Consider the following 57,671-nt stretch of genomic DNA (forward strand, 5'->3'; position numbering starts at 1 on the left):
ACGGCCCGATTTCTGCCGACACCGTCTATCACCGCGCCTATAATGGCGGATTTGATCTTGTCATCGCGCAATATCACGATCAGGGCCACATCCCCATCAAGCTGGTCGCCTTCGACACCGCCGTCAACGTCTCCGTCGGCCTGCCCATCGACCGCACCTCCGTAGATCATGGCACGGCCTTCGACATCGCCGGAACGGGTAAGGCCAACCACGTCAACATGAATGCGGCCATTGCCTATGCCCGCAAGCTGATTGCAGGAAAGAAGAAGAACAATGGCTGAATCTTTTGAAATCGGTGGCGTCTACTCCGCCGCAACCACTGCCATTGCCGCAGATGGCACGCCGGATTTCCGCCTGTTCACCGCCCATTGCAAGGCGTTGATCGAAGAAGGCTGCGATGGCGTGGCGCTTCTCGGCACTACCGGCGAGGCCAATTCCTTCGGCCTGAAACAGCGCATGGACATTCTGGAAAAGGCGATTGCAGGTGGCGTTCCCGCGCAGAAGCTTTTGCCCGGCACGGCCCAGACAGCCGTTTCAGATACGGTCGAACTGACCCGCCATGCGGTTGAGGCCGGTGTGCCCGCCGTGGTTCTTCTGCCGCCCTTCTACTACAAGGGTGTGAGCGCGGAGGGTATTTACCGCGCCTATGCCAAGGTGGTCGAAGGTGTGAAGGATAACCGTCTGAAGGTCATTCTCTACCACATTCCGCAAGTGTCCGGCGTTGCAATTCCTCACGATGTCATCGCCCGCCTGCGCAAGGACTTCCCCGGCGTCTTCGTCGGCATCAAGGACAGCTCCGGCGATCTGGAAAACATGAAGGCCATGGTCGCTGCCTTCCCCGGCTTCGGCGTTCTGGCCGGTGCCGACCCTGTGCTTTTGCCGCTGCTGCAAGTGGGCGGTGCGGGCTGCATTACCGCCAGCTCCAACCTCGTCGCATCCGATCTGCGCATCGTCTTCGACAACTGGAACGTCGCTGGCAAGGAAGCGGTGGTCAAAGCTGCTCAAGATCGCATCGTTGCATGGCGTGAGCTGACCAACACCTATGTGCAGCTTCCCACCGTCAAGGCCATGGTCGCCAAGCGTCGCGGCGATAATGGCTGGCTGCGGGTGCATCCTCCTCTCATCGAGCTTTCCGATGCGGAACGAGAAACCGTCTGGGCGCGCATGGACGCGCTTGAAAACCAATAAGGAGCGGGCTCATGGATGCCATGGCACGGCCAATTACCCTGCATCAACCCAGGCGCCTTGAAATCGGCGCAGGTGCCTCCGGCAAGCTTGGAGAATGGGCAGACGGCGCACAGCGCGTGCTGGTCATCGCAACCGAACATACGGTCGGCTTCGTCGACCGGCTGAAGCTTACCGGCGATGTCAAAGTCTTCTCCGACATTCCGCCGGAGCCGGATGACAAGGCGCTGGATGCTGCCATTGAAGTGGCGCGGTCGCTGAAACCCGACCTCGTCGTCGGCCTCGGTGGCGGCTCGGTTCTGGACGTCGCAAAACTGGTGGCGGCATTGTGGGATGGCGATCAGTCTCTGGACGATGTCGTCGGCCCCAACAAGGTTGCAGGCAGACGCACGCGTCTGGCGCAGATCGCCACCACGGCGGGAACGGGTTCCGAAGCCGGTATTCGCGCTCTGATTACCGACAGCAGCACCCATTCCAAAAAGGCGGTCGAAAGCCCGCATCTGCTGGCAGATATTGCCATTCTCGACCCGGAACTGACATGGTCCGTGCCGCCGGCTGTAACGGCCGCAACGGGCATTGATGCCATGGCCCATTGCGTGGAAGCCTTCACCAACATCAATGCGCATGACCTAATCGATGGTTATGCCCGCATGGGCATTCGTCTCGTTGGCAAGTACCTCGCCCGCGCCGTTGAAAACGGCAAGGACACCGAAGCGCGTGCGGGCATGATGCTGGCCTCCTATTACGGCGGCATATGTCTCGGCCCCGTCAATACGGCGGCGGGTCATGCGCTGGCCTACCCGCTTGGGACCCGTCTTGGGCTGCCTCACGGTCTGGCAAACGCCATCATCTTCCCGCATGTGCTGGCCTACAACGTGCCAGTGCATGTCGATAAGACCGCCGAAGTGCTGGAAGCGCTGGGCCTTGCGGTTTCCAAGGAGCCGGAAGGCGTTCTGGAAGCAGCCTATGGTTTCTGCAAGGCGCTGGGCGTGGAGATGCGGCTGTCGGCCCACAAGGCGCAGGAAGCAGACCTCGCGAAATGGGCAGAAGAAGCACACGCCATTCGCCGCCTGATGAACAACAATCCGCGCGACATGGCCGTGGACGACGTGTTGTCGATTTATAAGGCGGCTTACTAAGGCGATACCACCGTCGTCATGCTCGGGCCTGTCCCGAGCATCTGCCAACGTTTCGATGTTTGCAACGGGAATAGATCCTCGGGACAAGCCCGAGGATGACGCAAGTGGAGAGATAGGCGCAAACAGCCGCGACCGTATTCTGGCGCGCTTGCACGTGAGGAATGACCACAGCAATGAAAAGGCATTTCAACAGACTTCTGATCGTTGCAGACGATTTGACGGGCGCGCTGGATACGGCAGCACCCTTCGCTGCCAGCGGCCATAAAGTCACCGTTGTGGCCGATCATCGCTTCATCGCCGAAGCACTCGACAGCGACGCAGACGTTATAACCGTAACGACGCGTAGCCGCGAAATTCCGGCTGATGAGGCGGCCAATCGTATTGTCTGCATCAAGGCCGCGCTGAAACCGGGTATCCGCCTTTTCAAGAAGGTGGACTCTCGGCTGAAAGGCAATCTGGAGGCAGAACTTACTGCACTCTCTTTCGAGCGTGCCGTCGTCCTGCCTGGCATTCCAGAATTTGGCCGCATCGTCTCAGATGGAATGATCGACGGATTTGGTGTGGACACGCCGATCTCCATTGCGGAACGCCTTGGAGCGCTGGCGCAGCGATGCCGGTTCCCAGATACGCTGACACCACAGGACATGCGCGACGCCGCTGATACCATTGAGGACAATGAATTGATGGTGGGCGCGCTTTCACTGGCAAAGGCGATTGCGGGTGAAAGCCAGCCGTCCCCCCTTACCTACCCCACCAGGCGAATCCTCATGGCAATCGGTTCACGCGATCCCATTACGCTTTCACAGGTCGAAAGGCTGAAAGCCGCCCGTCCTGATCTTCTCTATGTTCCTGCGCCAAATGGCGTTGCCGCGTTGGTATCAGAAGAGCATCGCGGTTCATCCATCACACTCATACAGGCCGTGCCATCCGAGACCGAAGTCAGCCCCTTGCAGGTTGCAAGCGCATTGGCTGCCAGCGTTGCAGAATATGCCCATGCCGGAGATACGATTCTGCTGTCTGGCGGGGCGACGGCAGAAGCCTATTTCGATGATCAGGGTCTTCATGTGCTTGGCTTTGCAGGCGAGGCTTTACCGGGCCTACCCGTTGCCGAATTTCATGGCACCTTCTACATTACCAAATCAGGCGGCTTTGGAACGGAAGACACACTTCTCCGACTGGCTGAGACCATAACAGGAGGGGAAGCGTAAATATGGGGGCGATAGAACAGGTTTCTCATCGCAAGAGTTTGAGCGACGTCGTTTACGAGCGGCTTCAGCATGCCATCAAATCCGGTGCCTACAAGAATGACGAGCGCCTGCCGACCGAGCATGATCTTGCTGCCGAGTTCGAGGTATCACGCCCCATCGTCCGCGATGCGCTGAAAAAGCTGCGTGACAAGGGCCTCGTCTATTCGCGTCAGGGCGCCGGCAGCTTCGTGCGCAGTATCGGCGTCAAACAGGCGCTTGGGTTTAGCCCCCTCGAAAATATCGCGGATCTCCAGAACTGCTATGAATTCCGTATGACGGTGGAGCCTGAGGCCGCGGCCTGTGCCGCCGAGCGCTATGGCGAAGCCGAGCTTGCCCATATCAGTCGTGCATTGGCTGCACTTAAAGAAGCGACAAACCGGCAGCGGCACCGGGAAGATGCGGATTTTCAATTCCATCTCGCCATCGCCAAGGCATCCGGCAACACCTATTTTTCCACTGCCATGGAAGCGCTGAAAGACCATATTGCCGTTGGAATGCAATTCCACGGTCTTTCGCTCAAAAATTCCATTCTTGGTCTCCAGCATGTCTATGACGAACACGCCGCGATTTTCGAAGCCATTCGAAATCGCGATTCCGATCTGGCACGCCGCCTGATGCGTCAGCACCTGCACGGCTCCCGCTCCCGCCTGTTCGAAGGGCGCAAGCCGGAACTCGCCTCGCAGGAAAACGAGTAAGCTCCGCTTATCCACAAGCACGCACCTCGCCCATACGCACAGGCGGATGGTCAGAAATCACGACACCTGTCATAAAGCATGTCAGACGCGAAAAATCGCGACCAGACCATCGAAGGTGGCGAAATGATAGAGCAATATCTCGACACGCGACAACTCGAAGCCTTCGTCGCCGTGGTGTCCATCGGCAGCATGACAGGCGCTGCCAAAGCGCTCGGAAAATCCCAACCCGTCATCAGCCGCCTCATTCAGGATTTGGAACAGGAAATCGGCTTCGTTCTGCTTCATCGGAACGGCCCGCGCATCGCGCCCACGGAACAGGGCGTGGCGTTTTTTGCTCAGGCGGAACTGTTTCTCGGCGGGCTTCGCACCATCAGCGAACGGGCGCGCCACATTGAAAGCGATGAGGCTCGTCCAATCGAGATCGCGTCCATTCCGGCCCTTGCCGCCAGTCTCGTGCCGCTGGCCCTGAAAGATATTCCCGAAGAGCAGTTTCCAAAACATGTGCATCTGCAAAGCACGGCATCGGAAAATGTCGTGCAGGCTGTCGTCGCCCGCACAGCCGACATCGGCATTGCCAGCCTGCCGCTTGATAATCCCGGTCTGGACGTTCACTGGATCGGCGAAGTCCCCTGTGTCGCCATCGTCGCAGCCAGTGATGAGCTGGCCCAGAAAACCATCGTCTCCGCGCAGTATCTTGCAGAACGCCGCATCATCGCCTCTGCCAATCCCTACCGGCTTAGAATGCGAATAGAACAGGCATTCCAGAAACAGAATATCGCCTTGAAGGATGTGGTCGATAGCAATGCGACCTATGTTTCGCTGTCTCTGGCGCGGGCGGGGCTGGGCGTCGCCATCGTGGAATCGGTAACGATCAGCGGCCTGCCGATAGACGGTGTCGCCGTTCTGCCGCTCGGCTTTCATATTCCCTTCTACTGGGGTGTCGTCACAGCACTGGGGCAACCACTGCCCGCCACAATCCAAAATTTCATTCATTCGCTGGAGGAGCGTGCGCAGGCCCTTCCCGGCTTTCGCAAACACACCAATCTGGCCAGCATAGTCTGAGATTGGACGCACTGCTCGCCGCTTGACATGCATGAAACGGCGCTCTAGCAAGATGGAACATATATTCCAAATGGGCTGATTGTTCGCATTGGCGTTCCAAACGAAGCCATAACGACAGACAGCTCCAGTTAACCAGATCGGGAGGAAACGATGGTTACGAGATTGGCTTTGCTGGGTGCGGGTCGCATCGGAAAAGTGCACGCAAAAGCGATTGCTTCCGACAAGCGCGCGAAACTGGTGGCCGTGGTCGATGCCTTTCAGGAGGCAGCACAGGCCATCGCGGATGAGACCGGCTGCGAGATCAGCACCATCGATGCGGTTTTGGCCAACCCCGATATCGACGCGGTCATCATCTGCACGCCGACCAATACGCATGCCGATCTGATCGAGCAATTTGCCCGTGCCGGCAAGGCGATTTTCTGCGAAAAGCCGATCGATCTCGATGTTGCCCGCGCGCAGGCTTGCATCGATGTGGTCAAGGAAACCGGCGCCAAAATCATGCTCGGCTTCAACCGCCGTTTCGACCCGCATTTCCGGGCCGTGCGCAAGGCCATCGATGACGGCCAAATCGGCAAGGTCGAGATGGTGACCATCACCAGCCGTGATCCCGGCGCACCACCACCGGAATATATCAAGGTCTCCGGCGGCATCTTCCGCGACATGACCATCCATGATTTCGACATCGCCCGTTTTCTGCTGGGTGAAGAGATCGTCAGCGTTTTCGCCACCGGCTCCGTTCTGGTCGATCCGAAAATCGGGGAACTGGGCGACTACGACAGCGCCAGCATCATTTTGACCACCGCCAGCGGTCGCCAGGCGATCATTTCCAACTCGCGCCGCGCCACCTACGGCTACGATCAGCGCATTGAAGTCCACGGCTCGCTAGGCTCTGTTGCCGCAGAAAATCAGCGCCCTGTCTCCATCGAAGTCGCAACCAAGGACGGCTACACGCGCCCACCGCTGCATGATTTCTTCATGACGCGTTACACCGCCGCCTATGCCGCAGAAATTGCAGCCTTCATCGATTCCATCGAAAACAACGCCGCAGCCTCGCCTTCCGCACAGGACGGCCTGATCGCGCTGAAACTCGCCGATGCGGCGCTGAAATCCGCGCGTGAAAAAGTGGTCGTCCAGATCGCCTGATCACTCGACACAAAAGGCGGGGCCGTGCAGCTCCGCCTTTACCTGCCATTGACAGCAGGCACAAAAGACGACAATTTCCAGACATTCCGAGGGGAGCATCTGACGATGCTGAGATGGCGCTGAGCCGGACCCTTGAACCTGATCCGGGTCATGCCGGCGTAGGAACGGAACAGTCGCCATTGGCCAAGCTTTTCTCTTCTCCGCTCGACTCGGGTCTCCCTGATATTATCTGGAGCGCAGAGACCTATGGCGAGTTTTCCAACGGCACAGAGTGCGGCAGAGCTGCTGGCGCGGGTGCGGCAACGACGGCCCCGGGTGCATTGCCTGATGAACACCGTCGTTCAGAAATTTACCGCCGATGGCATAACCACCGTGGGCGGCATTCCGTCCATGACGTCGTCCGAAGAGGAAATCGAAAGCTTCGTTTCCAAGGTCGATGCTCTCACCATTAATCTCGGCACGCTGGATGCTACGCGGCGCAAAGTCATTCGCATGGCAGTGGAGGTGGCGAATGCCAAGGGCAAACCCTGGATCGTTGATCCCGTGCATTGCGATTACTCGCCGTCTCGGCTGGATTTCGCCCATGAACTCATCACCCTCCACCCGACCATCGTGCGCGGCAATGCGGCAGAGATGGCGGTCATCGGCGATGTCGGCAAAGCATTGCGCATCCAGACCGGCCCGCAGGATGTGTTTCGCGATGCGGCCAGAAACGCAAAGATTCTCAACGGTCATACATGGATGGCGAAAGTTACCGGCACCGGCTGCCTTTCCGGCGGAGTGATCGCCGCTTTCATGGCGGTCGAACCGGACCCAATGCTGGCGGCAACGGCAGCGCTGACGGTGACGGGTGTATCGGCAGAACTTGCAGCAAAACACGCCCGCGGCCCCGGCACTTTCGAAGCGGCCTTTCTGGATGCGCTGGACGCTATCGATGCCAACGACATTCTTTCCCTTGCGAGGATCGAGCACGATGAAAATTGATTACAGACTGAATGCCTTGGTAGATGCCTCGCTTGACGATATCGCGCCGTTGCCAGAACTGGCTGCCGTCGCTGCACGGCACGGCGCAACGATCATCCAGTATCGCGATAAGCACGCCTCGACCCGACATATGATCGAGCAAGCGCGCCTGATGGTGGATGCGCTGAAGGCAACCGGCGTTCCTCTCGTCATCAACGACCGCGTGGATGTGGCGCTGGCGTCCGGCGCGGATGGTGTGCATCTGGGTGCCGACGATATGGATGCGGAAACAGCAAGACGACTGCTGGGGCCGGATGCCATCATCGGCCTGACTGTCAAGAACATGGGCGATGCAGAGCGTGTTGCCCAAGCATCTGCGGACTATGCATGCATTGGTGGAGTTTTCGAGACGGTTTCAAAGGTCAATCCGAACGCGCCGGTGGGATTGGAGGGGCTTCGCGACCTTCGCACCTATCTTCGCAATGCTTGCCCGGAGATGCCCGTCGGCGCTATCGCTGGTATTACGCTGGAGAAGGTCGGCCCCGTAATCGACGCGGGTGCTGACGGCGTCGCCTTGATCTCCGCTTTGTTCCGCGCCGTCGATATTGCAGAGGCAACGGCTGATTTCCGCCGTCAGGTGGACCTTGCGCTGGAGGCACGCGGATGACAGCCATTGCCTTGACGATTGCCGGGTCTGACAGCGGTGGCGGCGCGGGCATACAGGCCGACCTGAAGACCTTTTCCGCGCTTGGCGTCTATGGCACCAGCGTCATCACCGCCATCACCGCCCAGAACACCAAGGGTGTGACTGCGGTCGAAGATGTTTCGCCCAGCATGATCGCAGCGCAGATGGACGCGGTTTTCTCGGACCTTAATATCGGTGCGGTCAAGATTGGCATGGTCTCGCGCATTGAGACAATCGAAACAATTGCTGCAAAGCTACATGAAATCAGCAGTCCTGTCGTCATGGACCCGGTGATGGTGGCGACATCAGGCGACCGTCTGCTACAGGAGGATGCCATCGAAAGCCTGCGCAGCGCCTTGCTGCCTCTGGCACTACTCGCCACCCCGAACCTGCCGGAAGCCGCACTTTTAAGCGGCCAGCCGGTTGCGACGAACAGGCAGGAGATGATCCGTCAAGCCGAAGCAATATTGAGCACCGGTGTTCGCGCCGTTCTGATCAAAGGCGGGCATGGCGGCGGCGCTGAGAGTGTCGATCAGCTGCTGGATGGCGATGGCATGCAGGAATTTTCCATGCCGCGCATAGACACTCGCAATGACCACGGCACCGGCTGCACACTGGCATCGGCCATTACCGCAAATCTGGCGCTTGGCTTTCCCTTGGCGGATGCGATTGGTTTGGCGAAGGAATATCTACAGGGGGCGCTGGCGGCGGGCAGAGACCTGCATGTCGGCCAAGGTCACGGGCCTGTGCACCATTTTTATCGCTGGTGGAGCGCCTGACATCAGGCCCTCGGCTTCGGGCTTGCCAGCGCGTTGCGAATGGCGAAGCTGGAGTGAATGCGGGAGACGCCGGGCAGTTTCGAGAGGATTTCCTTGTGAACTCGCTCGAAATCGCCCGCGCTTTCTACTTCCACCCGCAGGAAATAGTCGGAGCCGCCGGTCATGAGGTAGCACTCGCGAATTTCGGGGTATCGCCTCACGGCATGTTCGAAGCGATTGAGAAAATCCTCTGTCTGCCGGTCGAGCGTGATCTGCACGATGACCGAGATGACCTCGCCGCCAGCGGCACTGCCCGTCAGCGCCGTGTAGCCGCGAATGACACCTTCCCGCTCCAGAATATCCACCCTCCGCAGACAGGCGGATGGTGACAGGCCCACCTCTGCCGCAAGCTTCGCATTACTGATGCGGGCGTTGAGCCGAAGCACGCGGATGATGTGACGATCGGTAGCGTCCAAAGCCGACATAAAATCATTCCATTTAGCCGTCGAAAATTGCGCCTGATCGCCAATCTTCGAATAATCCACGCATCAAACTGCGAAAATTCGATAATCGTTGCAATAGTCTTGTTGTAAAATAACAAGGGAACGACGATGGACATGACGATCAATCGCCAGAAGGCGAGCGGTGGTGCCAGCGGTTATCTGACAATAGACCTCGGCGCGCTTCGCGACAATTACCTCATGCTGCGGGCCATGGCCCCAAATTCCGTGACCAGCGCCGTTGTTAAGGCGAATGCCTATGGCCTCGGTGCGGATATGGTCGCACCCGTTCTCTACAATGCCGGTTGCCGTCACTTCTTCGTCGCCCATATCGATGAGGCCATCGCGCTGCGTCTTCGCATTGCCGGTGATGCGGACATTTTCGTGCTGAACGGGCTTCAACCCGGCAACGAGACTTCCTGCGCGGCGATGAACATCACGCCCGTCATCAACTCGCTGGAGCAGCTGGCGCAATGGTCCGCGCATGCCGTCATGCTGGGCAAGACGCTTCCAGCAGCAATCCAGATCGATACCGGCATGTCGCGGCTGGGCATGGCACCTTCCGAAGTCGAAACGCTGAAAACCTCGCCGAGCCTTCTGAACGACATCTCGATCACCTTCATCATGAGCCATTTGGCCTGCGCGGATGAGCCCGAGCATGCGGCCAATGGATCGCAGCTTGATGTGATGCGCAAAGCGGCGGCCATGTTTCCAGATGTGCCGGTGTGTTTTGCCAATTCCGGCGGTATCTTTCTGGGCGCGGAATACCACAATGCCGTTATGCGCCCAGGCATCGCGCTTTATGGCGGCGCACCTTCCACCGTCCGGACGAACCCGATGAAGCCGGTAGTGCGGCTGGATGTGGCCGTTGTGCAGACGCGGACGGTTCCCGCCAACACGCTGGTTGGTTATGGCGGCACGCTGCGCACTACGGGTGAAACGAGACTGGCGACCATCGCCGCCGGTTATGCGGACGGCCTTCCCCGTTCTCTGAGCAGCAGGGGAGCGGCCTATTTCAATGGCGTACGCCTGCCGATTGCCGGGCGCGTATCGATGGACAGTATCAGCCTCGATATTTCCGCGCTGCCGGAGGGAACCTTGACCCATGGCAGTCTCGTTCAATTGATAGGGCCAGATCAATCGCTGGAAGACATTGGCGAGGATGCCGGTACCATTGCCTATGAAATTCTGACAGGTCTCGGCCATCGTTATCGCCGTACCTATATTCAGCCAGACATACCTGTCGCCACGGGCGATGCAACGAATGCAGACGAGTGAGAGCAATATGAATATCGTCATTCTTGGAGCCGGTGTCGTCGGCGTTACATCCGCCTGGTATCTGGCAAAGGCCGGTCATTCGGTGACCGTGATTGACCGCCAGCCTGCGGCGGCGCTGGAAACCAGCTTTGCCAATGCGGGTGAAGTTTCACCCGGCTACTCCTCACCCTGGGCCGCTCCCGGTATTCCGATGAAGGCCATGAAATGGCTGTTCATGGAACATGCGCCGCTGATCATTCGCCCCACCGTTGATCCTGCCGCATGGCGCTGGATATCGCAGATGCTGCGCAACTGCACATCTGCCCGTTATTCCATCAACAAAAGCCGCATGGTGCGGGTTGCCGAATACAGCCGCGATTGCCTGATGGCGCTGCGGGACGAGACCGGCATTCAATACGACCAGCGCACCCAGGGCACGCTGGAAGTTTTCCGCACGCAAAAGCAGTTCGATGGCATCGGCAAGGATGTCGCGGTGCTAAAGGCTGGCGGCGTAGCCTATGAAATTCTGGACCGCGACGGTTGCGCGGCGGTGGAGCCGGGCCTTGCGGCCTCTAAGGACAAGATCGTTGGCGGTCTGCGCCTGCCGGGCGACGAAACAGGCGACTGCTTCATGTTCACCACAGAATTGGCGAAACTGGCCGAGCAGGCTGGCGTCAAATTCATGTATGACACGGGCATCATGCGCCCCATTACCGAAGGCAACCGCGTCAAGGCCATCGAAACGACGAAGGGTACCATCGAGGCCGATATTTTCGTCGGTGCCTTGGGCAGCTATACGCCGCAGTTCCTTAAGCGTCTGGGTATCGATCTGCCGGTTTACCCGGTCAAGGGATACTCGATCACCGTGCCGGTCATCAATGCCGCGCGGGCTCCGGTTTCGACAGTCATGGACGAGGCCCACAAGATCGCTATGACCCGTCTGGGCGACCGCATCCGTGTGGGCGGCATGGCCGAGATTGCAGGTTTCAACAAGGATTTGCCCGCAAAGCGCCAAGCTACCCTCACGCATTCGATCGAGGATTTGTTCGGCGGCGCTGGCGATCAGTCTCAGGCGAAATTCTGGTGCGGCCTGCGCCCGATGACGCCCGATGGCACCCCTGTCATCGGCGCGACCCGCTACAGCAACCTCTACCTCAACACCGGTCACGGCACGCTGGGCTGGACGATGGCATGCGGTTCGGCGCGGGTTCTCTCCGACCTCGTCAGCGGCAACACGCCGGAAATCGAGACTTCGGATCTGGCGATCAGCCGCTACGCCGCCTAGGCCCACCTATCGGTATCAGCCGCGCAATACGGCTGATACCTACAGAGACAAAGCATCCTTCAAAGCCAGTCCCTCCTTGTTCCGCAGATCAAGGTCGGCCTCGATGTGGTCGATGTGATGCAACATCAAGCTTTTAGCCTTTTCGGCATCACCCTGCTCCAAAGCATCCAGAATCGACGCATGGTCGCCATGACCGCAGCTGGAAATGCCTGAACGCCCGTAAAGGGCAATCACCAGAGATGAGCGGGCGACCAGTTCGGCCATGAATTTTTCAAGGATCGCGTTTCCGGCGACTGAGGCCAGCATCAGATGAAAATCGCCCGATGCCTTGATCTCGGCGCGGCGGGCGCTTGGTCCGCGCTCATGCTGGTGGCGGGTCTCTTCCGTCAGATGCGCGCGCATGTCGGCGATGGCAGAGGGCGTCAGCTGCTCGATTGCGGCATGGATGATGCCGGGTTCGATCAGCCTGCGAGATGAGAAGACCTGACGTGCCTCGTCCGGTGTCGGGTTGGAGACGAAGGCGCCGCGATTGCGCTCTGTTTTCACCAACCCTTCGAAGGCCAGCATCTGAAGGGCGGCACGCACGACCGTGCGGCTGACATCGAACAAGGTGCCAACCTCGGCCTCTGACAATTTCGTGCCGGGCGCGAGGCGCCTGTCCACGATTGCATCACGAAGCGTATCGCGAATGGCTTGTGCGCGATCTTCCTGCGTAACGTCTGTTTCTGGATTGATATCGGCAATGGTCATGGTGTCATCCGTCGTCCGTTTTCTTCTACCCTGAAGCGGCAATTCGGGAAACCAGAAAACGTCCTCATTCGCCTAAAATATTGAATACAATCCTTATGCATTATCGCAGACAATCGCTTCTTTTTTAATCATTACGAGATGGTTCGCTCCTGCCACCTCCACAAACAAAACAAAAAATCATTTCGCGTCATGGACTTAACGCCTGCCCATCGAAACTGGCACGGCTTATGCAACGTGCTCGGCGACAGCAGGGGAACATGCATGAGCAAAGCCGCCGAAATCGATATTGCTTCCGTTTCGAAAGTCTACGGCACCACAACCGCCGTCCATGCCATTAGCCTTAAAATCCCGGCGGGCAGCTATTGCTGCCTGCTGGGTCCTTCCGGCTGCGGCAAGACCTCGACACTGCGCATGATTGCAGGTCACGAGACGATTTCAAGCGGAGATGTGCGACTGGGCAATGTTGTCGTCACAGATTTTCCGCCCGCCCAGCGTGGCACGGCGATGATGTTCCAGTCCTACGCGCTGTTTCCGCATCTGGACCTTATCGACAATGTTGCCTTCAGCCTGAAAATGAAAGGCGTAGACAAGGAAACACGGCGCGCAAAGGCGATGGAGATGCTGCAACTGATGCAGCTTGAGCCCTATGCCAACCGTCGCCCGGCTCAGCTTTCCGGCGGCCAGCAACAGCGCGTCGCGCTGGCCCGTGCGCTGATTACCGATCCGGAAGCGCTGCTGCTGGACGAACCACTTTCCGCGCTCGACCCCTTCCTCAAAATCCGTATGCGTGCGGAGCTGAAGAAACTCCAGACCTCGCTTGGCATCACCTTCGTCCATGTGACGCATAGCCAGGAAGAAGCGATGGCGCTGGCCGATATCATCGTCATCATGAATGACGGGCGTATTGAACAGGCGGCCACGCCGCGTGAGGTGTTTGAGCGCCCCGCAACGGGCTTCGTTGCCCGCTTCATGGGCAATCACAACGTCATCTCCGGTCGCATGAAAGAGAAATTCGGTGAGCTGGTAACGCTGGATGTGCCCGGCGGCGGCTCCTTCATTGCGGCAGGCGATGCACGGCAGGATGGGCCGGTGGATATCGCGGTCAGAACGGACCGCGTTCGTGTGGCCGAGGCGGAACTGCCAGGGCACGGCTTTACCGGCATCGTTTCCAATGTCGAATATCACGGCGCCAGCGTGAAGATCGTCGTGGCCGGTGCGGGCATCGAGGATTTCAACGTCATCCTCAGCGACGTCGCCTTCTTCGAAAAACCAATCAAAGTCGGTGAGGCCATACCACTTTCATGGAATGCGGCAGATGCCATCGTGCTCGGCCGGGTAGAAAAATAAGCAAAAGCAACCAGAGGAGAACTGTCATGACCAATACTTCCAACAGCAAAAAAGGCCTGTCGCGTCGCGGCCTTCTCAAGGCAGGCGCAGCAGCCACCGGTGCGGCCATCGGTTCCGGCCTGATCACCGGTTTCCCAACCATCTGGGCACAGAACCCGATAACCCTGCGCCAGTTCGGCACCGGCGTGTCGAACCTCAACGCCATCGCTGAAAAGTGCAAGGCCGATCTCGGCATTACGCTGGAAATGACGGCAACGGATTCCGATGCCGCCGCACAGCGCGCTGTGACCCAGCCGAACTCCTACGATATCGCCGATATCGAATACTGGATCCTGAAGAAGGTGTACCCGGCTGGCGTCATCCAGCCGATGGAAATCAAGAAGCTGAAATATTACGACAAGATCGTTCCGCTGTTCAAAACCGGCAAGCTGACACCAGACAGCGTTATCGCACAGGGCACGGCACCGCACACGGTCGGCTTCGTGGAAAAGCCCGGCGACAAGAAATTCGCCAAGAGCGAAACCGACTATTTCACCATGGTCCCGACCATCTACAACGCCGATACGCTTGGTATTCGCCCCGACCTCGTCGGACGCGACATCACCAGCTGGGCCGATATCATGGACCCGAAGTTCAAGGGTAAGGCATCCATCCTCAACATTCCATCCATCGGCATCATGGATGCGGCCATGATCATGGAAGCCATGGGCAACATCAAATATGCCGACAAGGGCAACATGACCAAGGAAGAGATCGACAAGACGATCGACTTCCTGATCAAGGCCAAGAAAGACGGCCAGTTCCGTGCCTTCTGGAAGAGCTTCGATGAAAGCGTCAACCTCATGGCGTCAGGCGAAGTCGTCATCCAGTCCATGTGGTCGCCTGCCGTTGCCGCCGTGCGCTCCAAGGGCATCGCCTGCAAATACCAGCCGCTGAAGGAAGGTTACCGTTCATGGGGCGGCGGTCTTGGCCTTGCCAAGCACCTGTCTGGTGCAAAACTGGATGCCGCCTATGAGTACATCAACTGGTACACCTCCGGCTGGGTCGGCGCATACCTCAACCGTCAGGGCTACTACTCCGCCGCCATGGATACGGCCAAGGAACACATGACCGCCGACGAGTGGGGTTACTGGGTCGAGGGTAAGCCCGCGCAGGGCGACATCATCGCCCCTGATGGCAAGGTCATGGAAAAGGCCGGTGCCGTGCGCGATGGCGGCTCCTTCCAGGAGCGCATGGGCAAGGTCGCGTGCTGGAACTCCGTGATGGACGAAGACCGCTACATGGTCCGCCGCTGGAACGAGTTCATCGCTGCTTGATGAGATAAGGACGACAAGGGTGCGCGGATTTCGTCCGCGCACCCGCCTGCACGAAAGCGAGGAGACGGGCCGTGGTCACAGTCAGATTGATCGGCGTTAGCGACAAGACGGACAAGAAAAGCCGCAGCTTTGCGCTTCCGGCTAAGCTCGTCGCCTATGTGCAGGCAGCTCCGCTGGCGCTGATCCTCGGCTTCTTTCTGGCTTTGCCGATCCTGATGATCGCTGTCGTCAGTTTCTGGGATTATGATTTCGCCCAGATGTATCCTGGCTTCGTCACCTTCAACTACGCCGAAACACTCGGCTCGTGGGTGACGTGGCAGACCTATCTCAACACACTGAAATTTGCGGCGATGGTCTGGGCCATCACGCTGTTTTGTGGCTTTTGGGTCGCTTATTTCCTGACATTCCATATTCGCACCACCACAATGCAGATGGTGCTGTTTCTCATCTGCACCGTGCCGTTTCTGACCTCGAACATCATCCGCATGATTTCGTGGATTCCGGTCCTCGGGCGAAACGGACTGGTCAACAGTGCGCTGGTTAATATGGGCATCGTGCCAGCCCCGGTGGAATGGCTGCTCTATTCGGATTTCGCCGTGGTTCTGGCCATGGTGCATCTCTACACGCTGTTCATGGTCACGCCGATTTTCAACACGCTGATGCGCATTGATAAATCGCTGGTCGAAGCCGCACGCGATGCGGGCGCTACGAGCTGGCAAATCCTCTGGAACGTCATCATTCCGCTCGCCAAGCCCGGAATTGCCATCGGCACCATTTTCGTGGTGACGCTGGTCATGGCGGATTTCTCCACGGTTCAAGTCATGTCCGGCGGACAGAGCGCATCTGTTGCACTGATGATGAAGAACCAGATGTCGCTGCTGCAATATCCGGCAGCGGCGGCGAATGCCGTCATCCTGCTGGCACTCGTTCTTTTGATGGTCGCGGGCATTCTGCGCGTCGTCGATATCAGAAAGGAGCTTTGAGATGTTCTCGGAAAAACGCGGTCGGGAATTCTACGTCCTCTCCTTCTTCTTCGCGCTCTTCGTGCTGTTTCTCTATGGTCCTCTGTCGGCCATTCTGATCCTTGCTTTTCAGGGACCGAATGGCGGCCTGACCTTTCCGCTGAACGGCGTTTCGCTACACTGGTTCGGCAATCTGTTCGAACAGCAGGCGGTGGGTGATTTCGGCGGCTCCTTCCGTCGGTCTCTCAGCCTGGGGCTGATGGTGATGGTCGCGACCGTGCTGGTATCTCTTCTGGCAGGCCTTGCGTTCCGTCGCAAATTCGTCGGTGCAACGCCGCTGTTTTATCTGTCCGTTGCCAGCCTCGTCGTGCCGTCCATCATCATTTCGCTGGGCATCGGCGTTCTCTTCCAGCAACTCGGGCTGGAGCCATCATGGTACAGCTCCGCCTTCGGCGCGCATATGACATGGACGCTGCCTTTCGGCGTGCTGATCATGCTGGCCGTCTTCAACCGTTTCTCGCCTTCCTATGAGGAAGCGGCGCGTGATCTGGGCGCTACCTCCTGGCAGACATTTCGCGAGGTGGTACTGCCGATGATTGCGCCGAGCCTGATCGGCATCGGTCTGTTCGGTTTCACCCTCTCCTATGACGAGTTTGCCCGCACATTGATGACGTCAGGCACCTACAACACCCTGCCACTGGAAATTTACGGCATGACCACCAATGTCACGACGCCGGTTCTCTATGCGCTGGGTGCCGTCACCACCTTCTTCTCGTTTCTGGTGATTGCCGCAACGCTTGGCCTCATCGTTTATCTGAACCGCCGCCAGCTGAAGGCCTGAACCGTTCATCATGCGCATTCTCATCGTCAATCCCAACACCACCGCATCCATGACGGCAACCATTGCCGCCGCCGCAAAAGGCGTCGCTGGCTCCGGCACAGAGATCGTCGCCGTCACGTCGCAGATGGGGCCGGTGTCCATCGAGGGATATTACGACGAGGTCTTTGCCATTCCCGGCCTTCTGGCGGAAATCGCCAAGGGCGAAAAGGCGGGTGCGGATGCGGTCATCATCGCCTGCTTTGACGATACCGGGCTGGATGCGGCAAGGGCGCTGGCCAACATACCCGTCATCGGCATTTGCGAAGCGGCAGTGGCCACGGCCTCCTTCATAGCCCAGAAATTCACCGTCGTGACCACCATGGAACGCTCTCGCCTGCCGGTAGAACATCTGGTTCATCGCTACGGCGCGAGCAGCCGAGCCAAGGTCCGCGCCGCCGATATTCCGGTCCTGTCTCTGGAAGACCCAAACTCCAATGCGCTGGAGCGGCTGCGTTTCGAGATTGCCGCGGCCATTCGGGAGGACCGGGCAGAAGCCATCATATTGGGATGTGCGGGAATGGCGGATCTTGCCGCGAAACTTTCCGCCGAGTTCGGTGTACCCGTAGTCGATGGCGTCAGCGCTGCCGTGAAGCAGGCGGAAGGGCTGGTCGCGCTTGGTCTGAAAACGGCAAAGCGCGGTGCCTATGCCACGCCGCTCGACAAGCCTTATCTCGGTATGCTGGAAGGCTTCTCCCCGGCTGCCTTGGCAAAACTCTAGGAGATTTCACCGCCACCACACCGCCACAATTCATTCAGCACCGGTTCAGCCTGAGAACGCTAATTCTTAACCATTGAATAACAACTGGCAGGCAGCTGCCGTTTTGGATGGATAAAGAACATGGCCTCCTTAGCAGCAAAAACTCTTCTGGCTCTTGCAGTGTCTGCAACCGTCCTCGCCCCTTTTAACTCAGCGTCTGCTGGTGACTGGCGCCGCCACGACCGTGACGCAGCCCTTCTGGGTGGCGTCCTTGGCCTTGCCGCCGGTGTCGCAGTCGGCTCAGCACTGTCGCAGCCTCGCTACTCCGACGAGCGTGTCTATGACGAGCCGCCAGTGCGCCGCTACCAGACCTACCAGCCGAGCTATACCTATAGCGAGCCGGACGATAATTATTACTATCGTCAGGCACCGCGCCCGGTTTATCGCGCACAGCCAGTCTACCGCGCACAGCCGGTTTATGACACTCGCCCGGCTTACCAGCCACGCGCCACATACCGCACAATCGAGCCTTGGACGAATGCATGGTATGACTATTGCTCGCAGCGCTACGGCAGCTTCAATTCCCGCACAGGAACCTACATGGGTTACGACGGCCAGAACCACTTCTGCGTCGCAGGCTGATATAGTCTGACCAGACAAACGAGCCGCAGCGATCACGATCCTTTCTGGACGTAGTCGCTGCGGCTTATATCATGGCGCTGAAGCTTGTCGTAGAAGGTCTTGCGGGCAATGCCGAGCGCGCCAATGGTGCCAGCCACATCACCATCGAATTTTTCCAGCGCTTCGCGAATGATCTGCGCCTCTTCCCGATCCATTCTTTCCGCGAGCGTGCCAGATGCGTCCCTGTGATCGGCAGGTTGCGTGGCGACATCCGCATGACCTTCCAGCCCCAACACCACACGCTCCGCAAAATGGCCGAGTTCGCGGACGTTGCCGGGCCAGTCATGATCGGTCAGATGCCGCGAAACACTGGCGGTGATGGGCGGTATCGGCATGCCGAAGCGAGCCGAGGCCTTTTTGGTGAAGTGCGAAAACAGCAGCGGTACATCCGCCTTGCGCTCCCGCAGTGGCGGAATTGAGAGGGTGACGACGTTCAGGCGATAATAGAGGTCGTCGCGAAAATCGCCGCGCTGTTGCGGATCGCCCAAATCCACCTTGGCCGCCGCCACCACCCTGATATCGACGGGCCGCTCTTCATTGGAGCCAACGGGCGAGACCTGCCGCATTTCCAGCACACGCAGCATTCTGACCTGAACGCCCGGCGGCATGCTTTCGATTTCGTCCAGAAACAGCGTGCCGCCGCTGGAATGTTCGATGCGGCCAATGCGCTTCTTTTGTGCGCCGGTGAAAGCGCCCGCCTCATGGCCGAAAAGCTCGCTTTCAATGATCGTTTCCGGCAGCGCACCGCAGTTCAAAGCAACGAAATTGCCTTTGGCGCGGCGTTTACTCCAATTGTGAAGAGCAGTTGCTACCACCTCCTTGCCGCTGCCGGTCTCGCCAGCCACGAGAACATCGACATCCGTATCGGCGATGTGGCGCAAGGTATTGCGCAGCCGCTCCATCGCCGGTGTCTGGCCGATGAGTGGAAGGTCATCCTCCGCCCGCATGGCCGCACGTTTCAGCGCGCGGTTTTCCATGACGAGGCGACGCTTTTCCAGTGCGCGGCGCGCACTTTCCACCATCCGCTCGGCGGGAAACGGCTTGGAAATGAAGTCATAGGCGCCATTGTGAAGAGCCGCGACCGCCATGGGCACATCACCGTGGCCGGTGATGAGAATGACGGGCAGATCTGGGTCGATCTGGCGCAGACGCTCGAAAAATTGCAGGCCGTCCATGCCGGGCATGCGCACATCGGTAATGACGACACCGCCGAAGTCTTTCGACAGGGCCTCCAGCGCTTGCTCTGCCTTTGGAAAAGGCATGACCGTCATGCCAGCCAGTTCCAGCGTCTGGACCATGGCCTTGCGCAATTGGGAATCGTCATCGACCAGATAAATCGTTCCGCTCACCGTCATGTCACGCCCGTTTCAAATACACAGAAAAACACGTCCCGCTCTCGCCTGTTTCCACATCGATCCGGCCACCGTAATCCGAGGCGATATCACGCGAGATGACCAACCCGAGGCCCAACCCGCCCTCCTTCGACGTGTTGAAGGGCGAAAACAGCTGCTCGTGGATTTCGGTCGCAATACCCGGTCCGTTGTCGCCAATCGTCAGCGTGGCCTCTTCGCCTGCCACTTCCACCCGCACGGCCACGCGGCCATCCGTTTTGTCTTCCACGGCCTCAAGCGCGTTTTGCAGGAGGTTGATAACGATCTGTTCCAGCCGAATACGGCTGCCAAGCACCATGAGGCCCTCATCCGGCAGAACGATATCCAGCGCATCCATGCGCCCGGCAAAACGGCTGCGCAGCAGCACGACTGCACCTTCTATGACGAGACGCATGCTGACCGGTTCCGCCGCCGTACGGCCTTTTCGCGCCAGTATCTTCAGGTCACTGGTGATGACGCCGATACGCTCCGTGAGGGAGGCGATGCTCTCCAGATTTTCATCCGCATCCTGCTTGCGATCCCGCTTGAGGAAGACACGGGCATTATCCGCAAAGGCGCGGATGGTGGCGACCGGCTGGTTGATTTCATGGGCAACGCCCGCCGCAACCTGCCCCAGAATGGACAGGCGGTTGGCCTTGACCAACTCATGCTGCACACTCTGCAATTCCTTTGCCGTCTGCTCATGGCCGACGATTTCCGACTGAAGACGATCTCGCGCCATCGTCAGGTCTATCGTTCGTTCCTGAACACGGCGCTCCAGCTCCGCCCTGTCACGCTCATCTGCCGCCCGCTGTTGCGCGCCCTTTTGCCTGCGCCAAAGCCAGATGGCGGAAATGGCCAGAAGCGGCATGAGGCTTGCGGCCACGATAATGCGGCTTTCGCGGACTGCGGCATTGGTGGTCGCTTCCACCGGCTGCAGATAATGCAGAGACCATTCGGTGGTCGGCACCGGCAGTTCCAGACGCAAATACTCACCCTTGAGCGATGGCGGGGAATTGACATCGACCATCGCCACCTGCGGGCCAGGCGTGGAAAGCGTCGTCACCGGCATGAGGGAGAGTTTTTCGTCACCGAATTGCAGGCTTTCGGAGATCGTCTTTCGTCGTGCGTTATCAATCGGCGCAACCGTCTTGAAGCGCCATTCGGGAATGCTGGTCATCAGCACCACGCCGTTGGTATCCACAATATAGACCGGGCGGCCGCCAATGTTCCAATCTGCCTCAAGACGACTGAACTCGACCTTGGCGATGACCACGCCCAGCGGATTGCCATTGGGACCATCCACCCGGCGGGAAATATAAAGTCCCGGCCTGCGGCTGACATTGCCCAGCGCGTAATGCTCTGCCCTGCCCGTATCCAGCGCCCGTTTGAAATAATCGCGGAAGGCATAGTTGGAACCGACGAAGCTTTCCGGCGTGCGCCAGTTGCTGGAGGCAATCGTCAAGCCGTTCGTGTTTGCAACATAGATGACGGAGGCCTGCGTCCCTTCGATCAGGCCTTCCAGCTTCTGATCCAGCCGCTCGATGGAAGGGCCACCACCCTCAAGCGCTTCCACCACGTCCCGGTCGCGCGATAGCACCAGCGGCAGAACGCGCGGGCGTTCCAGCGCGACGTTCAGAAGGGCTGACTTCAGCTCCCCATCCGTGCTGGCCGTGGCCAGAAGGGTCTTCATGGCCTGAATACGGCCAAGCTTGTCGGCAGCAACGAATGCGCCGATGGCGATGATGAGCCACATGGCAATGAATGCGGCCCAACGAACGCGGGATGTATCAAAACTGCTCGCCATCTCAACTCTTCTCAATGATGGCCACATTGTGCGGATTTCCACACAAACCGCAAGAACGACCGAGCGGGAAACCACACAAATCTCTGAGTGACGCTGCAACGCAGGATTTTATAGTATTTAAATTCAGCCACTTAACATCTCAATCACATTTCTGGCACGGCACTTGCAAAACTGCTCCTCAGACGGTCATCGACCGTGAACCAAATACGGCGGACCCGGGAGGCCACTACGGCAGGGTTGTGACCGAGGAGGAACTAAAATGATTGACAGCACCGCCGTGGCATCCAGCCACGTTAAACTGCCGTTTTACCGGCATCTCTATTTTCAGGTCATCGTTGCCATCGTGGCAGGTATTGCGCTCGGCCACTTCTATCCAGCACTCGGCGAACAGCTGAAGCCGCTGGGTGATGGCTTCATTCGCCTCGTCAAGATGATCATCGCACCCGTCATCTTCCTTACAGTCGCCACCGGTATTGCCGGCATGAACGACATGAAGAAGGTTGGCCGCGTTGCCGGTAAGGCAATGATCTACTTCCTCACCTTCTCCACGCTCGCGCTTATCATCGGCATGATCGTCGCCAATGTCGTCCAGCCGGGCGCTGGCATGAACATCGATCCTGCCACGCTCGATGGCAAGGCCGTTGCGACCTATGCGGCGAAGGCCCATGAGCAGTCCATCACCGGCTTCCTGATGAACATCATCCCGACGACCATCGTCGGCGCTTTTGCGGAAGGTGACATTCTTCAGGTTCTGTTCTTCTCGGTGCTGTTCGGTATTTCGCTTGGCATCGTCGGTGAACGCGGCAAGCCCGTCGTCGATTTCATGCATGCGCTGATGTACCCGATCTTCAAGCTGGTCGCGATCCTGATGAAGGCAGCCCCTATCGGTGCCTTCGGCGCGATGGCCTTTACCATCGGCAAATACGGCATCTCGTCCGTTACCAATCTTGCGATGCTGATCGGTACGTTCTACTTCACCTCGCTTGTCTTCGTGCTGGTCGTTCTGGGTGCCGTTTGCCGTTACAACGGCTTCTCGGTTCTGGCGTTGATCCGCTACATCAAGGAAGAGCTTCTGCTGGTCCTCGGCACGTCTTCGTCTGAAGCCGCGCTGCCGGGTCTGATGAGCAAGATGGAAAAGGCGGGCTGCAAGCGCTCCGTCGTTGGTCTGGTCATTCCGACCGGCTACTCCTTCAACCTCGATGGCACCAACATCTACATGACGCTGGCCGCTCTCTTCATCGCACAGGCAACGGGTATTCACCTGTCCTTCGGTGAACAGGTTCTGCTGCTGCTTGTGGCCATGCTCAGCTCCAAGGGTGCCGCTGGCATCACAGGTGCAGGCTTCATTACGCTGGCCGCAACGCTCTCCGTTGTCCCATCCGTGCCAGTCGCGGGCATGGCGCTGATCCTCGGCATCGACCGCTTCATGTCGGAATGCCGCGCACTGACGAACTTCGTCGGCAATGCGGTTGCGACCATCGTCGTGGCCCGCTGGGAAGGCGAACTCGACGAGGCGCAGCTTGCCCGCGTCCTAAGCGGCGAAGAAATCCCCAGCATCGGCGAGGTCCAGCCGACAACGCCGGTGGCACAGCCGGCTGAATAAGCCGGACACATCGTGCTTAAACTTGAAAGGCCTGCCCGACTATTCGGCGCAGGCCTTTTGCCGTTATGGACACTTTCAAGTCAGATATAATCGGAATAAAAAGATGTTTGCGCTTAACGTCGCGCCGGAGCCCCGAGATGAAAAACCTTCTGCTGACATGGCAATTCTGGGCGCTTCTTTCCGCAGGTTTCGCGGCACTCACCGCAATCTTCGCCAAGATCGGCATTGAAAACGTCAATTCGGATTTCGCCACCTTCATCCGAACCATCGTCATTCTTTTTGCCGCGGGCTTCATGGTCTACATCACCGGCAACTGGCAGAACCCGGCCAATGTTACCGGGCGCACATGGCTGTTTCTGGTGCTTTCCGGACTTGCCACCGGTGCCTCGTGGATATGTTACTTCCGCGCCCTGAAGATTGGAGACGCCGCCCGCGTTGCGCCCATCGACAAGCTGAGCGTCGTATTCGTTGCGGTTTTTGCCGTTCTGTTTCTCGGAGAGCGACTGTCATTGCCGAACTGGCTGGGCGTCGTGCTGATTGCCTGCGGTGCTGTGCTTGTTGCTTACCGGGGCTGAAAGCCGTTGCCCATAGCCCCAATTGATGGCCCGTTCTAACCCGAACGGAATATTTGCCGCCAGATATTTCCCCCTAGAATGAGACCTCCCAAAGCTACCGTAAATCGTATTGGGAGGGGACTATGCGCATTGACGTGATTGATACACGGGCGGGCTTTGAGGCCATTCGCGAAAGTTGGGATGCTGTCTTTGCGGTTGACCCCTATGCTCAGCATTTCCTGTCTTGGATATGGCTGAGGGCCTATCTCTCGCGGCGCGGGCGCTGGTTCATTCTGGCTTTGCGCGAAAAGCCAGAGGGTTCCCCCTATGTGGCCTTCTTTCCCCTGCGCGTCGTCACCCAACAAGACAAGAAAACTGGCCGCTTCTTCGATGAAATCATCATGGCTGGCAATTTTGCGGCAGATTATACGGGCTTCATCACGCGACCGGAATATGAAAACAATGCCGTGGTCGGTTTCTGCGCCTTTATCAAGGAGCAGCGCTGGACGCATCTGAAACTGGATTATCTCTGCGGCCCACCGACGCGTCGTGATGCCATGGTCAGGGCTTTGCAGGGACCGTTGGTCATGTTCCGGGACAGCACGCCGAAGAGCCCCAACAATATCAACAATTGCGTCTGCCCGGTGGTGACGCTGCCCGCGACGTTCGATGAATATCTGGAAACCCATATGAGCAGCCAGACGCGGCAGAAGCTGCGGCGGTTTCTGCGCAAGGTGGAAAGCGACGACAGCTACCGCATCACCTTCGCCACACCAGAGACGATAGATCGGGACATGGACATTCTGTTCGATCTCTGGCGCACCAAATGGGCACCGTTCAAGGGCAAGGAGCGGACCGAAAAGCTGATCTATGCGACCCGCGAGATGCTGATGGATTGCTTTGCGGATGGCACTTTGGACTTGCCGGTGCTGTGGCATGGCGAAAGGCCGCTCGGCGCGCTCGCCAACATCCTGGACCGGCAGAAGGGCGTCGTGCTTTTCTATATTACCGGACGTGACGAAAGCTGGACGACCCCCTCACCAGGTCTGATATTACATGGATATTGCATTCGCCGGGCCATAGACATGGGCTTCAAGGAGTATGACTTTCTACGTGGCAACGAGCCCTACAAATACATGTTCGGCCCGCAGGAAAGGCCTATCACCTGCACACTATTCAAGACGCGTTCCGGCGAAAACCTTCAGGACAAGCTGCATCCTTTCAGCGTGCGCTTCGTCTATGAGCAAGCGTTGAGGCTCTACAAAACTGGGGCCAAAGCCCAGTCCGAGGTCGCTTTCCGGCAAGTGCTGGAAACCGTACCGGACCACAGCGGCGCGGAATTTGGCCTCGCCAATCTGCTTTTCGAGAAAGGCGATTTCCACGAGGCGGAAATATCCTATCTTTCCATCAGCAGATCGGTTGCAGATCCTGTGCCCGCTCTGCTGCGGCTCGGCGAAACGCGGCTTGCGCAAAAAGATTATCCCGGTGCCGTCAAAGCCTTTCAGGATGTCACCACCCGCGCTCCGTTCCACCGCGAAGCGCTCTATAAATGCGGCATTGCTCTCGTGGCCGCGGGGAGACGTAACGAAGCCGCGGCGATTTTCGAGAAGCTGCAGAGCTACCATTCCGACGATACGGTGAATATGGAATATGCCGAAAAAGCCAAGGCAGCGCTTGCGCGCATCAGAATGTCTGTAGCGCCAGCTTCGACACTCGCCGGTTCGGTTATCGTTACAGGGCGTGAAAGTGAACAAAATCGCCGCTGGGTGCCGCCGAAGGTTTTGCATTGATGCAATGAAGCTGTAGAAATGGCGTTTTCCTGAATGCCGTTTCTGCGGGGTATCATGTTTCTATCAAACCGAGATCTGGTTGAACTCGTGGATATCCGCCACGACCTGCATCGCCATCCGGAAGTTTCCGGTGAGGAGCGGGAGACGGCACGCCGCATATGCACCGCCTTGGAAGCCTCCCCGCCCGACAAAGTTCTGACGAACCTGGGTGGTCACGGGGTGGCTGCGATCTTCGAAAGCGGCATCGATGGCCCGACCATCCTCATTCGCTCCGAACTCGACGCCCTGCCGATCTTTGAGAAAACCGATGTCCCTCACCGCTCCACAATCGATGGACATGGACATCTTTGCGGCCATGATGGGCACTCAACGATTCTGCTCGCCCTTGCGCGCGGCATATCACGGCAGCGCCCAAAAAGCGGCAAGGTCGTGCTGCTGTTTCAGCCAGCCGAGGAGACCGGAGCCGGTGCGGCAGCCGTTCTTGCCGATCCCTCGTTTCAGGACATCAGGCCAGACTATGCCTTTTCCTTGCACAATCTGCCCGGCCTGCCATTCGGCCATGTCTCGCTGATTTCAGGACCGGTCAACTGCGCGTCGCGCGGGATGAAGATTAGGCTGATGGGCAAGACTGCGCATGCCTCATCACCCGAACACGGCATTTCGCCCATGCAGGCCATTGCCACGCTCATGCCCGCCCTCTCCGGCCTCGGTCACGGCATGCCTCCGCAGCCGGATTTCAAGATGGTGACGATAACGCACGCCGTCATGGGCGAAGCCGCCTTCGGCATTGCGCCCGCCGATGGAGAAATATGGGCAACGCTGAGAACGTTGACGGACGAGCGCATGGCAGAACTTCGCGAGGCAGCGGAAAAGCTTGCGACGGACGCTGCGGCGGCAAACGGCCTGACGCTCGACATCGTCTATGACGATGTTTTCCAGCATTGTGAAAATGACGCCGAGGCTGTCGCGCAACTGCACCGGGCGCTGGATGAGGAAAAGGTGCCGCATGACGGGCGAAACCTGCCGATGCGCGCTTCCGAAGACTTTGGACGTTTTGGCGCGGTATCGAAATCAGCCATGTTCTTTCTTGGTGCCGGGATGGACCACCCGAACCTGCATAACCCTGATTATGATTTTCCCGACGCATTGATCGAAACCGGTGCGAGAATATTCATGCGCACCATCAGAAATCTCACGGACTAACACGCTCATGCGCGTCAAAAGCCCTCAGACCACAATAGATTTCTACAAAATCAATCAACAATGAAATCCTTTCGCTCCTCGCTCCATACCTGCGCTGATATCGTTCAAGCGTGGGGCCTTGAAGCTTTTGGAGATGGACACGATGACGGCGACGGTAACTTACCTTCACGAAGAACGTGAAAGAGCGGCATTCGATTCCAACGAGTTGAAGGCTGCAATGCGCAGTCTGGCAGGTGGCGTTTCCGTCATTACGGCTGGTACGGGCGCAAGCCGCACAGGAGCAACGGTGACGTCGGCAACGGCGCTTTCCATGGAACCGGCAACCATGATCGTGAACATCAACAAGTCGTCATCCACCTGGCCGGTGATTGCGCGCTACAACCACTTCTGTGTCAATATCCTCTCCGCCACCCAGCAGGATGTCGCGTCCCGCTTTGCGGGCGTCGGTGGGTTGAAGGGTGTGGATCGTTATAGCGATGCCGAATGGTTCACTCTGGAAAGCGGAGCGTTCGCACTCAAAGGTTCACTGGCCGCTATCGACTGCGCCGTCGAGGACGTCATCGAACGCCATACGCACGCAATCATCCTCGGGCGTGTTCTGTCGGTTGAACGGAGTGAGGGCTTTCCGCTAATCTATCACGGCGGGAAATATGCGAATATCGCGGCGCTTTAAACGCCTCTCATCTCTGACTTACGCCGAGCGTTCAGCCGGTTGCTCTGCAGTGTTTGCCGCAAACTGCTCCAGCGTCATATTGTCCAAAACCGCAGCCATGGCATCGCGGACGTCGGTCATGGACCGGCGCACCTGACAGGTCTGCGGATCCGAACAGTCATCGCAGGCCTCGAAAGCCGTGCGGCTAGCGCAGCGAATGGGTGCCAAAGGCCCGTCCAACGCACGGACGACCTGACCGATATAAATATCGGATGCTGCTTTCGAAAGGGCATATCCGCCGCCGGGGCCTTTCTTGGACCGCAGCATGCCTTCATTGCGCAGTTCCAGCAGAATGGCATCCAGAAACTTCTTAGGGATATTGTTGCGCGCTGCGATCTCGCTCACGAAAGCGGTCTCGCCCTGCGCCAGACTGGCAAGGTCGATCATGGCTTTCAGCCCGTATTTTCCCTTTTTCGTAAGCATCGCGGTCTTTCAGAGATGACTATCTGAAAAGCACATATAACCCGCCACATGAACTTTCAATGAATTCCATGAAAACTGTCTGGAAATAACGCTAAGGTGTGTTAACCGCCGCGCGGACCCTTGCTGGGGCGCGCATCCAATGCCGCAGCCAATCCTCTGACGGCGTCTCTATGGCCCGTGGATGCCGGTCCTTCGAAAACCTGCACGGCTTCGGCATAACGATTGAGATTCAGGTACGCGTAACCGCGGATCACCATCAGATCATTACGTTCTGTGGCGAAACGAGCGCGTTGATCGAGCAGGATGAGCGCCTTTTCATATTGGCCGTTGTTGTATGCGGCTAGTGCGCGATCAGTAAGGATCGCGATCTGAAGCTCTGTCGCCTTGGTCTTGTCCATGCCGGATTTGGTGGCGGAAACGGCGGCATTATCCGTCAGACCCATGCGTAGATAGGCGAGGCTTTGACCATAGGCGGCGTCACTTCTGACCGTCGATTGGCCGGTTTTCAGCGCGGCACCGAAAGCCTTCAACGCTTCCGCGGGACGGTTGGCGTCCATCAGGCACCAGCCCTGCTGCAAGGCTTGCTGCGGCGGAAGGCCATCCGGGTTGAAGGTCGCAGCGCAACCGGTTGATTTGCGCGCGGCTTGGCTCTGTGCCACAACGACACGCCCCTGCCGTGGCACGGCGGCATTGGGGTTCTGCTGATACACGACATTGGTGGGCTGTGCCTGGGCAGCATGCTGCTGTAACGGAGCCCGGCCCGGTTGGCTGCTGCCCACGCGTTGCGAAGCAGTAGGCTCTGGTCTTCCGACAGCAAGAATGCGTTCCGACTGCGCACCCCATTCCTGCTGGAGGCGGCGGACCTCCGCGACATTGTTCAAGTCCTGATAGGACAAGGCCAAACCATAGGCCGAAGCCTCATCATCGGCCTTCCAGCCGAGAGCAGTGGTGAACCATTGCACAGCCAGTTGCGGCTGCAAAAATGCGCGCGAATACCAGCCAAATTCCTGTGCGGTTGCCGCATCCTTCTGGGCAACGGTTTCATCAGCAATTCGCTTCAGAACCTCCGGCTCCAGAGCGACGGGGGGCTCTAGCGCGAGAAGATTGGCCGTTGCGGCAAGATAGGTTTTACGCGCATCGTCAGACGAATCGCGCCATTCATACATGGCGTCTTCGGCTTCGCGCGGCTCATCGCGGGCAATCAGTGCGAGGGCGAAGCCTTGAGATGCAGATGCGGAATCCTCGGCCTGTTTGGCCTGCTGGAACCATTTTTCCGCATCCTGATTTTTTTCGCGGCGAAGATTGTACCAGCCCAGCAACAGCGCATCACTGGCCAGCTTGCTGGTTTCGGCAGCCCGCTCCAGCCGGGACAGATATGCGGGAGGAACGGTGACGTCCTTGTTCTCACCGGCATTGGCCACGAATTGACGAGCAAGATCGTCCTTGATCGGCTCGAACTCCAGTTGCCCGTCCGCACCCGGTCTTTCCCTTGCCAGAAGGTCGCTCATCATCGCCATCGGCAAGAGAGCAGATGCTTTCTGAACAGTCGCGAGACGTTCGCTCGGACCATCGCAATTGCCGAGAATGTAATTATAGGCGTCACGCCCGCGCTCGGGCTTATCAATGCGGACGAAGGCTTCCGCCAGGCGCCACAGCACATCCACCTCGCCGCAGGTCAGCAGTCCGGGGTTGGCTGCCGCCGTCTCGACCACCGCGTTGTATTGCTTGAGATCGGACGAGTTGACCAGCCTTTGCCGTGCCTCGGCCAGCGTCAGCATATCCGTGAGATTGGTGGGTGGCTGCCAGTTGGCATCTGCAGCCCGCCTGTCGGCGATGGCCTTTCGCACCTCGGCATAGCGACCATTGGCGTAAAGCTGCCACATGGTTTCCAGCTGCGGATCGCCCTGCTCCGGAACAGCCATCGGATCTGCGGGAGGCGTCCATTGCGGATAGAGCGCTCTCAACCGGGCAATTTCTGCCTGAAGCCTGACTGTATCGCCCTGGCTTGCGAAGTATCGCAGCGCGCTTTCATCCACCACGGGAGGCTGGGTTGCTGCTGGCGGCGTTGGCGTTTGACTGGGCGGGGCCCGACGGGGTGCCTGCGCCAGTGTCGTATCTTGCGAACTGCCCAAAGCAGGCACGGTGACCGGCGGGGTTGAACCCTCCGTTTGCGCCACGCGGCTTGTCGCCAGCGGTGCCTTGGCATTGCCTGTCATCGGAAGCTGCCCGGCAGGCGAGCGTCCGCCAAGCTCGCCAGCCTCTATCGAACCTGTCGTGTGAAGACGCGAAACCCTACCCAACAGCTCATCGCGCCACTGGTATGCGGTAACACCACACAGAGCCAATATCGCGGCTGATATGTAAAGCGGCTTTCCGATCACAAGCACTCCTGATGCTGAGTCGCGAATGACAAAGCCAAGAGATGCAACGTAGATGGATAATAAAGTGTTGACGTGAAGCGACGAAGATCATCTGGAATGGGTATTTTATGGGTTACGCAGGCCAAAAGCGCTGGAATGATCCGATATCCCGCATCCGACAACACATCCTTCGTCGCTCCCGTGCGCAGATCGAAGGTTGCCATATTGCCGCCGTCGATCACCGTTCCCGCCCCCAACCGTTCCAGAAGCTTCGCATCTCCCAATCCTGCGCGTGCCAGATAAAGCGGTATTCTGACCGAGTTATATCCGAATTCCTGCGGAAAACCGTCGGCTGGCCTTGGCTTGGCTTTCACGGAAACCCAATCTGCCGGAAGCTTCCTCGGGCCGAAGGAATAGGCCGCGATTTGGGCGACGCCGTCCTTGGTCAGAGCAGCCCAGAGCGGCGACGGGACAAGCTCGTTCAAAACGGGGAAGGCTTCGAAAATAAAATAGGATGGGTTTACGACCGGGCCATCGGGCCGGTCAGCTTCCGCAAAACCGGCTGTACCCGGCAGGAGAAGCGTGCGCACTCCCCGCTGGACGACCGTTTTGGCAAGCACGGTGCGTGCTATTGAGCGGGCAGTGTCGGCGTAATCCGGCTTACCCCATTGCTTGGCTGCGAGCGCCAAGGCGTAGGCAATCAGAATGTCGCCATCCGTCGCATTGTTGATGTCAGAAATATGCGGGTCCGTTTGCGGGTCCCATTTCCATGCGGCCAGCCCATCATCCCGAACGAGCAGTTCCGTTTTCGTGAAAGACCAGATCAGTTCGAAATCCGCTGGCGCGTCGGCCAGCACGGCAAGCCACATGCCGTAGCCCTGCCCTTCGCTGTGGCTGATATTGTTATTTGCTGTGTCAACGATGCGCCCGGCAGGGTCGAGAAATGCAGCCTTATAGGTCGTCCAGTCGGCTTCCGTTACCGAGGCGGCTGTTGCGCTGATTGGAAAAAGCATCATCGCCATCATCACCAGGGCTTTGAACGGAAGGCCGAAGACGTGTTTCATTTGTAACGCCCCATGCCCCGTAGCATCAGGAAGGTGACACAACCCAGCAGCGTTAGAAAACCAATGAAAACAAGGGAATAGGATAGCGTGTTGCTGGACAGCCAGTTCGCCGCGATCAATCTCCAGTTCGAGAAGGTGAAAGGCCGGGTAACGATGAAGCTCGGTTGCTCGGCAGCGACCGTGTCCACCTTGTCGGCGGTCGCATCATAGGTCGCAACACGCCCGGCCATCGTATTCCAGCGTTTCTGTTCGGCCATTGCCGCCATGCCGGTGCGCAAATCCGCCGAGGTCGGAGCCGTCGCCATGGTCCAAACGCCTTGGCCCCCCGGGCTCATACCCTGCGCCAGCATGAAGGAGACATTGCCCGGTGGTGTGTAAATCTGCTCGGCACCGGGAAGGAAGCGCAGCGTATCGGAGCTGATGTCGAAATTGCGTTTCATCCATTCCTCGAAAGAGGAAATCTGCCCCTGCCAGACGCCGCCATCCACGCGCTCGCGCCAGTCATCGAAAAGCTGGTCCGTCTGCGCGGGCTGAACCGCACTTGCGCTTTCCTTCCAGGCGACCTGGCTTGCAGGAGCCAGGTCGAGTTGGTTGACCAAGGCCTGCGGCATCTGTGCCAGCGTGCCGAAGAACAGCGCGTTTCTCTCGCCCACGGCAGCGGGCGTTGCAACGAGTTCGACAGGGACCGGATGCCCCCCGGCAAGCGCCAGTCGGCTCAAAAGCGTGGCGGCTGCGGACATGGTGTCCGTATCCACCCGCTCCAGCCACACGGCCACGGGCTGATCGCTTGCGCGGTAGGGCTGACCAACGCCATTGGTGGCGGCAAGATCGGGCGCACGACCGATCATCGCGTAATTGGGAATGTGCAGTTCCGTGGTGTCGAACAACGCAAAACGCGGCGTCTGGTTTGCAGCCGCCCCCGGCAAACAGGCAGTGTCCGCATCCGTCATCAACACGGCTTCGATTGCAATCGTGTTCACTCCCGGTACGAAGTGGCGAAGGGTAACATTGATGGGCAGGTGACGGAAAATGCCGCCGCCCCGGTTGGAAATCGGCACGGTCGAGGCGATGTTGCCGTTGACATAGATGTCGATATGGCTACCCGGCAGGATTTCGTTGGAATAGGCAGCGTCCAGCAGCAAGGTCGCTTCGCCGTAGGCGGCAGCGTAGAAATCCGCAGGTGCGCCAATGGTGAAATCGGTCCGGAAACGTCTGCCGGAAAATTCGGTACTTTTTACCCCAAGAGCAGAGAGCGAAATGCGGCGGTCGGACATGACCAGCGGCGCGTCCGGCGTATGCCATGCCTTGGTTGACAGCGTAGTGCGGGAGCCGCCCGCCGGGCGCTCCACGGATGCGGTTAGCTGGTCGATGGCAAGCTGCATGGTCTGCGGCGTCGGGCCGCTGACGATCAGCGCCGAAATGCCGTTGACGATGTTGCTCTCAAACCCCGCATAGGGACCGGCCAAGGCTTCCGGCGGCACCGACTGCGTGGCGGCGGCGATTTCGCGCGACGTTCCGGCAAGAACGGTCAGGGTTCCGGCTTTGCGTTCCGTTGGCAGGCGCGTCGTAAAGGTCACCTGTTGGTTCGGCATCTGCGTGCGAAGGGCTAGTGCTTGAGCAAGCTTGAGAAGCGGCTGTGCGGAGACCGGATTGGCGAGCCCCGGGGCCACGATATTGATTGCCGTCAAACCGGCGAGATCCGCACCGGTCGCCTGAATATCGTCAATCGTGCTGAACCGGCTGCCGACATCGGCATTGAACGCGATATAGGTACTGGCGGGGCTGACATCGGTCCAGAGATCATAGGTCGACTGGATGGTGCAATCCGTGCGGTGGCGCTGCTGTACGCCGAGCGAAATGGCATTCGCACCCGCTTGCAGCGCGCCCGGCGGAATCGTCATTGACACATTGCCCTCACCATCCGGCGAAGACACGCTTTTACGCTCCAGTGGCACATTGTTGACGGAGACTTCCAGATTGGAGCTTTCAGGTGCAACAACGATTGCGTTCTGATAGCCGACGTTTAGGGAAACGGCGGCCTTCGCCTGCTCCGGCGTCAGATAAAGCGTCCACTGCCGTTGGTCTATTTCTCCGGCAAGGCTGAGGTCTGGAAAAGGCAGAATATACCGACGCCTGTCATCCGGGCTGCTGGGCGCTGTGGCGGTTGCCGCCCTTGCTGGCTGAACAGCAGAAGGTGCAGCAACGCTCGGAATTGGTCTGGGCGCGGCAGGCGCAGCGGGAGCGACTGGGGCCGGTGTTTGTACCTGCGGTACTGGTGCAACGGGCGCGGGCCGCGCTGGTGCGGGCGGTGTTGCCGGTTTTTCCGGCGACATATCGAAGGGCGCTGACTGCGCAAACACCAGCGTTGAAATGGAGGCCAGACATGCGGTGAGAAGAAGCGACTTTCTCATGGTTTCGCGGTTCCCAAGGCGGGTTTTGTCTGCCGTTCCGGCTTGAGCGAGCGGAAGAAATAATAAAGCCCGCGCTGCGTCTGGAAGATCGCTATGGCCATGAATGTGATGGTGCCCTTGATCAGGCCGGGATTTTTTCTGCGAACACGCTGGATTTCGCTCCACTGTTCGGAGCTGGCAAAAATCAAATCCGCAATCAGCCGGTGGTCCACCGCCTGCTGGGGTGAGAATGTGCTGCCCACGGAAATGAAGCCATCCTTCTTGACCGAGCGGACGATGTTGATACCCATCGTCTCCGGTACGCCCTCACTATAAGGTTTGACGCGAATGGTGGCTGTGGTGCCCTTTTCGACATTCACCAGACCCGGCTCGAAAATGTGGATGAGCATGCCGTGAACGGAAACGTTTTCCACCGTCGCCGGCAACCACGCCTCGCTATCGCCAATCTGCAATTCGCACCGGCGTTTGACGGTGACACGGCGTGAAGCGGATTTTTCTTCGCGTTCCGAGACAACCCCGAGCGCACAGCCCGCAAAGATGATGTTGAGCAGGTTCCAGCCACCCACGACCAGCGTCACGTCTGCCTTATAGGGCTCGGCATAAATTCGGTAGATCGCGAAAATCATGGCGATGACCAGCACGCCGAAAATCACAAAGAAGGGTCGGCTGATTTCGGAAAGCCGCGCCTCGCTGATGGACTCATCCTTGGCCGTAACCTTGAAGGTTGGTTTCGAGGGATTGAAAATCACCGAAACGACGGCAGGCAGAAGGTGCACCGTCTGCACATATTCATAAAGCTCGGAAATCCATGGCCATCGGAAACTGCCATAGAGAAAATTCTGCATCATGAGGTTAACCAGCATGTATGCAGCCGTATAGGCCAGAAACTCACCGCCTGACGCGACGAAAATCTGAAGATCGAAAAACAAGTAGAAGAGCGGCGCAAACAGGAAGATGGTGCGCGGAAACGGGAAGAGCCAGAACAGCGTCGAAGACATGTAGCAAAGGCGCTGGGTGAACGAGAGGCCACGGCGGAAAAGCGGCTGTCGGAAGATCAGAATTTGCATCATGCCCTGTGCCCAGCGGCTGCGCTGGCCAATAAAGCTGGCAAAGGTGGCGGGCTGAAGCCCGGCAATCAGAGGCTTATCCACATAAAGGCTGTGCCAGCCGCGCGAATGCAGGGCAAGTGCCGTTTCGCAATCTTCAGTAATGCTGACGCCGCTGAAACCATCCGTTTCTTTCAGTGCAGTTCGGCGCAACACGGCAGCGGAGCCGCAGAAAAACGCGCCGTTCCATTTGTCGAGACCGCGCTGAATGATGCCGTAGAACATCTCGTTCTCACTCGGCATGATTTCGAAAGTGCGCAGATTTCGCTCGATGGGATCGGGATTGAGGAAGAAGTGCGGGGTCTGAACGAGGAACAGCCTTTCGTCCTCATCGAAATAGCCCACGGTTTCCAGAAGAAAGTCGCGCGCAGGCGCGTGGTCCGCATCGAATACGGTGATGAGTTCGCCGGTCGAATGCTCCAGCCCGTTATTGAGATTACCGGCCTTGGCGTGGACATTGCGCTCGCGCGTGAGGTAGTTAACGCCCAGATCTGCGCAGAGCTTTTTCAGCTCCTCATGTCGCCGGGCGGCAGCTTGCGCGTCGGGAACGTTGGAGGCGTTTCGCTTCTGCACCGTGCCGCCATCATCCAGCAGCCAGACAGTAAATTTGTCGGCGGGGTAGTCGATGTTCTTCGCCGCCGACAGCGTGTTGGCCAGGAGTGTGGCGTCTTCATTATAGGTCGGCACGAATATATCGACCGTCGGCACGTAGCCCGGCGACCCCGGTCTCGTCTTTCTCGATGGCAGCGGCATGGACACGATGACAAGGCTTAGCGCCAGCATCAGCACGCTATACATTTCCGCGAGATAAAGCAGAAAACCGGGAATGAAGTTTTCCGGCTGGTTGATGGGCGGCAGGGTGCTGGTCGTGCGCCAATAGACATAGCGCAGCACGATGGCAGTGCCGAAGCCAAGGCCGATCAGCCGCCATGCGCCCTTGCCGTTCAGCGATTTGATGGTGGCGAGCAGAAACAGCGAGATCGCGGTGGCGATGAGGTGCGTCTGCAAGCTGACCGGTAGCGTGACGATCACCAGAACGCAGACCGAGACGAGCATCCAGACGATGACGGAGATGGCCTTGCTCATCTGCAAACCCTTGCTTTCAAATCAACCGGAGGACACTTGCCTCGAGATCAGGAATGACAGTCTTTCGACCATAACGACGCGGCACGCTCTATACGCAAGACAATACTAAATTGGTTAATTGCATCTTTGCGAACCCTCTCCCGATGAGGCGCAATCGGGTGATGGGATGACCACACGTCTCGTTTCTGCACGGGCACCCGGTTTCGGCACATCTGCCGGGCGCGCGATGGTGGGAGATGCAACCGTTGGCGAAGGGATCACGACACGCGCTGGCGCGGGATTGGTGATCGGCTGCGGCTCTGGCGGCAGTTGCGATTGGGGCTGCGCCACGACCTGACGCATAACGGGGCGGCTGGTCTGCTGAACCGGCGGTCGAGATGGCGTCTGTATTCCCGGCTGCATGGGAAACTCGTTTGCCGTTACAGGATAGATCGGATTGCCGGAACGGCCCATACCCTCAGCTGGCTTCTGGGCGTTGCCGTAGGGGTTCCAGCCTTCTGCATCATAGCTGCCGGTAATCGTATAATTATACATCACAGTCAGCAGATCGCGCGCCGTTACCCCGGATTGGCAAAGCCGAAGCGTGACGTTGATGCGACCGAGATTTTTGAAACCCTGCCGCATGTCTACGGGCGAGCGAATGTGCTGCCACGCATAGATGCAGGTATCATCACCCGAGCCTCTGCCTGATGCGTAGGAAAATGCGCCATAGGCATTTTGCAGATATTCAGCCGAGGTCGCGAGGCTTGCACCCGGGACTGCGGCGCGAATTTCACGGGATATGGACGAGGCGCGCAGGCTGCCGCTGGACAAACCATCCTTGCTGGTATCTTCGGCGCGCTGCGGACCAAACAGTTCGATCTTCAGATAATTCTGGCCGGGCGTTCTCGCATCCGAGCGCAAAATCACGTCCTGCTGAACGGCATTGGAGAATGTACGATTGATGACGCTAATGATTTCAGGACCACCGGGCGGCGGGAAAATCAGTGCTTCTTCAGGCGGCAGCATTTTAGGCGCGCCGGAAGGCCTGATGCCCCCTGGGTTGTTGCAGCCAGAAAGCACCACGGCGATACTCGGCAATAGAACAAAAGCAGCGTTTTTTATCGCCGCTGCACCCGCCACATTACCAATGCTGGCAAGGTCGCGCGCATAACGAATCACATATGACCAGACCATGGCTATGAAATACGTGAGGCCACTGATTTATCAATATCATATTTCGCTCACACGTTATGTAATCCGCCATAACCAAACACGCCGTCATGACGTTAATTGGAACTTTGCGTGCGTCAGGGAATTGCCATTGATGCAGTTTTAATGAACCAGACGTAGAAAGCAGGCAGCAACAGGATGGATATGGCAGATCAACCGATGAGCGCAACGAGCCAACTTTCTGACGAAGTGAAGAGATTACGCCGCTGGCTGGATGAAGATGCCCTGCCCATGTGGTGGGAGGTCGGCGCCGCCAAACCCGATGGCGGTTTTTACGAGCGCATTGGCCAGAACGCGAAACCGATGCTGGGCGATAACCGCCGTTCCCGCGTGCAGCCACGACAAGCCTATTGTTATGCGGCGGCTGGCCAGAAGGGTTGGAACGGCGAGTGGCAAAAGGCCGTCAACCACGGCCTGACATGGTTCGACAAGGTTTATCGTCTGGACAACGGTCTTTACGGTAATCTGGCCGATGCCTCCGGCAAGCTGACCGATCCGACATTCGATTTCTACAATCAGGCCTTTGCCCTGTTTGCCGCCGCGCAGACGGCGATGGTTTTTCCCGAGCGCCGGGATGAGATGCGCGAGCGTGCACTTTCCATCCTCGCGGTTTTGCAACAGGACTATGCCCATCCGGTCGCTGGTTTTGAAGAAGCAAACCCGCCAATCGAGCCGCTGTGCTCCAACCCGCATATGCATTTTTTCGAAGCCATGCTGGCTTGGGAAAAAGTCGATCCTGATGGGCCTTGGTACCAGTTGACGGATGACGTTGCCCATCTTGCCATGGACAAGTTCATCGACGCCCAATCCGGTGGGCTGCGTGAGTTTTTCGACCACGACTGGAACCCGATGCCCGGCGACAAGGGCCGGATCATGGAGCCCGGCCATCAGTTTGAATGGGCTTGGCTGCTCACACGCTGGGGCAGTTTACGTGACGATAAAGGCGCGATTGCCAAGGCCAAGCGGCTGTTCGAAATCGGTGAAAAATACGGGATTTGCCCGCGCCGCAAAGTCGCGATCATGAGCCTCTACGATGACTTCACCACCCATGATCCGCTGGCACGCCTATGGCCGCAGACGGAGTGGCTGAAAGCCGCCGTGCGGCTAGCCTCAGTTTCTCATGGTGAAGAGCGCTATCGCTACCTGACATCAGCCGTACGCGCCATCGGCGCCGTGCAACCATTTCTCGATACGCCGATTGCCGGTCTGTGGTTCGATAAATGGCCCGTGGATGCACCGATGATTGATGAGCCCGCACCTGCTAGCACGTTTTATCATATCGTCTGCGCGATCTATGAAGCGGAAGATGTGCTGAAACAGAGCTTGCAGTGAGATCAAGGCTTTAAGGGTACCCTCGGGTTTTCCCCGAGGGTCTCTTCATATTTTTGGCGGCTATGCCTCCAGCCAACGTACCTGTTCCGGCGTCAGCTTGATATCGAGCGCTGAAAGGCTGTCTTCCAGTTCCGCAACGGTGCGTGGGCCGATGAGCGGAATGACCGGGAAGGGCTGGGCCACGACATAGGCCAGAGCAATGTGGATCGGGCTTCGGCCCAGTTCCTTTGCCAGCTGAATTGCACGGTCCCGTCGCTCGAAGTTGCGATCCGAATACCAGACGCGTACGATCTCCTCGTCATCCAGCTTGTCACGTCCGGCTTTCTCGGTGAAGAAACCGCGCCCCTGGCTCGACCATGCGAAATTGGGGATCTGCCGTTCCCGCTGCCATTCCTTCCAGCCATCATCTGAAGCGGCAACGCAGCCTGTCCAGATGGGGACCAGCATTTCCGCCAGCGAGAAATTGTTGGAAAGAGCAGCAGGCGCCGTCTTGCCATTTTTCAGCGCATAAGCGTTGGCTTCGTCCATGCGCTCGCGTGTCCAGTTGGAGCCGCCGAAAATGCCGCGAATGCGACCGCGTTTTACCTCGGCATCCATGGCGTCCACGAACTCGCCGACCGGAACCTCCGTATTGTCACGGTGCATGCAGTAGACATCGACGTAATCGGTTTTCATGCGCTCAAGCGATTGGTCGAGCTGCTTGCCGATCATATCCGGATAGCAAAGTGGCGAATGCGCGCCCTTCCCGATCAGCACGATATCCTCGCGTGGCACGTTGCGGCTGGTGTGCCAGTCTCCGAAAATGCTCTCGGTCTTGCCGCTGCCATAGATATAGGCCGTATCGAAAAGATTGCCGCCAGCCTCGTAGAAATTGTCGAGTGTGAGCGAAGCGGATGCGAAATTCGGGAAGAATTCGAAACCCAGCGCTGCGACCGATACCGGCTTGGAAAGACCGGGGATATTGCGTTTGGGCACGGCATTACCCGCAACAACTTTCCCACCGATGATATTCGAAACGCGCTTGGCAGCGGTTTCCACGCCATATTCCAGACCCACCGACGCGCGCCACAGATCCATAACCTGCAGATTGCCGAGGCTGTCTGCCCAACTCATGCCGGGATAGGCAAACTCGGGCGATCCGGCACGAATGGCCTCACCTGCCGCATCGACCTCAAAGGCGTAAAGCCAGCCGTCTTCGCGCACCTCGACAGTCTGTCTATCATCACCCTTGATGATCTCAATCTTGCCGACACCGCCCTTGTGGCCGGAGGCGAACCAGAAGTTTTCGACTTCGATGCGTCCTTGCGAGCCGATGATGCGAAGCACATTGTCCTGTTGCGCCATGATGGAGCATGAAACTTCGGCAATGATATCATTCGGGAATTTCAAAACGGCAGACGCCCATTCATCCACGCCGGATTGCCCCAGATGGGCAACGCCGGAGATTTTTTCCGGCTCCAGAACCGACGTGCCTGAGGCCGCGCCAGCAATCAGACGCGCCATGGAAACGGGATACCCGCCGACATCGAGAATACCGCCACCAGCAGCATCATTGGCAAACAGCCGATGCTCCGGCTTGAAGCCACCCATGTTGAAACCGAAGCTGGTGCGGATGATGCGGACGTCACCAATCGTGCCGTTCCTCACCAGTTCGATGATCTTCGCCGTCTGCGGATGCAGGCGGTACATATAGGCCTCACCGGCAAACACACCGGCCTTCTTCGCTTCATGAAAAATCACATCCGCATCATAGGCGGACAGCGCGATTGGCTTTTCGACCAGCACATGTTTACCCGCACGCACGGCCTTGATGGCCCATTCCGCATGGCCCGTATGCGGCGTTGCGATGTAGATGGCATCGACTTCAGCATCTCTCAGCAAAGCTTCATACCCATGCACGATGCGTGCGCCCGGAAAGGCCTCCGCCAAGCCGGGCTTCTCCGGGTTGCGGGTGGCGATGGCCACGAGCTTTCCCGTTTTGGAGTGGGCAACGCCATCGGCGAAGGTGCGGGCGATGGTTCCGGGGCCGATGATGCCCCAACGAATGGGTTGAACGTCAGTCATGTGTTTCCTCATTTCTGTCTTGGGAAAATGGTCAGCGCAGGCGGGCACCGGCACTGTCAAAAACAAAAGTTTTGCTGGCGAAAATCGAGACCGTCAGCTGTTGCTGGTCGCTGGAGTGCCGCGATTCCGGGCGCTCGATGATGAGCGGGATATCTCCGGTCATACGCGCATAGACATAGCTCGTATTGCCGAGATGCTCGGCCACATCGATCTCGACGGTCAGATCGGCGTCGCCGATGCCGACATCACCGAAATGCTCGGGCCGAACACCAAGGGCGACCTCGCTGCCCACCGCCACCGCCGAATGGATCGGCAGCGTCAGCGTCACGCCGGGATCGTCCGTCACCTGAACCACCACCCCATCCGCTGTCTGACCTACGACCTTGCCGGGCAGGAAATTCATCTTCGGGGAGCCGACGAAACCAGCCACGAAACGATTGGCGGGGTCGTCGTAAAGATCGAGCGGCGCACCGACCTGCTCGATGCTGCCCGCCCGCAGAACCACGATCTTGTCGGCCAGCGTCATGGCCTCGGTCTGGTCATGGGTGACATAGATCATGGTTGTGCCAAGCTGCTTGTGAAGTCTGGAAATCTCCACCCGCATCTGCACGCGCAGCTCCGCATCGAGGTTTGAAAGCGGTTCATCGAATAGAAAGACCCGTGGTTGACGGACGATGGCACGGCCAATGGCGACGCGTTGCCGTTGGCCGCCCGAAAGCTGCTTTGGCCGACGCTGCATCAGCTCATTGATCTGCAGGATATCGGCAGCGCGACGGACGCGCTGTTCCGTGTCAGCCTTTGGATTGCCGTTCATCCGCAGCCCGAAAGACAGGTTCTCTTCCACGGTCATATGCGGATAAAGCGCATAGGACTGAAACACCATGGCGATGCCGCGATCCATCGGCTCGGCATCGTTGACCACAGTGCCACCAATGCTTATTTCCCCGCCGGAAATGTCCTCCAGCCCGGCAATCATGCGCAGAAGAGTAGACTTGCCGCAGCCGGAGGGGCCGACGAAGACGACGAATTCGCCATCGGCAATCTCCAGATCGGCACCGTGGATGACCTCAAGAGCTCCGTAACGTTTGATGACATTTTTCAGTGACAGTTCCGCCATGCGGTTCCTCCCGGATTACTTGACGGCACCGGCAGAAATGCCGGCGATGAAATGGCGCTGCAACAGCACGAAGACGACGAGGATGGGCGCGGTCAAAAGCATGGCACCGGCCATGATGCCGCCCCAGGAAACCTTGGTGAGGCCGATCAGCGTTCCCAGCGCGACCGGAGCCGTCATCATACCCGGCCGCGAATTGATGAGCAGCGGCCAGAGATAATTGTTCCACGAGGCGAGGAAGAGTATGATCGACAATGCCGCCATGGTTGGCCGTGCCAGCGGCAAGGCGATGCGCAGGAAAATCTGCCATTCCTTGACGCCTTCGACCCTTGCGGCATCGAAAAGCTCCCCCGGCATCATGGAAAAGGATTGCCGCATGAACAGCACGCCGAGCGAGTTGAACAGCGGCGGCACGATCAGCGCGACCCAGGTGTTTGCCAGCTTGAACTCCCGCGCCACCATGATGAACTGCGGAATGACGACCACGGCATAGGGCAGTGTGATCGTGCCCAGAATGATGGCGACCACTACCGAGCGCCCGGCAAAACGGTAACGGGCCAGCGCCCAGCCCGCCATGGATGTCAACATGACTGACAGCACCGTGTAGATAACCGCCACACCGATGGAGATGGACATGGCGCGCAGGAAATCCGTATCCGCCTGAAGGTTTCGGAAGTTCTCCAAAAAATGCGTCGAGGGCAGCAGCACGATTTCCGGGCTGAAGATGCCGTAATCCGGCATGGTGGAGAACACGAACATCACCCAGATTGGAAACAGCCAGATGATGGCAAGCGGCGTGAGTGCGGCGTGGAGAGCGATTTTCTGCCAGAGCAGCGATCTCGACTTGGACTTCATTTCGCGTCCCTCCCAACCCATAGCTGAAACAACGAAATCACGATGGCGAGGGCCGCAATCGTATAGGCAATGGCCGAGGCATAGCCGAAGTTAAGCGACGTAAAGCCCTGACGATAAAGGAAAATACCCAGCGTCTCCGTCGCGCCGCCGGGACCGCCGCGGTTGGTGATGAGGAAGGGTTCGGTAAACAGCTGCATGGTGCCGATGACCGACAGCACGACGCAAAACATGATGATGGGCTTGAGAAGCGGCAGCGTGATATGAAGAAATTGCTGGCGCTTGCTGACATTATCCAGACGCGCGGCCTCATAGACATCGCCGGGAATGGACTGAAGACCGGCCAGAATGATGATGGCATTATAACCCGCCCAACGCCATGTGACGGCGATGATGATGAGTGCCATGGCAGCGGTGGAATTGTCGAACCAAGCAACGGGCGCAAGACCAACGGATGTGATGAGTTTATTGATAATGCCGAAATCGGCGCTGAACATCAGGCGAAACACGGCAGCATAGGCCACCTCACCCACAACAACGGGCGCGAAGAAGGCGAAACGGTAAAGCGGGCGTGCCTTGAGAAGCGGCGAATTGAGCAACACCGCCATCATCGTTGCCAGCGCAATCATGACAGGCACCTGCACGACCAGAATGATCAGCGTGTTCTGCAAGGCGTTGTAGAAGGCTGGGTCCGCAATAAGGCGACCCCAGTTCATCGACGGCGCAAAACGCCAGGGGTTGATGCGCGTGTTCTGGAACGACAGCAGAAAAGAATTGATGATCGGCCACAGCCAGAAGGTGGCGAAGATCAAGAGATAGGGGGCAAGAAACGCATATGCGACCCTGTTGCGCAACGGCATATCGACCTCACAAAGCCAGAAGAGAGTTTAGCCGGACGCTTCCCCGCGGAAGCGTCCGGCAACGGTCGGCCTGGGAGCTATTGCGCAACCGGAATGCCGGTTGCAGTCTCGATCTGCTTGGCAGCGTCATCGAGCGCCGTCTTGGCGTCCGGGAAACCACCGCTCAGATATTTGGTCTGGGTGGCACGGTAGATACCTTCGGCATCGGACTGGAATGCCGTGCCACGGCTTGGCACGATTTTCGGCAAGGTGGCCAATATGTCAGACCAGACGGCCTGACCGCCCCAAAAGGGTTGCGGCTGTTTGACGAAGGGGTCTTTGTCGGACGAAAGGAGCGATGGGACCAGACCGAAGGATTTCAGCATCGTAACCTGCCCCTCATTGGTCAGAAGGGCGTAATCAATGAATTTCCAAGCCTCTTCTTTATGTTGCGAGGCCGAGCTGACTGCAAGGGACGAGCCACCAAGATTAGCCGCATGCGGACCATCGGCCGTAAGGCTCGGCATGGCGTAGACACCCCACTTTCCGGCCAAGTCGGGGGCATTTGAGCGAATGCTTCCCTCGTACCAGCCACCATACATTTGCGTTGCCGCCTTGCCGCCGACACTAGACTGGATTTTTTCATCCCAGATCGCAGCAGTGATAATGCCTGCGTCCTTCATCTGCTTGAGCTTCTCAAGCGTTGCCACGCAAGCCGGTTGGTTGATGGTGATGCTCTGTCCATCGGTCGAAAAGTAACCGCATCCCTGTTCATTGGCGATCATGCGGAACCACTCGCTGTCGCCGTTGAAGTCCGCCTGTGTCATCACTGTGCCGGGATTGGCCTCCATGACCTTTTTACCCGCAGCGATGAAATCATCCCACGTCTTGATCGCGGCGGGATCGACGCCAGCCTTTTCATAAAAATCGCGTCTGTAGAACATCGCAACCGGGCCGGAATCCCACGGCACCGCGTAGGCCATGCCATCGACCTCAAGTTCGGTTCGCTTGAACTCCGGGAAAAGCGCCTGCTTTTCAGCTGTATAACCGAGTGCAGTCACATCCGTAAAGCAATCTGGAAAGCGCGACCAGAACACCTCTGCCTCGAAGTTTTCCACAGTGACAATGTCCGGAAGACCTTCTCCACCGGCTGCGCAGGCGGCGAGCGACTTGTCGTAAACCTGGTTATTTCCAAGATCCTGAACATCGACCTTGATATCGGGATATTTCTTGTTGAAACCTTCCAGCGTGGATTTCAACGCCGATGCCGCAACGTTCCAGCTCCAGATTGTGATGGTGGTGGATTGTGCGGCGGCGGGTGCAGCAGCGAGCAGCGCAAGCGACACTGATGCGCCGATAAATTTAAAGCCCATTGAAAACCTCCCTTTTCAATTGCCGTCCTCCAACGACACGGGCAGATTAGCGGCGGGATAATATCTGTCTCGTAGAAAGGGAACATGGATTTGGCGGAAAGTAAGATCAGGGAGAGAGCGGTCTATCATCCCGGTGCCAGCAGCATTGAAGGAACCCCGACCAAGCTGCAGTTTTTCCGCACCCATCCCCCCGTCATGCTTATGCCCCACTGGCACGCCCAGATCGAGATCAATTACATCATGCAAGGCAGTGTCCATTACCGCATGGGCGACCATTCCCTGCGTGTCGAGGCCGGGCAGATGTGCCTGTTCTGGGGCGGGCAGGCCCACCAGATGGACGAATCCTCCGAGGATTCTTTCTACGCCGGAGCCCACCTTCCGTTGCTTCACTTCTTTCGCATGCGGCTGCCCGTTGCCGTTTCCACCAAGCTGATGGGCGGCGCGACCATGCTGACCTCGGTAACGGACCCCTCCGACGACGAGAATTTTTCCCGCTGGTTCCGCTATGCCAATTCTGATGATCCGCTGAAAGCCGACAATGCGGTGGAAGAACTGCTGTTGCGGGTAGAGCGAATGTTCATGGAACCCTACACGGTCGTTTCGCCCGCCTCGCAAGAAGGTAAGGTCATCGATGCGGAGGGCTCGCCGTCATTAAGCGTCGTGCGGATGTGCGATTTTGTAGCCGCGAACTTTCTTGAGGATATCGATGCGACGGATATCGCACGCTCGGCAGGCCTTCACCCCAAATATGCAATGAACCTGTTTCGCAAATCGACCGGCATGACTTTGATCAAGTATCTGACGCTCCTGCGTCTTTCCCGCGCGCAGGCGATGTTGATCAATGATAACGACAATATTCTGCAAGTCGCCATGGAAAGCGGCTTCGGTTCTGTCAGCGCGTTCAACAAGGCTTTTCGGCAGGTTGCGGGCATGTCACCATCCGACTTTCGCCGGGACATGCGCTCCAACAATATGGTTTAAAAACAGCGCGATACGCATAGATGAACAGACGTTCAGAATTCTTACTAAAATTTAACTATTGCTAGCGCGGCAAAGATGGCTATTTTCCTGCTGCGCTGCACCATATCCCCTCTCCTTATGCAGCGCGGTCGCATTAAATGCCGGGAACTCCGATGGACACCGGTTCCATTCAATGTCCATTCTAGGGAGATTATAATGACAATATCTGTTTCACATCCTCATTCCAGCGATCAGACACACGCACCATTTGCCGAAAAAATTGCGGCAACCAGAAACAGCGCCGGTTACACGGTCGAGCAGCTGGCCATCACCTGTGGCCTGACCGTGCAGGAAATCGTCGCCCTCGAAAACGGCTTGGACAACAATCCGTCGCATATCCAACGGGTCGCAGCGGCTTTGCAGATTCCGCTTGCCAGCATCGTTTGATGCATTGACCCTGCCCTTGACCTAAGAGGGCTTTTCCTCGCCCGTCGCTCCGGAGATGTCGTTGTTCTCCAGGACGGGCGAGAAAATCGCACAGATCGACGCGCGTTTTTTCGCGCCCCCTTAAAAACCGCTTTCCGGCATACCACATGCAGGTCTGATCACCCGATGTAACATTTTGGTGATGCGCATTCCTATTCCATGACCTGACATGTGAGACTGAAATGACAGACGCAAACCTCGCTGGCCTGTCCCACGCTCCTGCACCGAAGCCATTCTGGCCATCGCAGCCCTATGAGATATTGAACTGGCTGGTGCTTGAAACGAGCAACCAGCGCTTCATCGACAATCTCTTCGTGGAGCTTTGCCAGCGGCTGAATGCTGCGGGTGTTGCCGTCGCCCGCGCATCGCTGAACTTTTTCGTGCAGCATCCACAATGGCGCGGCGCGCGTATGTTGTGGTCCAAGGGTAGCTTGGAAGCGGAATTTACGACCTATGCCTATGGCATGGAAGACTCGGAGGAATTTCGCAACAGCCCGATCTACGCAATACAGTCCGGAGCCGAAGAAATCCGTTACCGGCTGGACATTCCACCAACCGGACCGGAATATTCTATCTATGCCGAGCTGCGCGCAGAAGGGCTGACGGAATATTGCGCATGGCCGCTAAACCATACGTTCGACAAGCGCCATGTCGTGACCTTCTCCAGCGACAGGCCGGGCGGGTTTACGGATGCAGAAATAGACATGCTCCGCAGCCTTGTTCCGGCCATCGCACTGGTATCAGAAATTCGTCTCAAGAACCGCATGGCGCGAACATTGCTGGAGACCTATGTCGGCCCCCATGCCAGCCAGGCGATTCTGGATGGCGCGACGCGACGCGGCAGCGGCGCCACCGTCGGTGCCGCAATCCTTATCTGTGACCTCCGCGATTTCACCCATATTTCCGACCTATGGCCACGCGACGACGTCATCGAACTGCTCAACGGCTATTTCGATGCGATGTCGGAACCCATCGAAAAATTTGGCGGTGAAATTCTGAAATTCATGGGAGATGGCTTGCTCGCCATTTTCCCGCTGAGCAACCCGAATGCCTGCGCAAACTTAATTTCCGCCATCGAAGAAGCACAAGTCCATCTGGAAGCCCTGAACGAAGCAAATATGAAGCGCGGCCACGAGCCGCTTGGTTACGGCATTGGCGTGCATGTGGGCGATGTCATGTATGGCAATATCGGCTCGAAAAGCCGGCTGGATTTCACCGTCATCGGCCCTGCCGTCAACATCGCATCACGGCTGGAAAGCCTGACGAAGGACATCAAACGATCCGTGCTGATGTCGGAAACATTTGTGGACATGGCGGGAAACATCAGAGATTTCGAGAGTATCGGTGCCTATACACTGCGGGGCCTCGAAGTCCCAATCAATGTCTACGCCCTTCCAGCGACATGATGGCTTTCAAACAATTTGGGTTTAACAATCGCCGGATTTTATCCTAGACAGCTTTCATCGATATGGACGACAGGGACTGATTTCGGTGACTGATCAAACGGAAGCGCCGAGTGCTCCCACCGCCAGAATGCTGACTTGGGTGCGCAACTCCACCATCTACCGGCTGGAACGCCGGATGATGACCGAGCGGCAATTGTTCGACGCCATTGCCCGCAAGGCAAAGCAGAAATTCGAAGACATCACCGCCGAACAGATCGAAGCGCTGGCCAATGCTGCCGTCAAATTCGCCTATGACATCAAGGCGCTGGATGACGTCGCCTATGCCGAAATCGCCACCCGCTCCGCCATTCGCGGCGGTAAATCACGCAGGGCGATTGCGCAAAAACTCAGCATCAAAGGTGTCAGCAAAGACATCACCGCGCAGGCGTTGAGCGAAGCCGACGATCTCTATGCCGCTGTGATCATGGCGCGAAAACGCCGCTTCGGACCATTCCGGCGTGAAGAGGCCGACCAGAAGAGAATGCAGAAGGAAATCTCCGCATTCGCCCGAAACGGCTACAGTTTCGAGATCGCAAACCAGGTGTACCGGATGTCTCTGGATGATGCCGAAGAAATACTGGCGCAGGGATCGCCCTGACGATCACTGCGGCGGCAGAGGCACCGTTTTCAGATAAGCGATGAGATCATCGATTTCGCTGTCGCTCCAGAGACCGAAGAAGCGCATGGACGTGCCGGGAACCGTCTTTTTCGGGCTGGACAGAAAGGCATGAAGCTTCTCGTCGTTCCAGACCAGACCGCCAGCACCAGCATCCTTCATTGCCTGCGAATAATTATAATCCGCGACGGAGCCTGCCGGTCTGCCGACGACGCCCATGAGATGCGGCCCCATGCGGGTACGAGGGTTCTCGATACTGTGGCAGGCGGAACATTTGCTGAAAGCGCGCTCACCGCGCTCCGGGTCACCGTCCGCCCATAGAGTGGACATGGACAGAAGGAGACAGATGCCCGTCAGAACACCCAGCTTTCTCGTCATCTTGTTTCATCCTTTTGCCAAATAAAAACGCCCTCCCCGTCTATACGACGAGAAGGGCGCGGTGTTGATGCGTCAGATTGACGTAACGCAATTAACCGTTGATTGGGTTCAACGTGACCGATGTGCCCGTTGCAGCAAGGTTCAGACCAACCTGGCCTGTGACGCTGACAGTCTGAAGCTGGATGGAACCGGCTGTTCCGCCAACCAGAACGTTTGCGCCAACGCCGAGACCTACCGTGGCTTCAGCTGTAGCACCCTGATAGAGGCCACCGAGCGAGCCTTTATGGTAACCGGCAGTCGGAGCGAAGACGGCCCAAACTAGGCGGCCCTGCGTGGTGAAGCCGAGGTCAACGCCCATCTTGCGGATCGCACCGCTGTAATGGTCGGTGCGGCGAGCGCCCATTGTGGACTGGAATGTGCAATCAAGTTCCTTGGCAGAGCCAATAACATAACCAACGCCACCACCAACGTCGCAGGTCAGGTAACCGATCTTGACACCGTTGCGGTCATCCTGGTCCTGATATGTCGCTTCGGGATAGGTTGCGAGGTCCGCAGCGATTGCGCTTGCGGTGCCACCGAGGCCCAGCGTCATTGCGGCGAAGGTTACGGCAAAAGCTTTTTTCATTTTGTTTTCTCCTGTTTGATTCTTGACCCGCAGCAGCCCGTTTGCCCTTTTCGGATAATGAATGGCGCAGCGTTAACGTTTGTTCCTGAAAAACGATCCACTGCACCGATCACTCAACCAAACTCTGCCACTGGGTTAAGAACTGGTTGAGGAGCTAAAAGCCCATTGAGGCGCAGTTAGGGCGCGAAAGTTATGGCGCTCGGCACGAGCTTAAATGAGCAAAAGTCTCTCGTCGGCACGCTTTCATCATCCTGGCCGGATTGGAATTTTATTTCTATTATTTCTATAGACAAAGAACAGCCTGTCTTTCTCACACGGGTATCCGGTCTTAGGTTCTGGGCATTCTTCGAATATCAGCCGCGAGGACAGGGCATGACGACGGAATTCATCAGCGTTACCTTTACAAATCCATCCACGGAACTCGATCCGATCCCCGACCCGTCTATTGATCCGGCTTTTCTCGTGCGCTACGCCCGATCGCTGGATGATTACGGCTTCAACTATACGCTCGTGCCCTATGGATCGTCATCGCACGACCCCTTTACCATCGGCGCGACGATTGCGGCCCATACCAAAAACATCAAGATCATCATCGCGTTGCGACCGAACACAATTTACCCGACCGTCGCCGCCAAGGCTCTGGCGACGCTGGATCAGCTGAGCGGTGGGCGCGTGGTGGTTCACTTCATCGCAGGCGGCAGCGATCAGGAACAGGCACGTGAAGGCGACTTCCTGACCAAGGAACAGCGCTACGAGCGGCTGGAAGAATATATCCGTATTCTGCGTCAGGCCTGGGCCAGCAACGAGCCATTCGATTTCGATGGCACGCACTACCAGTTCAAACAGTTCCGCAACGCCGTGCGTCCAACCCATGGCACGATCCCTGTCTCGGTCGGCGGATCGTCCGATGCGGCCTATCGCATCGGTGGATCGCTGGCGGATATTTTCGGCCTCTGGGGCGAGCCGCTTGCGGAAACGAAAGAACAGATCGACCGCATTTACGGCGAAGCCAAGAAGGCCGGGCGAACAGACCGCCCGCGCATCTGGGTGACCTTCCGTCCTATCGTCGCAGAAACGGACGATCTGGCCTGGGCCAAAGCACACCGTGTGCTGGAAGCGCTGAATGCCAACCGCGAAAAGGGATTGGGCAAGGCGCCGCCAGCCGCGCCTGCACCTGCCAATGTCGGCTCGCAACGCCTGTTGCAGATCGCGGCACGTGGCGACGTGCATGACCGTGCGCTGTGGTACCCGACCGTGACCGCTACCAATGCCAGCGGCGCGTCGACAGCGCTTGTCGGTTCACCACAGACCATTGCCGACTCCATCCTCGACTATGTCGATCTCGGTGCCGATCTGATCTCTATTCGCGGATACGACAATTACAACGATGCCATCGACTATGGCCGTTATGTCCTGCCGCTTGTGCGCGAAGGCCTTGAGCAACGTGAAGGCAAGCGCAAAGTCGCCTGACGCGTCGACGCCCGCTGTTTCCTGACAAGCAGCGGGCCATTTCTACACAGACGGTTCAATGCCGCGCCTAAAATGGAGCGGCCGGATGTTTCCTGTCCGAAGATCAGAAAGCAGGATCAACGTGCCATACGACAATGCAGAGTTGGACAAGGTCGCGGATATTGTCGCAAAAGCGGCCCCGGAAGCTGACAGAGGCGATCAATTCCCATGGACCGGCATTCGCGCCGTGCATGAGGGCGGCTTTCTGGACAGCACTGTCGGCACAGCCTTCGGCGGTAAAGGCGCGACGCTTGTAGACACGGCACATGTTCTGGCGGCATTGGGTCGCGGTGATCCCTCGGTGGCACTTATCACTGCAATGACGCTATACACCCATCTCGGTGAAGCCAGCCGCAACCGCTGGCCACAGGCACTCTATCGCCGCATTCTCGAGGAAACGAAAACGCGTCCCGTGCTGCTCAACGCCGCCCGCGTGGAGCCGGAACTCGGCTCCCCTGCCCGTGGCGGCCTGCCTTCGACACTTGCGCGGCGAACAGGCAATGGATGGTCGATCAGCGGGCGCAAGCGCTTCGTGACCGGCGCGCTCGGCCTGACATACTTTCTGGTTTGGGCGACCACGGACGAAACGCCACAGCGCGTCGGCACCTTCGTCGTTCCTGCCGACAGCCGGGGCATCAACATTATCCAGAACTGGAACAGCCTTGGCATGCGCGCCAGCGGCTCGCATGATGTCGAATTCGATGCGGTTGAAATCCCGCATGAAGACGTCATCGATCTCACCGATATCTCATCGGGCACGCAGGACAATCTCGCCCATGCCGGTATGACACTTGCGCTGACCGCCATTTATCTCGGCGTGGCAGAGGCGGCGCGAGACAATTTCATCCGATTTGCACATGAGCGTGTACCGGCCAATCTCGGCTATCCCGTTGCCCGCACGGAGCGCTTTATCAATCTGGCCGGCGAGATCGATCTTCTCGTTTCCGGCGCGCGCCAGATCATTTTCGATGGCCTGAACCATGGGTTGGCGGACGGTGAACAAATGATCCGGGCACGTCTGCTGGCCGGACGGCAGTTAAAAGAAGCCGTGCAGATCGCAGTCGGCGCACTCGGCAATCCGGGTCTTGGTGCCGATCTTGGTCTGGAGCGGAACTTCCGCGACATTCAGTCGGTTTTAGTGCACGCACCTCAGGAAGATACGTCCGTGGCCATGCTAGGCCGCGCTGCCCTGCAACGGGGAGCGCCAGCACCGACGCCAGCGACATTGAATCCCCGGGCGGAAACCATTAGCTCAGACCCGATCCGCAAAGCTGGCTGAAGGTTCAAGAGGGACAGGCATGACGCGTTACATCATCATCGGGGCGGGCGCCGTGGGAGCAAGCCTTGCCGCTGAATTTCAGCAGGCGGGCATCGACTATGCGCTGGTTGGCAGGGGCCGTCAGATCAAGCATATTCAGGAACATGGCCTGGAATATCGCCGCCCAAGCGGCACGCAGACCATTCGCCTCAATGCGTTCGATGTCAGCGAACCGCCGGGACTGCGCAAAAGCGACATACTTCTATTGACCGTCAAAACGCAGGATGTGGAAGAGGCAACCCGGGACTGGGCGGAACTTCCGCTTGGAGACAGCACCACCGAAACCTCCTCCGACCTGCCCATCGTGACGTTCCAGAACGGGCTTTCCTCGGAAGACATTACGCTCAGACGATTTCAGAATGTCTATGCGGCCAGCATTCTCACGCCTGCGCTCTTCGTGGAAACGGGAAAAGTATCGGTCGCGGGCGATCCGCAGGTTGGTGCGCTCACGCTTGGCCGATATCCAAGCGGAAGGGATGCCATTGCCGATCAGATCACGGCTGATCTGAAAGCAGCCAACTATCTGGCCGAACCACGCGATGACATCCGTCGCTGGAAAGCGGCGAAGCTGCTTCACAATGTGCGCAATGCGGTGGAGCTTTTTGCCGGGACACCGGAGCAACTGCAACAGGCGGGTGACGATCTCAGCCAGGAAGCGGCGCGCGTGCTGAAGGCCGCCGGTTTCGACCCCGCGCAAGCCACTGAGCGGAAGATAAGTCTGGACGGCTGGCGTATTGCCGACAACAGCGGTGTAAAACGCGGCCAGCAATCGACCTGGCAGAGCTTCAGCCGCGGAAGCTCCAGCGAGGTGGATTACCTCAATGGTGAAATCGTCAGGCTCGGGCGCCTGCATGGCATCGAAACGCCGTTCAACAGGGCAATCCAGCAGGCGGCAGCCAGCTTGGCCCGGTCAGGATCGGCACCGGGCTCCATCGATATTGCAGATGTTTTCCCGAAAGCTGCTTTCCAAGAACCGGCCTAAAAACTCGCCGCATTATAATTCAGGACACATCAATGACGAAAACCATCGACTATTTTTTCGGCATCGGCTCGCCCTGGGCCTACATCGGCTTTGATGCCTTTCGCGATCTTGCAGAGCGTTTCGATGTCGAGATCAAGCCCTACGTCATTCCACTGATTGAAGAAAATGGCGGGATTTATTCCCGTAACCGCCCGGATGCGCGCCGCGCCTACTGGACCAAGGATCTCAAGCGTTGGGCCGCACTTCGTGGCAAAGTGCTGAACTTCGACAATCGCGCTGCGCTTTCAGACCCGACACCGGCAGGTTATCTCGTCATCGCCGCAGCCTTGAGAGGCGAGGACTGGGCGGCACTGGCTTCTGCCCTTCAACACGCATCCTGGAGCGAAGGACGCGATATCGGCAATCCGGAGGTTCACATCGCCATTGCCGATGCTGTCGGTCTGAATGGAAAAGAACTGGCTGAACACGCAATTGCAAGCGACGTCAAAGCACAATGGGCGGCGAACTACCACACCGCCAAAGATGCCGGCGTGTTCGGACTGCCGACATTCCGCTACGAGGGCGAGCTTTACTGGGGGCAGGACAGCCTGCCATTTCTGGAACGCCACCTGAGCGGTGAAAAACTCGTGGCCTGACAATCAGGAAATGTAGCCACCAGACTGCATCTGCGGCAAATGTCAGGGTCTGAAACAATAAGACCCTGACAGCAAAACATATCACTCGCGCTTGTAATCATCCTGCAAGCGTCTGATGTCATCCTCACCGAAATACGAGCCTGTCTGGATCTCGATGAGTTCCAGCGGAATCTGGCCGTCATTGGCAAGGCGGTGCGGCTTGCCGAGTGGGATGTAGATCGACTCGTTTTCCGTCAGCAGGCGCGTCTCTTCACCGATGGTCACCGTCGCCGTGCCGCGCACGATGATCCAGTGTTCGGAGCGGTGATAATGCTGCTGCAAAGATATTCTGTGACCCGGCTCCACCTTCAGGTGGCTGACGCGGTAACGCGGGCCGGAATCGGTCTGCTCGATGTGGCCCCACGGGCGATAGGCGCGTCGATGGATTTCCGTCTTGCGCACATGATCGCTGTCTTTCAAAGACTCGACAAGACCTTTGACACTCTGCACCCGGTCTTTCGGCGTCACGAGAACGGCGTCTTTCGTCGCCACCACGACCAAATCCTTGGCACCAACAACCGTCGTTAGAATGCTGCTCGAATGGATGAGGCACCCTTCTGAATCAACGAAAATGCCTTGGCCCTCGACCGCATTGCCATTCTCCTGCTTGTCGGCAATCTCCCAGATCGCATCCCAACTGCCGATATCCGACCAGCGAAAATGGCCTCGGACCACCGCCATGCGCTTGGTGTTTTCAATGACCGCATAATCGATGGAATTCTTCGGCGACTCCTCGAAGCTTTCCTTATGCAATCGAACGAAGCCAAGATCGTTCTCATGCTCATCCACCGAGCGGGTGACGGCGTCGAGAATGTCAGGGACATAGGCTTTCAGTTCGGCGATCATCACATCTGAGCGGAAGAGAAAGTTGCCGGAATTCCAGAGATAGCCTTTTTCCACATAAGAAATGGCCGTCTCCTCATCCGGCTTTTCCACGAAGGCTTCGACCACACACAGGTCTTCATTCCCGTTGATGGGCTCGCCCGGGTTGATATAGCCGTAGGAGATTCTGGGTTCCGTCGGCGTGAGACCGAAGACAACGATATTGCCCTCTTCCGCCGCTTCTGCACCGAGCCTGACGGCATCCGAAAACTTGTCGTTGTCCAGCACCACATGGTCGGCTGCGAGCGCCAGAACCAGCGATCCCGGCTCCCGGCGTTCGGCCAGCACGGCAGCGGCGGCCATGGCGGCTGCGCTATCACGGCGGGCGGGCTCGAGTACGACCGTCGCAGAGAGTTCGATTTCCTCGGCCTGCCTGCGGGCAAAGAAGCGGAAGTCTTCATTGGTTATGACCAGCGGCTCATCGTAAAGCGACTTGTCGCTCACGCGCTGCAATGTCTGCTGATAGGTGGAAAGATGTCCGACGAGCGGCTGAAACTGTTTGGGCAATTGATCGCGTGATACCGGCCACAATCTCGATCCCGCTCCGCCTGCCAGAAGTACCGGGATAATCTTCCGAATTTGTCCGTTCACTGAAACTACCTTTCCAATTCAAACTCATCACTCTTTAACGGCTGCCAGCAAAACATGTGTGAACACGAATGCCAAGGTCGTGTAGTGCGAAGATCGCAACCATTTCCTGCATCGATTTACCGATTGCGCCCGACCCAGCCAGTTCACCAACGACCATACCGGGTTGCGGTTCCGAAATTTTGAGACCAGCTAATCGATTGAAGCGTTCGCCTACCCTATGTATGTTTCGATTTATCGCCGCTTATGGCACTCAGTGCTGGCAGCCTCATGGAAAATACAATAACAACGACCACCATTTTGTAATTCACGAGAAAAGGTGGGGGCCATGTCAGACAAAGCGAAATCCACGAGCGGCAAAACGTCTGTGACAGATCAGGAAGCACTGGACTTTCACTCTCAGGGCAGACCCGGCAAGCTGGAAATCACGCCGACCAAGCCCATGGCCACGCAGCGCGACCTTTCGCTGGCCTATTCCCCCGGCGTCGCCGTGCCGGTCAAGGCAATCGCTGAAAACCCGGATACGGCTTACGACTACACCACCCGTGGCAACATGGTCGCCGTCATTTCCAACGGAACGGCCATTCTCGGTCTTGGCAATCTTGGCGCTCTCGCCTCAAAGCCAGTGATGGAAGGCAAGTCCGTTCTGTTCAAGCGCTTCGCAGATGTGGATTCCATCGATCTGGAAGTTGACACTGAGGATGCGGACGAGTTCATCAACTGCGTGCGTTATCTCGGTCCATCATTCGGTGGCATCAACCTTGAAGACATCAAGGCCCCGGAATGTTTCATCATCGAGAGCCGCCTGCGCGAGATCATGGATATTCCGGTTTTCCATGACGACCAGCATGGCACCGCCATCATCGCTGCCGCTGGCCTCATCAATGCCATTGCCCTGACGGGCCGTGATTTCAACACCACAAAGCTCGTCTGCAACGGTGCTGGTGCCGCAGCCATCGCCTGTATGGACCTGATCAAGGCCATGGGCTTTAACCCTGCCAACATCACACTGTGCGACACCAAGGGCGTTATCTATCAGGGCCGTAGCGAGGGGATGAACCAGTGGAAATCCGCCCACGCCGCAAAGACCGATAACCGCACGCTGGCAGAAGCCATGAAGGGTGCGGATGTGGTGTTCGGCCTTTCCCAGAAGGGCGCCTTCACCGAAGACATGATCCGCTCCATGGCGCCACGGCCGATCATTTTTGCCATGGCCAACCCTGACCCGGAAATCACCCCGGAAGAAGTTGCACGCATTCGTGATGACGCCATTATGGCAACCGGTCGCTCCGACTATCCGAACCAGGTCAACAACGTCCTCGGCTTTCCTTACATCTTCCGCGGTGCGCTGGATGTGCGCGCCAGCCAGATCAATGATGCGATGAAAATCGCTGCTGCCAAGGCGCTGGCTGATCTAGCCCGCGAAGACGTCCCTGACGATGTTGCCGCCGCCTATCAGGGCGTGCGTCCGCGCTTTGGGCCACAATACATTATTCCGGTACCATTCGATCCGCGTCTGATTTCGGCAGTTCCGGTTGCCGTTGCCAAGGCCGCCATGGAAACCGGCGTAGCGCGCCGCGAGTTGGGCGATCTCGAAGCTTATGCCCGCGAGCTTTCCGCCCGCCGCGACCCAATGGCATCGACAACGCAGCGCCTCTACGAGCGTGTGCGCCGTTCCCCCAAGCGCGTCGTTTTTGCCGAGGCGGAAGAAGAACAGGTCATGCGCGCGGCCATCTCCTTCACATCGCAGGGCCTTGGCACCGCAATCCTGCTCGGTCGTGACGATATCATCCGCGCCAATGCGGAGCGTGCGGGCATCGATCTCGACCGCCCGAATATCAAGATTACCAATGCCCGCCTGTCTGAGCGCGTCGATGCCTATATCGACTACCTCTATGCGCGCCTGCAACGCCAGGGTTTCCTGCTGCGCGACGTGCAGCGTCTCGTTCACAACGACCGCAACCACTTTGCCGCCTGCATGGTGGCGCTTGGTGATGCGGATGCGGTGGTAACCGGCACGACGCGTAACTACTCCACAGCGCTGGAAGATATTCGCCGCTGCATCAACACCAAACCGGGACATCGCGTCATCGGCGTTTCGCTGGTCGTTTCGCGCAACCGCACCGTCTTCGTGGCCGACACTGCGGTTCACGACATGCCTTCTGCCGAAGACCTTGCCGATATCGCCGTGGAAGCAGCAGGCCTTGCGCGCCGCTTTGGTTACGAGCCGCGTGTCGCCATGCTTGCCTACTCCACCTTCGGTCATCCCGTGGGTGAGCGTTCCGACAAGGTTCGCGAAGCCGTGCGTATTCTCGACAAGAGAAACGTGAATTTCGAGGTAGATGGCGAGATGGCAGCGGATGTTGCTCTCAATCATCAGA

51 protein-coding genes and 1 riboswitch (2 of these 52 running past the window's edge) are annotated in these 57,671 nt (G+C 58.0%); of the genes, 33 read left to right on the forward strand and 18 right to left on the reverse strand.

The annotated features are described in order from the left end of the window. The 10 genes from pdxA to thiD all read left to right on the forward strand — a co-directional run. Positions 1 to 281, forward strand: the 3' end of a protein-coding gene (gene pdxA, locus ABUK73_RS06735; RefSeq protein ID WP_353576603.1) for a 4-hydroxythreonine-4-phosphate dehydrogenase PdxA. Its footprint begins 679 nt before the window's first position; the window shows 281 of its 960 coding nt (coding positions 680-960); its start codon lies beyond the left edge, outside the window; the stop codon is at positions 279 to 281. After that, entirely contained in the window at positions 274 to 1,188 is a 915-nt protein-coding gene (locus tag ABUK73_RS06740) for a dihydrodipicolinate synthase family protein (RefSeq protein WP_353576604.1), read from the forward strand. Before pdxA ends, ABUK73_RS06740 begins: the two co-directional genes overlap by 8 nt. A gap of 11 nt (positions 1,189 to 1,199) precedes the next feature. Further along, the gene (locus tag ABUK73_RS06745; protein ID WP_353576605.1) at positions 1,200 to 2,324 is read left to right on the forward strand and encodes an iron-containing alcohol dehydrogenase; all 1,125 of its coding nucleotides are present in this window, start codon (positions 1,200 to 1,202) and stop codon (positions 2,322 to 2,324) included. A gap of 173 nt (positions 2,325 to 2,497) precedes the next feature. Next, on the forward strand, positions 2,498 to 3,532 hold the full coding sequence (locus ABUK73_RS06750; RefSeq protein WP_353576606.1) for a four-carbon acid sugar kinase family protein: 1,035 nt from the start codon (positions 2,498 to 2,500) through the stop codon (positions 3,530 to 3,532). 2 nt (positions 3,533 to 3,534) lie between these two features. After that, the gene (locus tag ABUK73_RS06755) at positions 3,535 to 4,266 is read left to right on the forward strand and encodes a FadR/GntR family transcriptional regulator (protein ID WP_353576607.1); all 732 of its coding nucleotides are present in this window, start codon (positions 3,535 to 3,537) and stop codon (positions 4,264 to 4,266) included. Between the two features lie 78 nt (positions 4,267 to 4,344). Further along, a complete protein-coding gene (locus tag ABUK73_RS06760; RefSeq protein ID WP_353576608.1) occupies positions 4,345 to 5,328 on the forward strand; it encodes a LysR family transcriptional regulator in 984 nt (327 codons plus the stop codon). 150 nt (positions 5,329 to 5,478) lie between these two features. After that, positions 5,479 to 6,471, forward strand: coding sequence for an inositol 2-dehydrogenase (gene iolG, locus ABUK73_RS06765; protein WP_353576609.1), 993 nt, complete (start codon positions 5,479 to 5,481; stop codon positions 6,469 to 6,471). A gap of 79 nt (positions 6,472 to 6,550) precedes the next feature. Next, a riboswitch (TPP riboswitch) is annotated at positions 6,551 to 6,653 on the forward strand. Positions 6,654 to 6,717: 64 nt separating this feature from the next. Further along, on the forward strand, positions 6,718 to 7,455 hold the full coding sequence (locus ABUK73_RS06770; protein ID WP_353576610.1) for a hydroxyethylthiazole kinase: 738 nt from the start codon (positions 6,718 to 6,720) through the stop codon (positions 7,453 to 7,455). Then, complete coding sequence (gene thiE, locus ABUK73_RS06775) at positions 7,445 to 8,101, forward strand: thiamine phosphate synthase (RefSeq protein WP_353576611.1); 657 nt, start codon at positions 7,445 to 7,447, stop codon at positions 8,099 to 8,101. The genes ABUK73_RS06770 and thiE overlap by 11 nt, the downstream gene beginning before the upstream one ends. Next, positions 8,098 to 8,898, forward strand: coding sequence for a bifunctional hydroxymethylpyrimidine kinase/phosphomethylpyrimidine kinase (thiD, locus tag ABUK73_RS06780; RefSeq protein WP_353576612.1), 801 nt, complete (start codon positions 8,098 to 8,100; stop codon positions 8,896 to 8,898). The genes thiE and thiD overlap by 4 nt, the downstream gene beginning before the upstream one ends. Before the next feature lie 2 nt (positions 8,899 to 8,900). On the opposite strand, the gene ABUK73_RS06785 is transcribed toward thiD, so the two are convergent. Beyond that, a complete protein-coding gene (locus ABUK73_RS06785) occupies positions 8,901 to 9,362 on the reverse strand; it encodes an Lrp/AsnC family transcriptional regulator (RefSeq protein WP_353576613.1) in 462 nt (153 codons plus the stop codon). 126 nt (positions 9,363 to 9,488) lie between these two features. On the opposite strand from ABUK73_RS06785, the gene alr reads away from it, so the two are divergent. Both alr and ABUK73_RS06795 read left to right on the forward strand, forming a co-directional pair. Further along, a complete protein-coding gene (gene alr / locus ABUK73_RS06790; protein WP_353576614.1) occupies positions 9,489 to 10,655 on the forward strand; it encodes an alanine racemase in 1,167 nt (388 codons plus the stop codon). 7 nt (positions 10,656 to 10,662) lie between these two features. Beyond that, positions 10,663 to 11,919, forward strand: a complete 1,257-nt coding sequence (locus tag ABUK73_RS06795; RefSeq protein WP_353576615.1) for a D-amino acid dehydrogenase — start codon at positions 10,663 to 10,665, stop codon at positions 11,917 to 11,919. Between the two features lie 39 nt (positions 11,920 to 11,958). On the opposite strand, the gene ABUK73_RS06800 is transcribed toward ABUK73_RS06795, so the two are convergent. Continuing rightward, positions 11,959 to 12,669: a GntR family transcriptional regulator gene (locus ABUK73_RS06800; RefSeq protein WP_353576616.1), complete on the reverse strand. Its 711-nt coding sequence runs from the start codon at positions 12,667 to 12,669 to the stop codon at positions 11,959 to 11,961. 261 nt (positions 12,670 to 12,930) lie between these two features. Here ABUK73_RS06800 and ABUK73_RS06805 point away from each other — a divergent pair, with 261 nt between their 5' ends. The 6 genes from ABUK73_RS06805 to ABUK73_RS06830 all read left to right on the forward strand — a co-directional run bounded on the left by ABUK73_RS06805 (position 12,931) and on the right by ABUK73_RS06830 (position 18,513). Beyond that, on the forward strand, positions 12,931 to 14,016 hold the full coding sequence (locus ABUK73_RS06805; RefSeq protein WP_353576617.1) for an ABC transporter ATP-binding protein: 1,086 nt from the start codon (positions 12,931 to 12,933) through the stop codon (positions 14,014 to 14,016). 26 nt (positions 14,017 to 14,042) lie between these two features. Further along, the gene (locus tag ABUK73_RS06810; protein ID WP_353576618.1) at positions 14,043 to 15,332 is read left to right on the forward strand and encodes an ABC transporter substrate-binding protein; all 1,290 of its coding nucleotides are present in this window, start codon (positions 14,043 to 14,045) and stop codon (positions 15,330 to 15,332) included. A 71-nt stretch (positions 15,333 to 15,403) separates the two neighbouring features. Then, positions 15,404 to 16,315: an ABC transporter permease gene (locus ABUK73_RS06815; protein WP_353576619.1), complete on the forward strand. Its 912-nt coding sequence runs from the start codon at positions 15,404 to 15,406 to the stop codon at positions 16,313 to 16,315. 1 nt (position 16,316) lies between these two features. Further along, entirely contained in the window at positions 16,317 to 17,135 is an 819-nt protein-coding gene (locus ABUK73_RS06820; protein ID WP_353576620.1) for an ABC transporter permease, read from the forward strand. A gap of 10 nt (positions 17,136 to 17,145) precedes the next feature. After that, positions 17,146 to 17,892, forward strand: coding sequence for an aspartate/glutamate racemase family protein (locus ABUK73_RS06825; RefSeq protein ID WP_353576621.1), 747 nt, complete (start codon positions 17,146 to 17,148; stop codon positions 17,890 to 17,892). A gap of 120 nt (positions 17,893 to 18,012) precedes the next feature. Continuing rightward, positions 18,013 to 18,513, forward strand: coding sequence for a BA14K family protein (locus tag ABUK73_RS06830; RefSeq protein ID WP_353576622.1), 501 nt, complete (start codon positions 18,013 to 18,015; stop codon positions 18,511 to 18,513). Between the two features lie 32 nt (positions 18,514 to 18,545). On the opposite strand, the gene ABUK73_RS06835 is transcribed toward ABUK73_RS06830, so the two are convergent. Next, complete coding sequence (locus ABUK73_RS06835) at positions 18,546 to 19,907, reverse strand: sigma-54-dependent transcriptional regulator (protein ID WP_353576623.1); 1,362 nt, start codon at positions 19,905 to 19,907, stop codon at positions 18,546 to 18,548. 1 nt (position 19,908) lies between these two features. Continuing rightward, positions 19,909 to 21,729, reverse strand: coding sequence for a sensor histidine kinase (locus tag ABUK73_RS06840; RefSeq protein WP_353576624.1), 1,821 nt, complete (start codon positions 21,727 to 21,729; stop codon positions 19,909 to 19,911). A gap of 259 nt (positions 21,730 to 21,988) precedes the next feature. Between ABUK73_RS06840 and ABUK73_RS06845 the strand changes: the two genes are divergently transcribed. The 5 genes from ABUK73_RS06845 to ABUK73_RS06865 all read left to right on the forward strand — a co-directional run bounded on the left by ABUK73_RS06845 (position 21,989) and on the right by ABUK73_RS06865 (position 27,552). Beyond that, a complete protein-coding gene (locus ABUK73_RS06845; RefSeq protein WP_113089038.1) occupies positions 21,989 to 23,332 on the forward strand; it encodes a dicarboxylate/amino acid:cation symporter in 1,344 nt (447 codons plus the stop codon). Between the two features lie 137 nt (positions 23,333 to 23,469). Then, the gene (locus ABUK73_RS06850; protein WP_353576625.1) at positions 23,470 to 23,907 is read left to right on the forward strand and encodes an EamA family transporter; all 438 of its coding nucleotides are present in this window, start codon (positions 23,470 to 23,472) and stop codon (positions 23,905 to 23,907) included. A 122-nt stretch (positions 23,908 to 24,029) separates the two neighbouring features. Next, positions 24,030 to 25,676 carry a GNAT family N-acetyltransferase gene (locus ABUK73_RS06855; protein ID WP_353576626.1) on the forward strand — a complete coding sequence of 549 codons (1,647 nt, stop codon included), beginning with the start codon at positions 24,030 to 24,032 and terminating at the stop codon, positions 25,674 to 25,676. 54 nt (positions 25,677 to 25,730) lie between these two features. Then, on the forward strand, positions 25,731 to 26,879 hold the full coding sequence (locus ABUK73_RS06860; RefSeq protein WP_353576627.1) for an amidohydrolase: 1,149 nt from the start codon (positions 25,731 to 25,733) through the stop codon (positions 26,877 to 26,879). 142 nt (positions 26,880 to 27,021) lie between these two features. Continuing rightward, positions 27,022 to 27,552 carry a flavin reductase family protein gene (locus ABUK73_RS06865; protein WP_353576628.1) on the forward strand — a complete coding sequence of 177 codons (531 nt, stop codon included), beginning with the start codon at positions 27,022 to 27,024 and terminating at the stop codon, positions 27,550 to 27,552. Between the two features lie 18 nt (positions 27,553 to 27,570). Here the strand turns inward: ABUK73_RS06865 and ABUK73_RS06870 are convergent, their stop codons facing one another. The 6 genes from ABUK73_RS06870 to bcsN all read right to left on the reverse strand — a co-directional run bounded on the left by ABUK73_RS06870 (position 27,571) and on the right by bcsN (position 37,049). Continuing rightward, positions 27,571 to 28,014 (reverse strand): RrF2 family transcriptional regulator, encoded by a 444-nt coding sequence (locus ABUK73_RS06870; RefSeq protein WP_353576629.1) that lies wholly within the window; start codon positions 28,012 to 28,014, stop codon positions 27,571 to 27,573. Between the two features lie 101 nt (positions 28,015 to 28,115). Then, the gene (locus ABUK73_RS06875; protein ID WP_353576752.1) at positions 28,116 to 30,392 is read right to left on the reverse strand and encodes a cellulose synthase; all 2,277 of its coding nucleotides are present in this window, start codon (positions 30,390 to 30,392) and stop codon (positions 28,116 to 28,118) included. After that, positions 30,392 to 31,438 carry a glycosyl hydrolase family 8 gene (locus ABUK73_RS06880; protein ID WP_353576630.1) on the reverse strand — a complete coding sequence of 349 codons (1,047 nt, stop codon included), beginning with the start codon at positions 31,436 to 31,438 and terminating at the stop codon, positions 30,392 to 30,394. The genes ABUK73_RS06875 and ABUK73_RS06880 overlap by 1 nt, the downstream gene beginning before the upstream one ends. Next, the gene (locus tag ABUK73_RS06885; RefSeq protein WP_353576631.1) at positions 31,435 to 33,849 is read right to left on the reverse strand and encodes a cellulose biosynthesis cyclic di-GMP-binding regulatory protein BcsB; all 2,415 of its coding nucleotides are present in this window, start codon (positions 33,847 to 33,849) and stop codon (positions 31,435 to 31,437) included. The genes ABUK73_RS06880 and ABUK73_RS06885 overlap by 4 nt, the downstream gene beginning before the upstream one ends. Beyond that, positions 33,846 to 36,041: a UDP-forming cellulose synthase catalytic subunit gene (gene bcsA / locus ABUK73_RS06890; RefSeq protein WP_353576632.1), complete on the reverse strand. Its 2,196-nt coding sequence runs from the start codon at positions 36,039 to 36,041 to the stop codon at positions 33,846 to 33,848. The genes ABUK73_RS06885 and bcsA overlap by 4 nt, the downstream gene beginning before the upstream one ends. A 114-nt stretch (positions 36,042 to 36,155) precedes the next feature. Further along, positions 36,156 to 37,049, reverse strand: coding sequence for a cellulose biosynthesis protein BcsN (gene bcsN / locus ABUK73_RS06895; RefSeq protein WP_353576633.1), 894 nt, complete (start codon positions 37,047 to 37,049; stop codon positions 36,156 to 36,158). Between the two features lie 363 nt (positions 37,050 to 37,412). Between bcsN and ABUK73_RS06900 the strand changes: the two genes are divergently transcribed. After that, positions 37,413 to 38,585: an AGE family epimerase/isomerase gene (locus ABUK73_RS06900; protein WP_353576634.1), complete on the forward strand. Its 1,173-nt coding sequence runs from the start codon at positions 37,413 to 37,415 to the stop codon at positions 38,583 to 38,585. A 60-nt stretch (positions 38,586 to 38,645) separates the two neighbouring features. Here ABUK73_RS06900 and ABUK73_RS06905 read toward each other — a convergent pair whose 3' ends face one another. From ABUK73_RS06905 to ABUK73_RS06925, 5 genes are all read right to left on the reverse strand, one after another. Next, entirely contained in the window at positions 38,646 to 40,649 is a 2,004-nt protein-coding gene (locus ABUK73_RS06905; protein WP_353576635.1) for an aldo/keto reductase, read from the reverse strand. A 31-nt stretch (positions 40,650 to 40,680) separates the two neighbouring features. Then, complete coding sequence (locus ABUK73_RS06910) at positions 40,681 to 41,766, reverse strand: ABC transporter ATP-binding protein (RefSeq protein WP_353576636.1); 1,086 nt, start codon at positions 41,764 to 41,766, stop codon at positions 40,681 to 40,683. A 15-nt stretch (positions 41,767 to 41,781) separates the two neighbouring features. Next, positions 41,782 to 42,618: a carbohydrate ABC transporter permease gene (locus ABUK73_RS06915; protein WP_113089029.1), complete on the reverse strand. Its 837-nt coding sequence runs from the start codon at positions 42,616 to 42,618 to the stop codon at positions 41,782 to 41,784. After that, entirely contained in the window at positions 42,615 to 43,475 is an 861-nt protein-coding gene (locus ABUK73_RS06920) for a carbohydrate ABC transporter permease (RefSeq protein WP_353576637.1), read from the reverse strand. The genes ABUK73_RS06915 and ABUK73_RS06920 overlap by 4 nt, the downstream gene beginning before the upstream one ends. Positions 43,476 to 43,552: 77 nt before the next feature. Continuing rightward, positions 43,553 to 44,827, reverse strand: coding sequence for an ABC transporter substrate-binding protein (locus ABUK73_RS06925; RefSeq protein WP_353576638.1), 1,275 nt, complete (start codon positions 44,825 to 44,827; stop codon positions 43,553 to 43,555). Between the two features lie 84 nt (positions 44,828 to 44,911). On the opposite strand from ABUK73_RS06925, the gene ABUK73_RS06930 reads away from it, so the two are divergent. The 4 genes from ABUK73_RS06930 (at position 44,912) to recX (ending at position 48,316) form a co-directional block, all read left to right on the forward strand. After that, positions 44,912 to 45,808, forward strand: coding sequence for a helix-turn-helix domain-containing protein (locus tag ABUK73_RS06930; RefSeq protein WP_353576639.1), 897 nt, complete (start codon positions 44,912 to 44,914; stop codon positions 45,806 to 45,808). A gap of 195 nt (positions 45,809 to 46,003) precedes the next feature. Continuing rightward, a complete protein-coding gene (locus ABUK73_RS06935; RefSeq protein WP_113089026.1) occupies positions 46,004 to 46,234 on the forward strand; it encodes a helix-turn-helix domain-containing protein in 231 nt (76 codons plus the stop codon). A gap of 221 nt (positions 46,235 to 46,455) precedes the next feature. Continuing rightward, complete coding sequence (locus tag ABUK73_RS06940) at positions 46,456 to 47,679, forward strand: adenylate/guanylate cyclase domain-containing protein (protein ID WP_353576640.1); 1,224 nt, start codon at positions 46,456 to 46,458, stop codon at positions 47,677 to 47,679. 85 nt (positions 47,680 to 47,764) lie between these two features. Continuing rightward, positions 47,765 to 48,316, forward strand: a complete 552-nt coding sequence (gene recX / locus ABUK73_RS06945) for a recombination regulator RecX (RefSeq protein ID WP_353576641.1) — start codon at positions 47,765 to 47,767, stop codon at positions 48,314 to 48,316. Between the two features lie 3 nt (positions 48,317 to 48,319). On the opposite strand, the gene ABUK73_RS06950 is transcribed toward recX, so the two are convergent. Next, positions 48,320 to 48,712, reverse strand: coding sequence for a c-type cytochrome (locus tag ABUK73_RS06950; RefSeq protein ID WP_454892333.1), 393 nt, complete (start codon positions 48,710 to 48,712; stop codon positions 48,320 to 48,322). 91 nt (positions 48,713 to 48,803) lie between these two features. After that, the gene (locus ABUK73_RS06955) at positions 48,804 to 49,337 is read right to left on the reverse strand and encodes a DUF992 domain-containing protein (protein WP_113089022.1); all 534 of its coding nucleotides are present in this window, start codon (positions 49,335 to 49,337) and stop codon (positions 48,804 to 48,806) included. Between the two features lie 372 nt (positions 49,338 to 49,709). On the opposite strand from ABUK73_RS06955, the gene ABUK73_RS06960 reads away from it, so the two are divergent. The 4 genes from ABUK73_RS06960 to ABUK73_RS06975 all read left to right on the forward strand — a co-directional run bounded on the left by ABUK73_RS06960 (position 49,710) and on the right by ABUK73_RS06975 (position 53,781). Further along, entirely contained in the window at positions 49,710 to 50,807 is a 1,098-nt protein-coding gene (locus ABUK73_RS06960) for an LLM class flavin-dependent oxidoreductase (protein ID WP_353576642.1), read from the forward strand. Between the two features lie 121 nt (positions 50,808 to 50,928). Next, positions 50,929 to 52,125 (forward strand): acyl-CoA dehydrogenase family protein, encoded by a 1,197-nt coding sequence (locus tag ABUK73_RS06965; protein WP_353576643.1) that lies wholly within the window; start codon positions 50,929 to 50,931, stop codon positions 52,123 to 52,125. Positions 52,126 to 52,144: 19 nt separating this feature from the next. Continuing rightward, complete coding sequence (locus tag ABUK73_RS06970) at positions 52,145 to 53,146, forward strand: ketopantoate reductase family protein (RefSeq protein WP_353576644.1); 1,002 nt, start codon at positions 52,145 to 52,147, stop codon at positions 53,144 to 53,146. Positions 53,147 to 53,178: 32 nt separating this feature from the next. Next, positions 53,179 to 53,781, forward strand: coding sequence for a 2-hydroxychromene-2-carboxylate isomerase (locus ABUK73_RS06975; protein ID WP_353576645.1), 603 nt, complete (start codon positions 53,179 to 53,181; stop codon positions 53,779 to 53,781). Between the two features lie 81 nt (positions 53,782 to 53,862). Here the strand turns inward: ABUK73_RS06975 and ABUK73_RS06980 are convergent, their stop codons facing one another. Further along, entirely contained in the window at positions 53,863 to 55,293 is a 1,431-nt protein-coding gene (locus tag ABUK73_RS06980; protein WP_353576646.1) for a mannose-1-phosphate guanylyltransferase/mannose-6-phosphate isomerase, read from the reverse strand. A gap of 325 nt (positions 55,294 to 55,618) precedes the next feature. Between ABUK73_RS06980 and ABUK73_RS06985 the strand changes: the two genes are divergently transcribed. Beyond that, a protein-coding gene (locus ABUK73_RS06985; protein ID WP_353576647.1) for an NADP-dependent malic enzyme crosses the window boundary here: on the forward strand, positions 55,619 to 57,671 show its 5' portion. It continues 236 nt past the right edge of the window; only the first 2,053 of its 2,289 coding nucleotides appear in the window; its start codon is at positions 55,619 to 55,621; the stop codon falls past the right edge of the window.

This window comes from Agrobacterium vacciniicorymbosi (assembly GCF_040427045.1).
Lineage (GTDB): Bacteria > Pseudomonadota > Alphaproteobacteria > Rhizobiales > Rhizobiaceae > Agrobacterium.

Excerpts from the sequence above, each read along its gene's own strand:
- ABUK73_RS06940 (WP_353576640.1), top strand. The coding sequence starts at position 46,456 with ATGACAGACGCAAACCTCGCTGGCCTGTCCCACGCTCCTGCACCGAAG.
- thiD (WP_353576612.1), top strand. The coding sequence starts at position 8,098 with ATGACAGCCATTGCCTTGACGATTGCCGGGTCTGACAGCGGTGGCGGC.
- ABUK73_RS06860 (WP_353576627.1), top strand. The coding sequence starts at position 25,731 with ATGTTTCTATCAAACCGAGATCTGGTTGAACTCGTGGATATCCGCCAC.
- thiE (WP_353576611.1), top strand. The coding sequence starts at position 7,445 with ATGAAAATTGATTACAGACTGAATGCCTTGGTAGATGCCTCGCTTGAC.
- ABUK73_RS06925 (WP_353576638.1), bottom strand. The coding sequence starts at position 44,827 with ATGGGCTTTAAATTTATCGGCGCATCAGTGTCGCTTGCGCTGCTCGCT.
- ABUK73_RS06905 (WP_353576635.1), bottom strand. The coding sequence starts at position 40,649 with ATGACTGACGTTCAACCCATTCGTTGGGGCATCATCGGCCCCGGAACC.
- ABUK73_RS06830 (WP_353576622.1), top strand. The coding sequence starts at position 18,013 with ATGGCCTCCTTAGCAGCAAAAACTCTTCTGGCTCTTGCAGTGTCTGCA.
- ABUK73_RS06840 (WP_353576624.1), bottom strand. The coding sequence starts at position 21,729 with ATGGCGAGCAGTTTTGATACATCCCGCGTTCGTTGGGCCGCATTCATT.
- iolG (WP_353576609.1), top strand. The coding sequence starts at position 5,479 with ATGGTTACGAGATTGGCTTTGCTGGGTGCGGGTCGCATCGGAAAAGTG.
- ABUK73_RS06950 (WP_454892333.1), bottom strand. The coding sequence starts at position 48,712 with ATGACGAGAAAGCTGGGTGTTCTGACGGGCATCTGTCTCCTTCTGTCC.
- ABUK73_RS06795 (WP_353576615.1), top strand. The coding sequence starts at position 10,663 with ATGAATATCGTCATTCTTGGAGCCGGTGTCGTCGGCGTTACATCCGCC.
- ABUK73_RS06820 (WP_353576620.1), top strand. The coding sequence starts at position 16,317 with ATGTTCTCGGAAAAACGCGGTCGGGAATTCTACGTCCTCTCCTTCTTC.
- ABUK73_RS06855 (WP_353576626.1), top strand. The coding sequence starts at position 24,030 with ATGCGCATTGACGTGATTGATACACGGGCGGGCTTTGAGGCCATTCGC.
- ABUK73_RS06935 (WP_113089026.1), top strand. The coding sequence starts at position 46,004 with ATGACAATATCTGTTTCACATCCTCATTCCAGCGATCAGACACACGCA.
- ABUK73_RS06760 (WP_353576608.1), top strand. The coding sequence starts at position 4,345 with ATGTCAGACGCGAAAAATCGCGACCAGACCATCGAAGGTGGCGAAATG.
- ABUK73_RS06745 (WP_353576605.1), top strand. The coding sequence starts at position 1,200 with ATGGATGCCATGGCACGGCCAATTACCCTGCATCAACCCAGGCGCCTT.
- bcsN (WP_353576633.1), bottom strand. The coding sequence starts at position 37,049 with ATGCTGCCGCCTGAAGAAGCACTGATTTTCCCGCCGCCCGGTGGTCCT.
- ABUK73_RS06970 (WP_353576644.1), top strand. The coding sequence starts at position 52,145 with ATGACGCGTTACATCATCATCGGGGCGGGCGCCGTGGGAGCAAGCCTT.
- bcsA (WP_353576632.1), bottom strand. The coding sequence starts at position 36,041 with ATGAGCAAGGCCATCTCCGTCATCGTCTGGATGCTCGTCTCGGTCTGC.
- ABUK73_RS06825 (WP_353576621.1), top strand. The coding sequence starts at position 17,146 with ATGCGCATTCTCATCGTCAATCCCAACACCACCGCATCCATGACGGCA.
- ABUK73_RS06770 (WP_353576610.1), top strand. The coding sequence starts at position 6,718 with ATGGCGAGTTTTCCAACGGCACAGAGTGCGGCAGAGCTGCTGGCGCGG.
- ABUK73_RS06910 (WP_353576636.1), bottom strand. The coding sequence starts at position 41,766 with ATGGCGGAACTGTCACTGAAAAATGTCATCAAACGTTACGGAGCTCTT.
- ABUK73_RS06900 (WP_353576634.1), top strand. The coding sequence starts at position 37,413 with ATGAGCGCAACGAGCCAACTTTCTGACGAAGTGAAGAGATTACGCCGC.
- ABUK73_RS06885 (WP_353576631.1), bottom strand. The coding sequence starts at position 33,849 with ATGAGAAAGTCGCTTCTTCTCACCGCATGTCTGGCCTCCATTTCAACG.
- ABUK73_RS06880 (WP_353576630.1), bottom strand. The coding sequence starts at position 31,438 with ATGAAACACGTCTTCGGCCTTCCGTTCAAAGCCCTGGTGATGATGGCG.
- ABUK73_RS06805 (WP_353576617.1), top strand. The coding sequence starts at position 12,931 with ATGAGCAAAGCCGCCGAAATCGATATTGCTTCCGTTTCGAAAGTCTAC.
- ABUK73_RS06920 (WP_353576637.1), bottom strand. The coding sequence starts at position 43,475 with ATGCCGTTGCGCAACAGGGTCGCATATGCGTTTCTTGCCCCCTATCTC.
- ABUK73_RS06930 (WP_353576639.1), top strand. The coding sequence starts at position 44,912 with ATGGATTTGGCGGAAAGTAAGATCAGGGAGAGAGCGGTCTATCATCCC.
- ABUK73_RS06750 (WP_353576606.1), top strand. The coding sequence starts at position 2,498 with ATGAAAAGGCATTTCAACAGACTTCTGATCGTTGCAGACGATTTGACG.
- ABUK73_RS06955 (WP_113089022.1), bottom strand. The coding sequence starts at position 49,337 with ATGAAAAAAGCTTTTGCCGTAACCTTCGCCGCAATGACGCTGGGCCTC.
- ABUK73_RS06975 (WP_353576645.1), top strand. The coding sequence starts at position 53,179 with ATGACGAAAACCATCGACTATTTTTTCGGCATCGGCTCGCCCTGGGCC.
- ABUK73_RS06810 (WP_353576618.1), top strand. The coding sequence starts at position 14,043 with ATGACCAATACTTCCAACAGCAAAAAAGGCCTGTCGCGTCGCGGCCTT.
- ABUK73_RS06835 (WP_353576623.1), bottom strand. The coding sequence starts at position 19,907 with ATGACGGTGAGCGGAACGATTTATCTGGTCGATGACGATTCCCAATTG.
- ABUK73_RS06870 (WP_353576629.1), bottom strand. The coding sequence starts at position 28,014 with ATGCTTACGAAAAAGGGAAAATACGGGCTGAAAGCCATGATCGACCTT.
- ABUK73_RS06740 (WP_353576604.1), top strand. The coding sequence starts at position 274 with ATGGCTGAATCTTTTGAAATCGGTGGCGTCTACTCCGCCGCAACCACT.
- ABUK73_RS06800 (WP_353576616.1), bottom strand. The coding sequence starts at position 12,669 with ATGACCATTGCCGATATCAATCCAGAAACAGACGTTACGCAGGAAGAT.
- ABUK73_RS06865 (WP_353576628.1), top strand. The coding sequence starts at position 27,022 with ATGACGGCGACGGTAACTTACCTTCACGAAGAACGTGAAAGAGCGGCA.
- ABUK73_RS06785 (WP_353576613.1), bottom strand. The coding sequence starts at position 9,362 with ATGTCGGCTTTGGACGCTACCGATCGTCACATCATCCGCGTGCTTCGG.
- ABUK73_RS06755 (WP_353576607.1), top strand. The coding sequence starts at position 3,535 with ATGGGGGCGATAGAACAGGTTTCTCATCGCAAGAGTTTGAGCGACGTC.
- ABUK73_RS06915 (WP_113089029.1), bottom strand. The coding sequence starts at position 42,618 with ATGAAGTCCAAGTCGAGATCGCTGCTCTGGCAGAAAATCGCTCTCCAC.
- ABUK73_RS06850 (WP_353576625.1), top strand. The coding sequence starts at position 23,470 with ATGAAAAACCTTCTGCTGACATGGCAATTCTGGGCGCTTCTTTCCGCA.
- ABUK73_RS06960 (WP_353576642.1), top strand. The coding sequence starts at position 49,710 with ATGACGACGGAATTCATCAGCGTTACCTTTACAAATCCATCCACGGAA.
- alr (WP_353576614.1), top strand. The coding sequence starts at position 9,489 with ATGGACATGACGATCAATCGCCAGAAGGCGAGCGGTGGTGCCAGCGGT.
- ABUK73_RS06845 (WP_113089038.1), top strand. The coding sequence starts at position 21,989 with ATGATTGACAGCACCGCCGTGGCATCCAGCCACGTTAAACTGCCGTTT.